The sequence below is a fragment of the Paenibacillus sp. LHD-38 genome, assembly GCF_031157315.1.
Taxonomy (GTDB): Bacteria; Bacillota; Bacilli; order Paenibacillales; family Paenibacillaceae; genus Pristimantibacillus.
The window spans coordinates 1-57,671 of sequence record NZ_JAVIFU010000029.1; the positions used below are offsets into that span (position 1 = coordinate 1).

General features: G+C 46.2%; 48 protein-coding genes and 6 pseudogenes (1 of these 54 running past the window's edge). 31 read left to right on the top strand and 23 right to left on the bottom strand.

Annotated features, from left to right (window positions below; genetic code table 11):
• Window positions 1–408 (top strand): integrase core domain-containing protein (locus RCO25_RS22130; protein WP_308998299.1); only part of this gene is annotated, 408 nt, incomplete at its 5' end.
• A 109-nt stretch (window positions 409–517) separates the two neighbouring features.
• A pseudogene (locus RCO25_RS22135) lies at window positions 518–805 on the top strand (transposase); the annotation flags it as partial.
• A 283-nt stretch (window positions 806–1,088) separates the two neighbouring features.
• On the opposite strand, the gene RCO25_RS22140 reads toward RCO25_RS22135, so the two are convergent.
• The 5 genes from RCO25_RS22140 to RCO25_RS22160 are packed head-to-tail and all read right to left on the bottom strand — an operon-like array spanning window position 1,089 to window position 4,091.
• A complete protein-coding gene (locus RCO25_RS22140) occupies window positions 1,089–1,520 on the bottom strand; it encodes a protein-tyrosine phosphatase family protein (RefSeq protein ID WP_308998300.1) in 432 nt (143 codons plus the stop codon).
• A gap of 18 nt (window positions 1,521–1,538) precedes the next feature.
• A complete protein-coding gene (locus tag RCO25_RS22145) occupies window positions 1,539–2,018 on the bottom strand; it encodes an ArsI/CadI family heavy metal resistance metalloenzyme (protein WP_308998301.1) in 480 nt (159 codons plus the stop codon).
• Window position 2,019: 1 nt separating this feature from the next.
• Complete coding sequence (gene arsC, locus RCO25_RS22150) at window positions 2,020–2,442, bottom strand: arsenate reductase (thioredoxin) (protein WP_308998302.1); 423 nt, start codon at window positions 2,440–2,442, stop codon at window positions 2,020–2,022.
• Window positions 2,443–2,467: 25 nt separating this feature from the next.
• Complete coding sequence (locus tag RCO25_RS22155) at window positions 2,468–3,760, bottom strand: arsenic transporter (RefSeq protein ID WP_308998303.1); 1,293 nt, start codon at window positions 3,758–3,760, stop codon at window positions 2,468–2,470.
• A 13-nt stretch (window positions 3,761–3,773) separates the two neighbouring features.
• Window positions 3,774–4,091, bottom strand: coding sequence for an ArsR/SmtB family transcription factor (locus RCO25_RS22160; RefSeq protein ID WP_374992145.1), 318 nt, complete (start codon window positions 4,089–4,091; stop codon window positions 3,774–3,776).
• A 318-nt stretch (window positions 4,092–4,409) separates the two neighbouring features.
• Here RCO25_RS22160 and RCO25_RS22165 point away from each other — a divergent pair, with 318 nt between their 5' ends.
• Both RCO25_RS22165 and RCO25_RS22170 read left to right on the top strand, forming a co-directional pair.
• Window positions 4,410–4,856, top strand: a complete 447-nt coding sequence (locus tag RCO25_RS22165; protein WP_308998304.1) for a MarR family winged helix-turn-helix transcriptional regulator — start codon at window positions 4,410–4,412, stop codon at window positions 4,854–4,856.
• 70 nt (window positions 4,857–4,926) lie between these two features.
• On the top strand, window positions 4,927–5,865 hold the full coding sequence (locus RCO25_RS22170) for a flavin-containing monooxygenase (protein WP_308998305.1): 939 nt from the start codon (window positions 4,927–4,929) through the stop codon (window positions 5,863–5,865).
• A gap of 272 nt (window positions 5,866–6,137) precedes the next feature.
• Here the strand turns inward: RCO25_RS22170 and sigZ are convergent, their stop codons facing one another.
• Window positions 6,138–6,704, bottom strand: coding sequence for an RNA polymerase sigma factor SigZ (gene sigZ, locus RCO25_RS22175; protein ID WP_308998306.1), 567 nt, complete (start codon window positions 6,702–6,704; stop codon window positions 6,138–6,140).
• 146 nt (window positions 6,705–6,850) lie between these two features.
• On the opposite strand from sigZ, the gene RCO25_RS22180 reads away from it, so the two are divergent.
• Both RCO25_RS22180 and RCO25_RS22185 read left to right on the top strand, forming a co-directional pair.
• A complete protein-coding gene (locus RCO25_RS22180) occupies window positions 6,851–8,152 on the top strand; it encodes an NAD(P)-binding domain-containing protein (RefSeq protein ID WP_308998307.1) in 1,302 nt (433 codons plus the stop codon).
• Window positions 8,143–9,375, top strand: coding sequence for an MFS transporter (locus RCO25_RS22185; protein ID WP_308998308.1), 1,233 nt, complete (start codon window positions 8,143–8,145; stop codon window positions 9,373–9,375). Before RCO25_RS22180 ends, RCO25_RS22185 begins: the two co-directional genes overlap by 10 nt.
• A 404-nt stretch (window positions 9,376–9,779) precedes the next feature.
• Here the strand turns inward: RCO25_RS22185 and ku (RCO25_RS22190) are convergent.
• The 3 genes and pseudogenes from ku (RCO25_RS22190) to RCO25_RS34905 all read right to left on the bottom strand — a co-directional run.
• Window positions 9,780–10,378, bottom strand: a pseudogene (gene ku, locus RCO25_RS22190) (non-homologous end joining protein Ku); the annotation flags it as partial.
• 45 nt (window positions 10,379–10,423) lie between these two features.
• The gene (locus RCO25_RS34900) at window positions 10,424–10,522 is read right to left on the bottom strand and encodes a hypothetical protein (RefSeq protein ID WP_374992146.1); all 99 of its coding nucleotides are present in this window, start codon (window positions 10,520–10,522) and stop codon (window positions 10,424–10,426) included.
• 5 nt (window positions 10,523–10,527) lie between these two features.
• Window positions 10,528–10,655 (bottom strand): annotated as a pseudogene (locus tag RCO25_RS34905) (IS3 family transposase); the annotation flags it as partial.
• Between the two features lie 134 nt (window positions 10,656–10,789).
• Between RCO25_RS34905 and RCO25_RS22195 the strand changes: the two are divergent.
• The 3 genes and pseudogenes from RCO25_RS22195 to RCO25_RS22205 all read left to right on the top strand — a co-directional run.
• Window positions 10,790–13,378: a PAS domain S-box protein gene (locus tag RCO25_RS22195; protein WP_308998309.1), complete on the top strand. Its 2,589-nt coding sequence runs from the start codon at window positions 10,790–10,792 to the stop codon at window positions 13,376–13,378.
• 349 nt (window positions 13,379–13,727) lie between these two features.
• Window positions 13,728–14,489: a DUF4046 domain-containing protein gene (locus tag RCO25_RS22200; RefSeq protein ID WP_483874721.1), complete on the top strand. Its 762-nt coding sequence runs from the start codon at window positions 13,728–13,730 to the stop codon at window positions 14,487–14,489.
• A gap of 163 nt (window positions 14,490–14,652) precedes the next feature.
• Window positions 14,653–15,141: pseudogene (locus RCO25_RS22205) on the top strand (spore germination protein); the annotation flags it as partial.
• A gap of 35 nt (window positions 15,142–15,176) precedes the next feature.
• Here the strand turns inward: RCO25_RS22205 and RCO25_RS22210 are convergent.
• The 6 genes and pseudogenes from RCO25_RS22210 to RCO25_RS22235 form a co-directional block, all read right to left on the bottom strand.
• Window positions 15,177–15,317: pseudogene (locus RCO25_RS22210) on the bottom strand (spore germination protein); the annotation flags it as partial.
• 157 nt (window positions 15,318–15,474) lie between these two features.
• The gene (locus RCO25_RS22215; RefSeq protein WP_308998311.1) at window positions 15,475–15,786 is read right to left on the bottom strand and encodes a hypothetical protein; all 312 of its coding nucleotides are present in this window, start codon (window positions 15,784–15,786) and stop codon (window positions 15,475–15,477) included.
• A 2-nt stretch (window positions 15,787–15,788) separates the two neighbouring features.
• Window positions 15,789–15,950: a hypothetical protein gene (locus RCO25_RS22220; protein ID WP_308998312.1), complete on the bottom strand. Its 162-nt coding sequence runs from the start codon at window positions 15,948–15,950 to the stop codon at window positions 15,789–15,791.
• Window positions 15,951–15,953: 3 nt separating this feature from the next.
• Complete coding sequence (locus RCO25_RS22225) at window positions 15,954–16,838, bottom strand: ATP-dependent DNA ligase (protein WP_308998313.1); 885 nt, start codon at window positions 16,836–16,838, stop codon at window positions 15,954–15,956.
• Window positions 16,835–17,677, bottom strand: coding sequence for a non-homologous end joining protein Ku (ku, locus tag RCO25_RS22230; protein ID WP_308998314.1), 843 nt, complete (start codon window positions 17,675–17,677; stop codon window positions 16,835–16,837). The genes RCO25_RS22225 and ku (RCO25_RS22230) overlap by 4 nt, the downstream gene beginning before the upstream one ends.
• A gap of 149 nt (window positions 17,678–17,826) precedes the next feature.
• Window positions 17,827–19,509, bottom strand: a complete 1,683-nt coding sequence (locus RCO25_RS22235; protein WP_308998358.1) for a ribonuclease J — start codon at window positions 19,507–19,509, stop codon at window positions 17,827–17,829.
• A 314-nt stretch (window positions 19,510–19,823) separates the two neighbouring features.
• Here RCO25_RS22235 and RCO25_RS22240 point away from each other — a divergent pair, with 314 nt between their 5' ends.
• On the top strand, window positions 19,824–20,831 hold the full coding sequence (locus RCO25_RS22240; protein WP_308998315.1) for a glycoside hydrolase family 43 protein: 1,008 nt from the start codon (window positions 19,824–19,826) through the stop codon (window positions 20,829–20,831).
• A 117-nt stretch (window positions 20,832–20,948) separates the two neighbouring features.
• Window positions 20,949–21,944 carry a cell wall hydrolase gene (locus RCO25_RS22245; RefSeq protein WP_308998316.1) on the top strand — a complete coding sequence of 332 codons (996 nt, stop codon included), beginning with the start codon at window positions 20,949–20,951 and terminating at the stop codon, window positions 21,942–21,944.
• Window positions 21,945–22,067: 123 nt separating this feature from the next.
• On the opposite strand, the gene RCO25_RS22250 is transcribed toward RCO25_RS22245, so the two are convergent.
• Together RCO25_RS22250 and RCO25_RS22255 are read right to left on the bottom strand one after the other, a co-directional pair.
• Window positions 22,068–22,865 carry a DUF2935 domain-containing protein gene (locus RCO25_RS22250; RefSeq protein WP_308998317.1) on the bottom strand — a complete coding sequence of 266 codons (798 nt, stop codon included), beginning with the start codon at window positions 22,863–22,865 and terminating at the stop codon, window positions 22,068–22,070.
• A gap of 202 nt (window positions 22,866–23,067) precedes the next feature.
• Entirely contained in the window at window positions 23,068–23,226 is a 159-nt protein-coding gene (locus RCO25_RS22255; protein ID WP_308998318.1) for a hypothetical protein, read from the bottom strand.
• Between the two features lie 349 nt (window positions 23,227–23,575).
• Between RCO25_RS22255 and RCO25_RS22260 the strand changes: the two genes are divergently transcribed.
• The 6 genes from RCO25_RS22260 to nasC all read left to right on the top strand — a co-directional run bounded on the left by RCO25_RS22260 (window position 23,576) and on the right by nasC (window position 32,920).
• On the top strand, window positions 23,576–23,713 hold the full coding sequence (locus RCO25_RS22260; protein ID WP_308998319.1) for a hypothetical protein: 138 nt from the start codon (window positions 23,576–23,578) through the stop codon (window positions 23,711–23,713).
• Window positions 23,714–24,327: 614 nt separating this feature from the next.
• On the top strand, window positions 24,328–26,745 hold the full coding sequence (nirB, locus tag RCO25_RS22265) for a nitrite reductase large subunit NirB (RefSeq protein WP_308998320.1): 2,418 nt from the start codon (window positions 24,328–24,330) through the stop codon (window positions 26,743–26,745).
• 16 nt (window positions 26,746–26,761) lie between these two features.
• Complete coding sequence (nirD, locus tag RCO25_RS22270) at window positions 26,762–27,097, top strand: nitrite reductase small subunit NirD (protein ID WP_308998321.1); 336 nt, start codon at window positions 26,762–26,764, stop codon at window positions 27,095–27,097.
• Window positions 27,098–27,129: 32 nt separating this feature from the next.
• Entirely contained in the window at window positions 27,130–28,308 is a 1,179-nt protein-coding gene (locus RCO25_RS22275) for an MFS transporter (RefSeq protein WP_308998359.1), read from the top strand.
• A 99-nt stretch (window positions 28,309–28,407) separates the two neighbouring features.
• Window positions 28,408–30,774, top strand: a complete 2,367-nt coding sequence (gene nirB / locus RCO25_RS22280) for a nitrite reductase large subunit NirB (RefSeq protein ID WP_308998322.1) — start codon at window positions 28,408–28,410, stop codon at window positions 30,772–30,774.
• A gap of 4 nt (window positions 30,775–30,778) precedes the next feature.
• On the top strand, window positions 30,779–32,920 hold the full coding sequence (gene nasC, locus RCO25_RS22285; RefSeq protein ID WP_483874719.1) for an assimilatory nitrate reductase catalytic subunit NasC: 2,142 nt from the start codon (window positions 30,779–30,781) through the stop codon (window positions 32,918–32,920).
• 127 nt (window positions 32,921–33,047) lie between these two features.
• Here the strand turns inward: nasC and RCO25_RS35145 are convergent.
• The 4 genes and pseudogenes from RCO25_RS35145 to RCO25_RS22310 all read right to left on the bottom strand — a co-directional run.
• Window positions 33,048–33,703 (bottom strand): annotated as a pseudogene (locus RCO25_RS35145) (transposase); the annotation flags it as partial.
• A 649-nt stretch (window positions 33,704–34,352) separates the two neighbouring features.
• Entirely contained in the window at window positions 34,353–34,724 is a 372-nt protein-coding gene (locus RCO25_RS22300) for a hypothetical protein (protein WP_308998324.1), read from the bottom strand.
• 333 nt (window positions 34,725–35,057) lie between these two features.
• Window positions 35,058–36,011, bottom strand: coding sequence for a hypothetical protein (locus RCO25_RS22305; protein WP_308998325.1), 954 nt, complete (start codon window positions 36,009–36,011; stop codon window positions 35,058–35,060).
• On the bottom strand, window positions 36,008–36,163 hold the full coding sequence (locus RCO25_RS22310) for a hypothetical protein (protein WP_308998326.1): 156 nt from the start codon (window positions 36,161–36,163) through the stop codon (window positions 36,008–36,010). The genes RCO25_RS22305 and RCO25_RS22310 overlap by 4 nt, the downstream gene beginning before the upstream one ends.
• Window positions 36,164–36,314: 151 nt before the next feature.
• Here RCO25_RS22310 and RCO25_RS22315 point away from each other — a divergent pair, with 151 nt between their 5' ends.
• The 7 genes from RCO25_RS22315 to RCO25_RS22345 are packed head-to-tail and all read left to right on the top strand — an operon-like array spanning window position 36,315 to window position 50,103.
• Window positions 36,315–38,093 (top strand): vWA domain-containing protein, encoded by a 1,779-nt coding sequence (locus RCO25_RS22315; RefSeq protein WP_308998327.1) that lies wholly within the window; start codon window positions 36,315–36,317, stop codon window positions 38,091–38,093.
• A gap of 24 nt (window positions 38,094–38,117) precedes the next feature.
• Window positions 38,118–41,507 carry a tubulin-like doman-containing protein gene (locus RCO25_RS22320; RefSeq protein ID WP_308998328.1) on the top strand — a complete coding sequence of 1,130 codons (3,390 nt, stop codon included), beginning with the start codon at window positions 38,118–38,120 and terminating at the stop codon, window positions 41,505–41,507.
• A 2-nt stretch (window positions 41,508–41,509) separates the two neighbouring features.
• On the top strand, window positions 41,510–43,936 hold the full coding sequence (locus RCO25_RS22325) for a transcription initiation factor TFIID (protein ID WP_308998329.1): 2,427 nt from the start codon (window positions 41,510–41,512) through the stop codon (window positions 43,934–43,936).
• 57 nt (window positions 43,937–43,993) lie between these two features.
• Complete coding sequence (locus RCO25_RS22330) at window positions 43,994–45,280, top strand: vWA domain-containing protein (RefSeq protein WP_308998330.1); 1,287 nt, start codon at window positions 43,994–43,996, stop codon at window positions 45,278–45,280.
• Between the two features lie 22 nt (window positions 45,281–45,302).
• Window positions 45,303–45,938: a beta-mannanase gene (locus tag RCO25_RS22335; protein ID WP_308998331.1), complete on the top strand. Its 636-nt coding sequence runs from the start codon at window positions 45,303–45,305 to the stop codon at window positions 45,936–45,938.
• 14 nt (window positions 45,939–45,952) lie between these two features.
• Complete coding sequence (locus RCO25_RS22340; protein ID WP_308998332.1) at window positions 45,953–47,212, top strand: TRAFAC clade GTPase domain-containing protein; 1,260 nt, start codon at window positions 45,953–45,955, stop codon at window positions 47,210–47,212.
• Window positions 47,212–50,103 (top strand): GAP1-N2 domain-containing protein, encoded by a 2,892-nt coding sequence (locus tag RCO25_RS22345; protein WP_308998333.1) that lies wholly within the window; start codon window positions 47,212–47,214, stop codon window positions 50,101–50,103. The genes RCO25_RS22340 and RCO25_RS22345 overlap by 1 nt, the downstream gene beginning before the upstream one ends.
• 187 nt (window positions 50,104–50,290) lie before the next feature.
• On the opposite strand, the gene RCO25_RS22350 is transcribed toward RCO25_RS22345, so the two are convergent.
• Window positions 50,291–51,253: a helix-turn-helix domain-containing protein gene (locus tag RCO25_RS22350; RefSeq protein WP_308998334.1), complete on the bottom strand. Its 963-nt coding sequence runs from the start codon at window positions 51,251–51,253 to the stop codon at window positions 50,291–50,293.
• A 197-nt stretch (window positions 51,254–51,450) separates the two neighbouring features.
• On the opposite strand from RCO25_RS22350, the gene RCO25_RS22355 reads away from it, so the two are divergent.
• A complete protein-coding gene (locus RCO25_RS22355) occupies window positions 51,451–52,173 on the top strand; it encodes a ThuA domain-containing protein (RefSeq protein WP_308998335.1) in 723 nt (240 codons plus the stop codon).
• A gap of 77 nt (window positions 52,174–52,250) precedes the next feature.
• On the opposite strand, the gene RCO25_RS22360 is transcribed toward RCO25_RS22355, so the two are convergent.
• The gene (locus RCO25_RS22360; RefSeq protein WP_308998336.1) at window positions 52,251–52,415 is read right to left on the bottom strand and encodes a hypothetical protein; all 165 of its coding nucleotides are present in this window, start codon (window positions 52,413–52,415) and stop codon (window positions 52,251–52,253) included.
• A gap of 178 nt (window positions 52,416–52,593) precedes the next feature.
• Between RCO25_RS22360 and RCO25_RS22365 the strand changes: the two genes are divergently transcribed.
• The 6 genes from RCO25_RS22365 to RCO25_RS22390 form a co-directional block, all read left to right on the top strand.
• The gene (locus RCO25_RS22365; RefSeq protein WP_308998337.1) at window positions 52,594–53,253 is read left to right on the top strand and encodes a YitT family protein; all 660 of its coding nucleotides are present in this window, start codon (window positions 52,594–52,596) and stop codon (window positions 53,251–53,253) included.
• Between the two features lie 153 nt (window positions 53,254–53,406).
• On the top strand, window positions 53,407–53,778 hold the full coding sequence (locus tag RCO25_RS22370) for a hypothetical protein (protein ID WP_308998338.1): 372 nt from the start codon (window positions 53,407–53,409) through the stop codon (window positions 53,776–53,778).
• Window positions 53,779–53,865: 87 nt separating this feature from the next.
• Window positions 53,866–55,176: an MFS transporter gene (locus RCO25_RS22375; RefSeq protein ID WP_308998339.1), complete on the top strand. Its 1,311-nt coding sequence runs from the start codon at window positions 53,866–53,868 to the stop codon at window positions 55,174–55,176.
• A gap of 157 nt (window positions 55,177–55,333) precedes the next feature.
• Window positions 55,334–56,137 (top strand): phosphosulfolactate synthase, encoded by an 804-nt coding sequence (comA, locus tag RCO25_RS22380; RefSeq protein WP_374992147.1) that lies wholly within the window; start codon window positions 55,334–55,336, stop codon window positions 56,135–56,137.
• 218 nt (window positions 56,138–56,355) lie between these two features.
• Window positions 56,356–57,360 (top strand): LacI family DNA-binding transcriptional regulator, encoded by a 1,005-nt coding sequence (locus tag RCO25_RS22385; RefSeq protein WP_308998341.1) that lies wholly within the window; start codon window positions 56,356–56,358, stop codon window positions 57,358–57,360.
• 241 nt (window positions 57,361–57,601) lie between these two features.
• Window positions 57,602–57,671 carry the start of a GH32 C-terminal domain-containing protein gene (locus RCO25_RS22390; RefSeq protein ID WP_308998342.1) on the top strand. It continues 3,959 nt past the right edge of the window, so 70 of the gene's 4,029 nt are visible here — the first part of the coding sequence; its start codon is at window positions 57,602–57,604; the stop codon falls past the right edge of the window.

Sequence of the window (57,671 nt, forward strand, 5' to 3'; positions counted from 1 at the left end):
CTGACCTGTGAAGCCAAACATCTCGTTCAGATCACGCAGGAAGCGCTCATGAAGCGCCAGCTCTTTGATCAAACAGATAAGCCTGTCATACGTTCCGATAACGGCCCACAGTTTATCAGCCATCGATTTGAAGAGGCCTGTACGGAGTTTGTCATGATCCACGAGCGTATTCCGCCTAAAACACCAAATAAAAACGCTCATATTGAATCCTATCATGCGATCATAGAACTAGAGTGCTATCGACGCCATGAATTTGAGTCCTATCCAGAGGCGTATGAGATCGTTAGTCAGTTTATTCAAGATTACAACCGCATTCGCCTACATGGCAGCATCTACGACTTCTCTCCATACGAATATATGAAGGTGCTCAAGGATGGGACTGTGAAACCCAAGCATGTTAAAGTCTAACGCGGTTCAAAAGTCCATTTTGGAGAAAATGGAAGCAATTTAAAGCAATTCTTTGACCAATGTTGAATAAGAGGTGCAGTGTCCGCAATAAGGGTGTTTAACCGCTATGTTGGCAAAGTGCACGCGTTCACGGAACAACCGAAAAGTGGTGACACGACATATTTGGGAAGAAAGCAAGGAGCAAGTACGGTTGAACCGATTGAGTAAATCCGGTAAACGACTGTACAAAAAACGAAAAGAAACGATTGAGCGAAGCTTCGCGGATGCCAAACAGCTCCACGGGTTTCGCTATTGCCGTTTGCGGGGGTTGCGGAATGCGACTGAGCAAGCGCTCATGACCGCAGCCGTTCAGAACATGAAAAAGATTGCCCTTCTCCTAGAAAGGAGGGCAATCTAGGAGAAATCCCTTTAAGCCCTCTTCAAACCATGTCTCAGAACAAAAAGAGAAACCCATCGCTTCGGAAAAAGCGTGGGTTTCTCGACATTCTGAGGATGCCTTATTAAAAGGCATCCTAATTCTAATAAATTAATGCTGTTACTATCCTCTTTTTCAATTGCAATTTCATTTGGCATAATATATTAGCAGTCTGCACTTTTTATTAAACTTCCTGGTAGAGCTGTTCAACGGAGTATAAAAAAGGAACGTTCACAAGGCAATTCGCCTGTAAACGTTCCTTTTATTACGAATATATAGTTTCCAATGCGTTTCGCTGTGCAGGTTTAATATTCAATATTGATCGAATACTTTGGGCTTTTTGCTCGGCATCTTCGATGGTATTGGCTAATCCTAACTCAAGAAGTGTACCATAAGCAACTGTACCAGTTCGGCCTTTACCGCCGCCACAATGGAATGCCACCTTTTTGCCTTCTTTATACGCGTCTACAACAGCTTTAATGGCAGAATGAAGCAGTTCTTCTTGGGGTTCATTTGCCTTGTCTCCAAGGGGAACCTTAATCCATCGCAAGCCTGCGCTGGAAGCAGCACATTGATCTGCCTCTTCACGAAGATCAACTACAACTTCAACACCTTCATTATCCACTATTGTTTGTACGTCTTGGGCACCGCCCATATAAATTTGACCAGGTATTAATTCATGATAAGCTTTATTCATTTTGATTTCTCCTTTGACTTAAAATAATTGTTTTTTAAACGATGTAAACTCCACTTGAACTGGTGCAGAAGGAGGGGCACAGCATAATGAAAGATCACGTTGATCGCCAGCAGATTCAAATTCTGAATCCTCTTTGGTATAAAAAATCTCCCAGGCATTACCGTCCGGATCGTACACCCATACTTTGTCTTGTACAGCATAGCAGCAGGTAGTATTCATTTCGTCAATAAGAAGAAGATCAGCTTGTCTCAGACGCTCACCCATCGCGAGTACGTCTTCGGTGTTATCTACTTGAAAACCAAGGTGATTTAGAACACCGTTTTTTTCAAATGGGCGTACGTTTAGTGAAAAGTGTAGGGCTGGATTATCTAATTCAAACTTCGCGTAATTTTCCTTTACCTTCGTTGGCTCCACTCCAAAAAATTGACGGTAGAAGCCGAGTGACTTATCTAAGTCAGAGCAGTTCACGGCAACATGCATTCTTTTGATGTGGGACATGTTATTGTCCTACTTTCACAAACTTCTCGATCCGTGCTTTAATCGCATCGCGAACGATTCTGAATTGATCCATGATTTCTTCTTCTGTGCCTGTTGCTTTAGCAGGATCTTCGAAGCCCCAATGCCATTTCACTACATCCGGATTGGAAATAACCGGGCAGTGCTCATCGGCGTGGCCGCAAAGGGTAATTACATAGGTAGCACGATTTAATATCTCCGAATCGATAACATTAGAAGAGTTTTCGCTAATATCTACGCCAGCTTCTTTCATCACTTGAACCGCTCTTGGATTCAGGCCATGTGCTTCGAGTCCTGCGCTTTTAACTTCGTATTGTTCACTACCTATAGCATTCAGAAAGCCATCTGCCATTTGACTCCGGCAAGAGTTACCCGTACACAAGAAATAAACCAGTTTCTTTTCCATTTTTCATATCTCCTTTGAAATTCATTTAATGGATGATGCTAAGCCATAAGTAAAGGCAAACTAACGTAATAAACAACACGGGAATCGTTAGTACGATTCCAATTTTAAAGTAATAGCCCCATGTAATTTTCACGCCTTTTTTGGACAGCACATGAAGCCACAATAAGGTAGCTAACGAGCCTATTGGCGTAATTTTAGGACCTAGATCAGAACCAATCACATTGGCATAGATCAGAGCCTCTCGTATTACACCATCCGTGTTCGTTCCCTGGATAGCCAAGGCATCGATCATAACCGTAGGCATGTTGTTCATAATGGAAGAGAGGATGGCAGCGATAAATCCTGTACCAATCGTTGCCATAAATAAACCTTGATCTGCTGTCCATTGAAACACTTTTCCAAGTTCATCTGTAAGACCAACATTACGGAGCCCATAAACCACGACATACATGCCGATGGAAAAGACGACAACTGACCATGGGGCTCCTTTGATTACAGCGCCGGTATGGATTGCCGGACTTCTGCGTGCTGCAAAAATAAAGACAATTGCTGCAATTCCAGCTACTATCGATACAGGAATATGGACGAACTCACTTACAAGGTAAGCAATTAGTAGTACGGCTAATACAAACCAGGATAGCTTAAACATGCGCATATCTTTAATCGCTTCACGAGGCTGTTTTAGTTGGTTAAGATCATAGCTCTTAGGTATGCTTCTCTTGAAAAACAGGAATAAAACCAGCAAACTTGCACCAACCGCAAAGAAGGTTGGAATAATCATACGACTTGCATACTCGGCAAATCCAATGCCAAAGAAATCAGAAGAAACGATATTGACCAAGTTACTGACCACAAGCGGTAAGGAGGCCGTATCGGATATAAATCCGCTTGCCATAATGAATGGCAGAATCATACGATCGTCAAATTTCAAGGCTCTGACCATGGCAAGTACAATCGGTGTAAGAATGAGTGCAGCACCATCATTTGCGAAAAATGCAGCAACAGCAGCGCCTAACAATACGACGAAGGTGAACATGAGGTAACCGTTCCCTTTTGCAAAGCGTGCCATATGGAGTGCTGACCATTCAAAGAATCCTATTTCATCTAGAATGAGAGAGATCAGGATGACAGCGACAAATGCTAACGTTGCGTTCCAGACAATGCCGGTAACATCCCACACGTCATTAAAATCAACGACGCCAACGAGTAGGGCGAGTATAGCTCCGCCAACAGCCGAGTAACCAATGTTCAAACCTCTAGGCTGCCAAATAACGAAAATCAAGGTAATGAGAAAAATAATGGATGCGATAACTAACATATTTCCTCCTAAATTAACTACAGCAGTCAGTACTCAATTTTTTTAAATGATCATTCATTGAAGGAAGTACTTCTAAGATGCCATGCAAAAAAGGTTTATCATCAATATTTAAAGAATAATAAATCCATTGCGCACGTCTTGTCTCATTAACCAAACCGCCAACTTTTAATTTTTTTAAATGCTGGCTTACATTAGGTTGTGTTGTTTCAAGAATCGTAACAATATCGCATACGCACATCTCTTGCTCCTTAAGCAGAGCAAGAATAGTAAGACGAGTCTTGTCAGACAATAGCTTCAATGTCTCGGCAAGAGTGTCTATCGGTTGAATCATGCAATCACTCCTTTAAAGCATTGTATTGTGTTTAGTGGGTGTATTTCGGATGGATGTAAGTCAATGATTACATCATCTCTTGCCATATCTTTAGCATAAGCTTCTGCGATTTGACTTCGACAACGATTTTCACCACATAAAAAGTAAATACGAAGTGAGGGCTTCAAATAGTCTCACACCTTTCAATGTTATTATACACAGCTGATTATATAAGTAAAGTATTATATAAGTGTTAACGCATATCAACGATGAAGTGAATTTTAACTTGCAAATTACAAGTAAATGATTTATAAATAATACAGACAGGGGGAATGAATAATGAACAACCCACGAGAATTACTACAAATCCTTGCTAGGCAGTTTGGTTTGTTGAACAAGAACTGTTGTCAGATCAGTGGTCTGGATATATCTCTCATTCACAGTCATATCCTTTACGAAATTGATCGCCAGAACATGCCTTCTATGCAAAAGGTTGCAGAAACGCTTGGCGTGGATATTACGACCTTTAGTCGACAGATTCAATCCTTAAAAAAGATGAATTTAGTTAAGAAAACTTCTTCTCCAGAAGATGGTAGAGTGTATCTATTATCATTGACAACAGAAGGGAAGTTTGTGGCGGGCTCAATTGAAAAAATGATGAACGATTATTTAGACGAAGTCTTTTCATTCATGAATGAGTTTGAGAAGGAAACCGTCATCCGATCTCTACAATTACTAAACACAAGCATGCAAAAATCAAAAATGTGCTGCACACCTATGGGGTAATGAGATTACTCCATATCTTTTAATCTCATACTTGCAAAATGCAATTAAATTCGTTAATTAAGGAGATAGTATGAGCGAGTTATATGATGTAATTGTCATTGGGGCAGGGCAAGCAGGTCTTGCTGCAGGCTATCATTTGAAGAAAAATGGATTTCATTATGTCGTTTTAGAATCGAACACCGAACCGGCTGGTTCATGGCCACAATACTACGACAACCTGAGGTTATTTTCGCCTGCGAGCTATTCCTCATTGCCAGGGATGCCATTCCCATTAAAAGCTGATATCTACCCGACAAGGGATGAAGTCATCTTTTATTTAAAAATGTATGCCAAGCACAATAACTTTCCGATCCATTTTAATGTTCGGGTGGATCGAGTGGAAAAAAACGAGCTTTTCTACTTGCATACAACAGACGGTGAGGTATACAGAACTAAAAACATCATTTGCGCTACAGGTTCATTTAATCAGCCATTCGTTCCAAAACTGGAGGGAGGCGAAGACTTTAAAGGGACAATAATTCATTCTTCTCAGTACAGGAAACCAGATGCCTTCCGTAAACAACGCGTTATCGTAGTGGGCAGAGGTAATTCAGCTGTGCAGATAGGAGCTGAGATCAGTGAAAGGGCTTCAGTTACTACTCTTGCAGTACTTCAGCCTGTTCAATTAGTACCTCAAAGATTACTTGGGAAAGACGTTCATTTTTGGATGAAGATCATAGGGTACGATGCTTTTCCTTTTTGGCGGTTCGGAGTGACAGTAGGTAGCCCAGGCGGAGCCATTGATGTAGGAGGATTCAAAAATAAGTTAAGGGATGGTCTTCATGGAGTTGAGGGAGCACTGGATGATCGAGGGTATGCCGTTCAAAAAGGAGGTTTAAGCAGTACGGTACCTGGATTATATTATCTAGGCTTATCCGGTCAACGTTCATTTGCTTCAGCAACAATTCGAGGTGTAGGTTCTGATGCTAAATATGTAGTGAAGCATCTTAAAAGAAGGGGTCTTGGTTAGACCCCACTCAATTATGCTTACCCGCAGCAAGTGCTCTTTACGATTATAGGATTGCTCAGCGGCGTTTTAGTTGAACAACCGCATCCGTCCTTGCCTGCTGACTTCGCATCTGCGTCTGCTATACAGCAAGATTGTGTGTTCTCTGGGGCCGGTCCTCCGCAGCAGTTGTCGGAACCTTGTAAAATGTTGTCACTGATCATTTTGTATTCCTCCATTGTCATGTATTGTACTAACGTTCATGAAGACGGAGAGAAGTTGAAATAAGTCGCAATTTATAAGTTGCAGTTGCAAGAGGACGTACATGATTCTGTTTGAAGAGGCCCTTTGATTTCATAATCCTGTATATGTCCCAAAAGATCTTTATTGACGTGACAGCACGCAAGAAGCAGTTCCTTGAGTTTCAACCTGCCTCTTTGAACCCTTGATTTTGCACCAGAAAGAAAAATACCTAATTGCATGCTTAACTCGACTTGTGTATAGCCTTGCAGCTCGGTAATCGTAAGCGCCTCTCGGTATTTGAGTGGCAATTGTTCGATCATCGGTTTTATGCAGGATGCTAGCTGGGTACTGATTTCAATTTCTTCTTCAGTGGAAGGAAGGTTGAAGGGAAGTTCTTCGAAAGATCGTTCGCGCCTGTAATAATCAATAATTGCGTTTCGTGTTATTTGATAGACCCATGGTTTTATTTTCTCTTCGTCCCTAAGGTTTTTAATATTTAAATGAATTTTTATAAACGTATCCTGCACAATGTCATCAGCAGCAATAGGATCTCCAGTACGATTGATCACAAATTGCTTCAAAGGTTGATGAAAAAGCTGCCATAATTGAACGATTTCCATGTTGCGCACCTCTTTAAGTTCTTCTTTATAGTGCTGACGTTATCTTTTCGTGAAAGGACGCAGCGTATTGCAAAAAAACATAAATGCATCTATTTGATTAAATGGATCGTCACTTAGAGTGTAATCGAATTCGAGGAGGAGTTAAAATGAAAAATCAATTACCTGTAGCTATTATTGGAGGAGGACCTGTGGCCTTGGCTGCTGCAGCACAATTAACAAAAAGAAAGATTCCATTTGTTTTGTTGGAGCAGGGAACATCAGTTGGAGCTTCTGTATTGGAATGGGGCCACATCAGAATGTTTTCTCCATGGGAATTTAACATTGATTCTGCGGCATCAGAGCTTCTTACTGAAACAGGATGGATAGCACCTCCTAAAGAGGAGTTGCCAACCGGAAAACAATTATTTGATCAATATTTGTATCCACTATCCGAACTCAGTAAATTAAAGACGAACATTAGGACGGAGGCACGTGTTGTAGCCATTCACCGACAGGGTTTTGATAAAATGAAAACGGCCGGAAGGGAGAAGGTACCTTTTGAAGTCGTGTATGAAAGTAATAACGTTGTCTATCGTGTGGAGGCTTCAGCCGTAATTGATGCTACAGGTACATGGAAATCACCAAATCCAATTGGAGCTAGTGGGGATTATGCAGCTCAAGAGGCCGATTACAGCTCACATATTCATTATGGTATTCCAGACATTAAAGGTGCACATGCAAAGCGTTACACTGGTAAAACAGTAGCTGTCGTCGGTAGCGGACACTCAGCCATCCATGCGATTCTATTGCTGCATGAGTTGAAGCTCCAAAATCCTGCAACGACTATTCATTGGGTTTTAAGAAAACAATCCATCGAGGACGCTTTTGGAGGTGGTGAGCTTGATGGACTGCCAGCTAGAGGAGTACTTGGATCACGTGCGGCAAAACTTGTGAGAGAAGGATTAGTAAATGTCCATACACCCTTTTATATCCATGGTCTCGAACAAGAGGGCGAGAAGTTAAACCTAATTGGAACCGGTGCAACGATTAATGGAGTGGATGAGATTATTGCTGCTACGGGAGCAAGGCCGAATTTCTCATTCATCAGAGAGCTTCGATATGCAGCTGATTCATCCATTGAGTGCGTACCGAAGCTGGCAGATCTCATTGATCCTAACATTCACAGCTGTGGTACAGTTCGGCCGCATGGAGAAGCTGAACTTAGCCAGCCGGAGCATCGTTTTTATATCGTAGGGGCAAAGAGCTACGGACGCGCACCAACATTTTTACTTGCGACGGGTTATGAGCAAGTTAGAAGCGTTGTAGCAGCTTTAGCAGGAGACTGGGACTCGGCACGGGAAGTGAAGCTCCATTTGCCGGAAACGGGCGTTTGCAGTGTTTCGCGACCAAAGACTGCGTTAAAAGTTACTAATTCTTCGTGCTGTGGACCGGCCGTTGGATGCGAATAAAACCAAATAAAATAAAAGCAGAGACAAAAGTTAAACTCGTTGCAGCGATAACGGCTGTTTGTCTGCTTGGAGATACGATGCTTTATGTAGTACTTCCTATCTTTGGTGAGCAGTTTGGCATTCAGTCGTTATGGCAGGTGGGTGTATTACTTTCGATGAATCGATTTGTTCGAATTCCGATTCACCCATTGATTGGTTGGTTTTATTCTAAGTATCAAATTAAAATGGGTATTATCATCGCCATTCTTCTTACAGTAATGTCTACATTTTGTTATGGATGGTTAAATGGATTCTGGATGCTTCTCATCGCAAGATGCGTTTGGGGTGTAGCTTGGGCTTTTCTTAAACAGGGTGGACAATTGCAGGTGGTAGCTGCTATCGAGGAGAACAGCGAGAACGGCGGAAGGTTGTCAGGCATTTATAATAGTATTACAGGAATAGGAGCATTATTGGGAATGTTAGTTGGAGGCTTTGTTTCAACCTTCTATGGACCTGATAATATCCTTATCGCATTTGCTGTACTGGCATTTTTGACTTTATTTTTTGTAGGAAGGTTAGAGGGATCAGCATTTGTTGAAATTCAACATGTTGAGAAGCAAAGAACCTTCAATAAAGAATTGATTTCGCTCATGATTACGGGGTTTATACTCACTCTGATCTTTCAAGGTTTTCTTAAATCAACAATGAGTTATTGGGTTGGTATGCAAAATTATGAGTGGATTCCTTTTATGCAAGCGATTGGAGCTGCGACCATTACCGGTTTACTCATCACTGTGAAATTAAGTTTAGATCCACTCCTTGTTCCTTGGATCGGGAAGATAAATGATCGAAGTATAAATGGGAATAGATATCTTACTATTTTAACTATAGTGGCCAGCAGCTTGTTATTCTTGTTTCCAATGAGGATGAATGTTGTAATTTGCCTAGGTATGACAATGCTGTTGCTTCTAATATCTACAGTACTTATGACTATAAACGATGCTAAAATTTTCCAACAATCTACGGCTCATAATCGGCATAAAGTGATTTCTGGATATTCAATGGCAAGTGATTTAGGAGCCGCGGCAGGTCCATTATTTGGGTTTTTATTCATCTCATTAATTGGAGATATAGCAACAGCGTGGGTGGCTTCTTTACTTCTTGTTGTTGGAGCGCTGAGTGAATTCATGATGAAGAAATTACATGCCCGTAGAAGTGAGCAGACTTTGAATACAACAATGTAAATAAAGAGCATACTCCTGGTTCACTCAAAGGGTATGCTCTTTATTATGGAGATGCATATAGAAAAGACTTACCGAACTTTGAATTCACAAACCTCTTTCATGTAGTGCATTCCGTTTAAAGTGACTGTATGCTCGTCTTGTTTATCAATTTTTTTGCATAATTTTTGTACGACAATTTTTCAAAGCATTCGTCATGAGCTTTTTATAGGTTTTAATTGGATTATTCGTGCTTATTTGTGTACAAGTTCTATTACGTACAATTACATGTAGATAATGGAGATGATTCCTTCCCACTCACGATCATTAACCCAGTTCCAAAGAGCAGGTCCGTCATAAAATAGATCCTCACAAACAGACGGGGCTCCTTATTCGGGAACTTGGCAGCAAGATGCCGATGAAGGCATTTTTGTTGCATCTAAGCGTGCTTGTAAAGTAGCTAAGAGATCTATGATGTTAGAACGTCCTTCTGCAGCAGGTGAGGATACGATATCGATACTTTCCTCGGCCATCTTTTGCTCAATTAATTCAGTTAATGCCAATCGGTAGTCATCTGTATATTTTTCCGGATCAAACTTTTCGCTGAGCTGCTCAACGAGAGCTTTGGCCATCGATAATTCTTTCTCGTTTACTATGGTAACGGGAGGTAGATTAGGCACCTGGGATAACGAGCGGATTTCGTCCGGAAAATACATCGTTTCTAAAAAAAGACAATTTTCAACCACTCGGATGGCAGCTAAGCTGCTTTTGCTTCGGATGGATATTTTGGCAATACCGATCTTACCCGTTTGTTTAATTGTCTCAAGCAGCAGATTATAGGCGCCGGCTCCTGCCATATCAGGGGATAAGTAATAGGCTTTTTGAAAGTACAGCGGATCAATATCCTGTAAATCAACGAAATCAAATATTTTAATCGAGTGGATTCGTCTTTAATGCTTTCCAGCTCGTCTTCTTTAACGATGACGAACTTGTCTTTCTCATACTCAAAACCTTTCACGATTTCATCTGGACCCCTGCGGCTCTAATGAAAGAGGGAAGGGGAACTGCGACTTCATCTACACTTTAATAATAATGGCAGGATCATTGGCCTTCTCTTTGTTTTGGCATATAAGTACTTACTGATTGATTCCTTGATTCTATGCTTTAGGATAGACCATAAGGATGCTTCGTATAAAGCTATCAATCCGGTGTATGAGGCGTATTTCCTCCGGAGATGGTGGAACCGGCTTGTAATACAGGCTGGTGCTGTTCAGGCTTAGTAGATCCGCTTGTACGAGGATCGGATGTTCGAGGCAATCCCATTCTAAGAGGTCGATTCGTTATTCACGCGACAAGTTAGAGGCTGTTGCAGGACTAGTCACTTAATTTGTCGAATACTAAATCACAACATATTGTTTTACTAATAGAGAGGGACACTATGACCTATAAAGCCAATAACACCGAATGGAAACTAGGTTTAATGGATGACGGACAATTGAAAGCAGATGTGCAGTTATCCAGTGAAGATATTTTCCGTAACGCATTTGAATATTCGACTAATGGTGTAGCCATTGTTGCGCCAAACGGACGTTGGCTGAAAGTTAACCGTTCATTTTGCCATATAACCGGCTATTCTGAAGAAGAACTACTTTCATTAGATTTTCAATCGATTACCCATCCGGATGATCTCGAACGCAGTAGAAAATATGCAATAGAAATGATGAACGGACAAACCCCTTTCTTGCAAATGGAGAAACGGTACATACATAAACTTGGACATTCGGTGTGGGTTATGCTAAGCAGTAATCTATGTTGTGATGCCGCGAACAACCCCCTCTACTTTATTTCTCAAATTGTAGATATTACGGCGTACAAATGTACGACGGATGCTTTGTTCCTGACGCGGCAGGAGCTGAAAGATACCGTTCGTATGCAGCAGGGAATGACTTTCAAATTCAAGCAAATCAACGACCGCTTCGTTCATACGTTATGTGATGGTGAACTGCTATACCGATTCGGTTTGATACCGGAACAAGTCGTGGGTAAACAACTGATTGAATTTTTGCCTTCAGCTCTTGCAGCACAAAAAGAAAAGTATTACCGGCGTGCTTGGGAAGGTGAAGAGAACGTCATTTACGAGGGCGAGTTCGGCGGTATTGCGTATTTGGCATCGTTACGTCCGGTGAAACGGGGGGGGAAAGTGGAAGAAGTGATTGCGTCCTGTGTAGATATTACCGAACGCAAGGTAATGGAACAGCAATACAGTTCGCTATTTGAATACCATCCCAATGCCATCGTTTCCTGTGATCTAAATGGTCGTATCCTTAGTTGCAATCTGGCATGCGAAAAAATAGTAGGTTATCGTAAGGAAGAACTTCTTCATCAATTCGTTGGAAACTTTTTTGAAAAAGACGAATGGGATAAAGCGGCTGCGCACTTTCGAAAGATAGCAGATGGAAAACCGAATCACTTTGATATCGGAGCTATCCATAAAGCTGGGGACCGTATTGAATTAAACATGACAAGTGTACCCCTTGTTGTGAATGATGAAATTGTCGGTCTCCACTTGATCATAAAAGATATAACGGAGCAAAAAAGAACGCAAGAAGAGCTTACTTCAACAAAAGAACTGCTTGAATCGTTTTTCAGGAATATGGATGAGGCAATCGTCATTTTTGAACCAAGTGGCAATATTCTGAAAGTCAACAAAGCTTTCGAAAGCATTTATGGCTGGAAGTCGGAAGAGGTTGTCGGGTGCCCATTACCGGAGATGCCTGATGAATTTATGGTTAGTCTGGTAGAAATGTCCCAAAAGATCAAACTCGGAGAACAAGTCATTGGTCATGAGACGATCCATAGAGCTAAAAACGGAGAGTTAATCCATGTCAGTCTTACCCTTTCCCCAATTCGGGATGTCAAAGGGGGGATCGTCGCTTTTGCAAGCATTATAAGAGACATAACGGAACAGAAGCAGGCCGAAAAGGTCCTTCGTGAAAATGATCAACGTTATCGTCAGCTCATTAAACTTTTGCCTGAACCAATCGTCGTGCACAGTGAGGGGATATTCGTCTATTTAAATGATGCGGGGATCACACTTGTTGGAGCGGCGAGTCAGGAGGAGATCGTTGGACAATCGATATTTGAATTCATCCATCCCGACTTCCATCATCAAGCAGCAGATAACATCAAGCAAGTCACGATGGGGAGTAGTATGGGGTTTTCAGGATATAAGTTCGTTCGAATGAATGGGGAAGTGATAGAGGTTGAGGCCTGCAGCACAAAAGTGAACGAATACATGGGAAGATCCGTTATCCAAACCGTAATCAGAGATATTACGGAGCGTAAGCGAACGGAAGAACTGCTGAGAAAATCGGATAAGCTTTCCGCTGTCGGTCAACTTGCGGCGGGAGTTGCACATGAAATTCGAAATCCACTGACGGCAATAAAAGGGTTTGTTCAACTGCTTCAATCCAGAACCAAGGAAAATAGAGATTACTTTGACATTATGTTGTCGGAGCTTGAACGTATCAACTACATCGTTAGTGAGTTTATGCTCCTAGCTAAACCTGCCCAGATCATCCATTTTGAACAAAAAGATATCCGGAAGCTGGTCCAAAGTATTCTATCGCTTCTGGATACCCAGGCCATTATGAATAACGTCCAAATCCAAACGGAAATCGATCCGGATATTCAGACGATCATGTGTGAAGAAAATCAACTCAAGCAAGTATTTGTGAATGTGATTAAAAATGCAATCGAAGCGATGCCAAACGGAGGGCTGCTCGTCATCCAAGTTAAGCACAAAAACAAGTGTGATATCTTGATCCGTTTTATTGACCAGGGATGCGGCATTCCAAAAGAAGGGCTTCCGAAGTTGGGCGAGCCCTTTTACAGCACAAAAGAAAAAGGCAACGGACTAGGACTCATGATGTGTTATAAAATCGTTGAAGCCCACCATGGCCATATGTACATTAAGAGTAAACCGGGCAAGGGAACGACGATTGATGTTATTCTACCTGGTGCATAAAGGCTTCAACTCTTCCATCAGATATACCAGAAAGGGATACGTTTACTAAACGTATCCCTTTCTTTTGTTCATCCAATCTCCTTCATGTCAATAATGATATTTGTATCAGGGAAGGGTTAGTTCGAAACACAAAATACTGGAAAAATGATAAAGTGAGGCGTGCACATGGAGCAGGGCGGATTCCTCGGGGGAACAAGCGGTAAAAACTCTACGATGAGTACGACTTTACATGATCAGAAGACCGGAAACAACGGCGGAGAAAAAAACCGATTTCGAAAATTCTTGAGATCAATAGGCAGCAAATAATGGATAACTTCGATGATTGTACGGCTAAATTATGTTGCGTAAGATGTCTAGATGTCGATTTCCTAACCAACTTTTTGTAGGTGAACAAGGAAAGAAAAACTTGGCTTATCTGACACGATATTTAATCGAAGAATATTTGAACATACCCATTGAAGAGATTCCTGGTCGAGTAAGTGCAGATATTCTTTGGAGACATCGTTTGCGTCCCCCTGCCACAGTACATGGATGGAATTTTATTGAGTTGGTTCAACATGCGTATCCCGGTCAATTTTACGCGTGGGAGTTCAGGCAAGTTTCCAATGGTTACTGGAAAGGGGAGAAAGGACGACAACGAGCTATCGAAGCTATCAAGTATGTGATCGAAGAAAAATGCAGTATTCCTTATCATGAAATTCCACATTGTATAAACTATCATTTTTTTAAGGAGCATAGACTACTTGGCATTTTTAATGTGTTTGGGCATTCTCCTTATCAAGTGGTTGATGCCGTATACCCCGATCAATTTCAACCATGGGAATTTGCCAATGTACCCATGAATTGTTGGAAAAATGCTGCAAACATACAACAAATGATGGATTGGCTTCTTTTCGAAAAACTTCAATTTTCGACTTATCAAGAGGCTCTTATGGAACTGAAAAAAAGACATTTTTTTCAATATAGACTGACAGGGTTTTTCCAAATGGTCTTCGGTATGCGATTACTCAAGGTAAAACATTGGATTATCGATCAAGTGAACCAGTCCCCACCCTATACTTTTAAAGAAGTTCACAAAATGATTCCCGAATACATAGGTGAAAAGTTATAATCCGATTAAAGAGGTTACGGACATGCGAAGAAAAACGATGAGTCGATTTCTCAAATCGCTATATCAAGCCCCAAAAAAACAAACCGAAAACGGAGACAACATGAATGTTTCTTCTCAGATAAAGCAAACCCATTTGAGTACATCCCTTTCGGAAAATCTGGCAATGTTTAAAGAAACCTTTAAAGGCTGCGGGGATATCGTTTATCGGCAATGTAAATTAGGAACGGAACAAGCCATTCATGCCATTGTCATTTCGACGGACGGCCTTGTTGATAAAAACATTATGAATAACGATATCATGAAATCCCTCATGCAAGGGTCTCGTTTACTTGAGCCAGGCGGAAACATGGAGCCGCAGCGGGCTTTTTCTTTCATTCTCGAGGGCCCATTAAATATCGGAGACATTAAAGAAGAAGTGAAGATGACGGAGATCATTGATTCCATATTAACGGGGGATACTGCGATACTCATCGATGGCGTATCCACCGCTATAATTGCAAACACTCGTGGCGTAGAAATGAGAGCTGTCAGCGAGCCTGAAACAGAGACGGTGGTTAGAGGGCCAAGGCAAGGCTTTACCGAGAACATTCGGACGAATACCCCCTTTGTATTAATCGTACCTACCATATTCATACAGTTCCTGCAGTCCAGTGAAGATTACTATGAGCGCTATCCCATAGCGTTTGCCATCAGAGCCATAGCTGAGCCTACAGGTTTAGGCCGCCGAACGCCGGCTTCCCTTAGCGCTTCAAATGTAATTTCCATCATGAGCGCCTCTATAAAAGCTGGAAACGGAACGCCTTCGCGAGCTCCTGCGATGCTGATTAACTAATTTTGCTGATGGCCGCTTACTCCATTTATATGTGCTTGGGAGTGCTAGGGCGTTGCGCAGATGATCTCGTTTTATTTTTGGGCGCAGCTATCACGATTCTTTACACGAAAGCAGGGTCTTCGGCTGATTGTAAGCTTGCTTCGACCGATGTGGTTATTTCTCTTCGCTATCTTCGATATATTCACGAGCTTTATCCAAAGTATTACCAATTTGGCTTGCATCATGTTCGAGCCAATCTACCGCTTCATTAGGCCCCATATTGCCTTGCATTACTCGTCCGACAACAGAGTCTAGTTCTTCGGCTGCCTTATCTATATCGCTGACTAATAATTCCTTGTTATCCTTTAATTCCATTGTTGATTTGCCGCAGTGTAAGCATAAATGGTCTAGTAAATCCTCGATCGGAATCTGGCTTTGCCCGTTACAGCCAATGCAAGTGACCAACGTCGTCTTTTCTTTGAGCATGCCTAAACTCCTTCCAAATCATGAATGTCATGCTCTACAATATGCTTCCAACCGCTGCCCATTATCCATGAAACCTCTACATTTCGATTGGAAACCCTGCGGACTTTGCCTATTTTTGAATCTTTTGGATATCCCCGCAGCCTAACGTTATCGCCCTCTTTCATGGTTCATGCTTCGCCTCCGAATCCAATCAATTTTGGCTGCCGCAGCAGTCCTGTATCGGTAAACTCCAAAGCAGTCACACGGCATGGGAAGGGGACGCTGAGCCAAACGACATCTGACTTCTTCATGCCTGTCGACAACTCAGGGAAAGGACAATTCCCGCGATGGGTTCGCATGAATTGTTCAAGAACTTGTTTCGATGCGTTATCCAAACCAGAAACATGACCAATGTATCTATCCTCATAACGCAGCACAAGACTGGAAACACTTTTATCTTTAAGCTTGACGCCGACAACATCTGCGACGATCCGGACTTCTTTCCGTTTTTTAAACCAATGGTTATGTTTTTTGCCTTCGACATAAGGACTGTCTAAATGCTTAGAGATGATTCCTTCCCACTCACGATCATTAACCCAGTTCCAAAGAGCAGGTCCGTCATAAAACAGATCACTCACAAACAGACGGGGCTCCTTATTCGGGAACTTGGCAGCAAGCCTCGCATACCGCTCCTTGAAGGGGAGAGACCGGATATCCTCTCCGTCATCATATAATAAGTCGAACATGACGTAGATGAGGGATTCGTCATATTTTCTTTTTCGAACGCCTAGCCGAACGCGTTGGAAGTTGGGTCTGGTACCATCGAAATACGCGATTTCTCCATCCAGAACGGATGCCCCGATATTTAAAGGCTTCAATAGGTCGACGATTTCAGGAAAGGTTCCATTTCGAGGCTCCATTCGTTTAGAAAAGAGTTCGACACCGTTTCTCCCATCAAGCCGTACAGGCGTACGCACACCATCCCATTTAATTTGATACCCCCAATCCGGTCCGATCGGAATGTCAGGCGAGGTAACAGGAGCCATTGGAACGGAAGGCAGCAGCAGGCTCATGAGACATGATCCTTGGCTTTTTTAGTCGTGCGTTTTCTTTTCGGAGCAGATGCCGGTGAAGGCATTTTTGTTGCATCCAAGCTTGCTTGTAAGGTAGCTAAGAGATCTATGATGTTAGAACGTCCTTCTGCAGCAGGTGAGGATACGATATCGATACTTTCCTCGGCCATCTTTTGCTCAATTAATTCAGTTAATGCCAATCGGTAGTCATCTGTATATTTTTCCGGATCAAACTTTTCGCTGAGCTGCTCAACGAGAGCTTTGGCCATCGATAATTCTTTCTCGTTTACTATGGTAACGGGAGGTAGATTAGGCACCTGGGATAACGAGCGGATTTCGTCCGGAAAATACATCGTTTCTAAACAAAGACAATTTTCAACCACTCGGATGGCAGCTAAGCTGCTTTTGCTTCGGATGGATATTTTGGCAATACCGATCTTACCCGTTTGTTTAATTGCCTCAAGCAGCAGATTATAGGCGCCGGCTCCTGCCATATCAGGGGATAAGTAATAGGCTTTTTGAAAGTACAGCGGATCAATATCCTGTAAATCAACGAAATCTAATATTTTAATCGTTTTAGCGGATTCGTCTTTAATGCTTTCCAGCTCTTCTTCTTTAACGATGACGAACTTGTCTTTCTCATACTCAAAACCTTTCACGATTTCATCTGGACCGATTTCCTTTTCGCAGTGACGGCAAGTTTTTGCGTAGTTAATCGGCATACCGCATTCCTTATGCAGGCTTCGAAAATGAATGTCCTTGTCTTCCGTGGCGGTATACATTTTTACCGGCACATGAACTAATCCGAAACTGATCGCGCCTTTCCAGACTGTATGCATGTATATCACATCCATTTTTTCTTTTAGGGTGCTCCTGTCATGGAAAAGTATACGGCAATCCAATGAATTCATCACGGTGCGCTTCGCGGATAAAAGAAAAAGTTCCCCTGCGGCTCTATTGAAAGAGGGGAGGGGAACTGCGATGTCAGCTACACTTCAATAATAATAGGCAGGATCATTGGTCTTCTCTTTGTTTTGGCATATAAGTACTTACTGATTGATTCCTTGACTCTATGCTTAAGGATAGACCATTTCCCGTCATTTCCATTTTCCTGAAGGTCTCCGATCGTCTTAACGACTAATTGGCCGACTTCACTCAAAAGGGCTTCGGATTCTCTAACATAAACAAAACCGCGGCTAATGATATCGGGACCCGATAAAATACTTCCTTCCGTTCGGCTAAGCGTAATCACGACGACAAGAATGCCATCCTCTGCGAGATGCTTGCGATCACGTAAAACGATGTTTCCGATGTCACCGATCCCGAGTCCATCGACAAGCGTATTTCCAGCAGTAACCTTGCGTAACTGCTGAACGTTTCCGCCTTTAATATCAAGGACTTCACCGTTATTTAAAATGTAGATATTGTTGTATTCGACTCCTACGGATTCTGCGAGCAGCCGGTGCTGATACAGCATTCGGTATTCCCCATGAATGGGGACAAAGAATTTTGGTTTCATTAGGGTAAGCATAAGCTTAAGCTCTTCCTGGCTGCCATGACCGGAAACATGCATGCCTGATGCGGAACCTGACCCATGAATGACGTTTGCGCCAAGTTGGTAGAGATGATCCAGCATGCTCGCTACGTTTCTTTCATTGCCCGGGATGGGGGATGACGCCAAAATGACCGTATCTCCGGGTAAGATTTCGGTATGCGGATAAGTGGAGCTGGCAAGGCGGGAAAGTGCTGCCAATGGCTCTCCCTGGCTTCCCGTACACAAAACAGCGACTTGTTCTCTCGGAAGCGCATTGGCTTCCTTTGCCTCAATCAGCATACCATCGGGTATGTGGATATACCCTAACTCAAGCGCAATAGCCACTACATTGACCATGCTTCTACCGAGCAGCAACAGCTTGCGGTTTGTGATGATTGCGGCATCAACCACTTGCTGCAGACGATTAACATTGGATGCGAACGTTGACAAGAAAATTTTGTTTTGAGCCTTCTGGAAGGTCTCTTCGATACGTTCTCCGACCAATTTCTCCGAGGGAGTAAATCCAGGGCGTTCGGCGTTCGTACTCTCGGATAATAGTGCGAGAACCCCTTTTTCGCCAATGTTCGCCATCCTGTGAATATCGGGAAATTGTTTATTGGAAGGTGAGAGATCAAATTTGAAATCGCCGGTATGAACGACAGTACCCTCTGGCGTATCAATTACAATACCAAGACAATCAGGTATGCTGTGGTTCGTTCGGAAGAAAGAAAGTTTCATGATTCCTAACTCGATCGAGGAGTCAGATTTAATTTCATGCAGGGTTGTTTCTTTGAGACGATGCTCTTTCAGTTTTCCTTTAATTAAACCAAGTGTTAGACGTGAACCATATAGGGGTATGTTCAGCTGCTTTAAAATATAGGGTATACCGCCGATGTGATCCTCATGGCCATGGGTAACCACTAAAGCGCGTACTTTATCTTTATTGTCTAACAGATAGGAGATATCGGGGACAATAAGATCTATGCCTAGAAGGCTTTCATCAGGAAATTTCGAACCGCAATCAATGACGACAATATCGTCGGCATACTGAATAACATACATATTTTTGCCGATTTCGTATACGCCGCCTAGGGCGAAGATCGAAAGTGTAGCCGTATCCGTTTCTATGCTATTCATATTCACTGTTTGTCCCTCCGGTGCATGCATCATTACGCCTTACAAGAAAAAATCGAGCTTAAAACTCGAATTATTTTGCCATAATTGTCAGAATGATATTCATTTTTAATTAATGCGTAGTGAAAATATTTTAAAAATTTAAATGCAAACGAATGACGAGGAGGGGAATGATTGTGTATAGTAGTTTCGATATAGCCACTCACCACTCAAGAAGGGGCAATCGGATTGTTGAAGGGATTGCCGCAGGTTCGGTAAAGGGCTAATATGATGTTTAGGTACTATGCAGCCAAATTTGATTTGGAGGGATGGTCAATATGAACGCATATAATGCTGCTGCTGATACTGCTAACCCGCAAGTCGGCCATAAGCTGGCCGACATTCCGGCCCATGATCCATTCGTCGTTGCAGACGGAGCCACGCAAACCTATTATTTGTATACCGGCGGAAGCCCGAAGCTGCACGGTTTGGACCGCTACGGCGTACTGGCTTACAAAAGCCGGGACTTGGCGGAATGGGAAGGACCCTTCGTCGTATTCACCGTCCCAGACGGTGTATGGGCGAATCCTCAGCACGGCGCTTGGGCGCCGGAAGTACATGCTTACGGCGGACGCTACTATTTGTTTGTAACGCTCCATAATAACGAAAGACCATTGGAAGGAGAGGGGCATGGCGGCTACCCTCTCCATTGGCGCGGAACCGTCATTGCTGTCTCGGACTCACTTGATGGACCGTTCGAATTAGTCAAACCGGATGCCCCGATTGTAACCGAGCATTTGATGACGCTCGACGGCACGCTGCATATCGATGATGAAGGCAATCCTTGGATGGTGTACTGCCACGAATGGGTTCAAACGGCTGACGGTACAGTAGATGCGGTACATTTGAAGGATGACCTCACCGGCTGTGCCTCGGAACCGATTCATTTGTTTAGCGGATCCGACGCGCCGTGGGACAATGGGGAGCAACCGAGTGCCGGAGCCGAAAAGGTATTTGTGACGGATGGATGCCAATTGTACCGGACGAGCGGTGACCGTCTGATCATGCTCTGGTCTACGTACGAAAAGGGGAATTACGTACAAACGATTGCGCGATCCGTAACCGATAAATTGGAAGGACCTTGGGAGCAGCTCGCGCCGCTCGTTTTCGACGATAGCGGGCATGGCATGCTGTTTCAAACGTTCGAAGGAGATTGGATGCTTATTCTTCACTCTCCTTTCCGTATGCCCGAGTCCAGATGCAAGCTGTTTGAAATGACGGATACCGGCGATTCTTTCATCGTTAAATCGCCAAAATTCGACCTTGCTGGTGATCAAAGTAAATAGGCTCGCGATTAATTCTTTGAAAATGTTAATCCTAAAAGCACATTTAGCTGTGTTATAATTTTGCCCAGAAGATGATTGTTGGTAGTTTACGCTAACATGATGAGCTGGGAGGTACACATGAACAGAAAAGGCAATCCGGTTAGAAGGCTTATTATCGCAGCAGCATTGGTTTTGTTTCTGCTTTGTAACGGACCGATGTCCATTGTCTCCGCGGGGGAAGCTGCGGCTGCGAGTGATGCGAAGATAAAACTTAACGGTGAAATGGTTAAGTTGAGCGATCCTGCTTTTATCCAGGATGGAAGATTGTATTTGCCAATGGCTCGAATTGCTGCATTATTCGGGGCAAACTCAAGCTGGGATAGTGTAAATGAGGAAGTAACGATACATACGGCATTGGGCGATACCATCGTGCTGGGTAACGGAGTACCCACCGTTTATTTCAACAATGGACGATACCTGATGGATACGGCTCCGATCTTGAAGGGCGGTAGGTTTTACGTTCCTCTGCGCCAGTTGTCGGAATTACTGCACGCAAATGTGCAATGGAATAAAGATTCAGATGTTATCGAACTAACAGCGGTGCAGCCAGCCGTAATATCGGAAGAGTACGGATTGGATGAAATCAGCATGGAATTTGGCAGCAGCAAGCCTGAGCTGTTGAAGCGGAACGGTTTGGATAGCAAGGTGACAATTAAACCGGGAACGAAGCTTAAGGTAGTTATTCCTTCTATCTTCGATAAGGCGGCAAAACCGTTCACGGAATCGGATCTTATGCTGCTTGCCAAGATTACGATGGTTGAAGCCGGCTATGAATCCTATGAGGGGCAGCTAGCCTTAGCCAATGTGATATTAAACAGAGTGAAGGATGCAAACTTTCCGGATACGGTACGCGACGTCATTTATTCAGGGAAACAGTTCCCTCCAGCCCATAATGGTCTGTTGGATAAGAGCAAACCTAACGCAAGCGTGCTGCGCGCCGCCAAGGATGCTTTGAATGGGAAAAACAACGTCGGGAATGCGGTTTATTTCTACAATCCCAATGTTTCCAAAGGATCGTTTTGGTCCAGCCTGGATGTCATTGCGACGATCGGCCATCATAGTTTTGCGAAATAGGTAAGTCCGTTATGGCCATAAGGCCATAGCGGGCTTTTTTTTGACCGCAGAATGAAATACAAAATGGGCCACGTCATAGAACGTGGCCTTTTTTCATTTAACAGCCCGGCTAGAGCTGGATCATCAACCGGTTTTACCCGTAAGGCTCCCTTCGAACATATCAATGATGACCAGGAAATGTTCGGCTTCCCTAAACACATGATCCGCCAGTAACGGATGAATGATGCTCTTAATTCGACAGGCTTCAATTAAGTCTCGCGCGGTTTTCTTGAAGTCACGAAGCGATTTAACGGAAACCTTATTTTGATCAAGAAATTGGTCAAGGAGAGGGACGGTTTGTGACTGAGGACGCATGGAATCCAAATCTTTTGCTTGAAACAGCAGTTGGTCAAATTCTTGGCTGAAGTTATTGGCCTGCTCTACCAGCTTCCGTTCCGATGGGTCAAGCAGGTGACTAATAAATTTGGCATGGTCGGCCATGATCCGCAGGAAAAATACATTCTCGTCAATGATTGCGTCAGGCAGCGGCTCCAATCTTCCTTGATTTAATTCCGATAACCGATTCCGGAAATAATTGGCTTCCCTGCTCACATGATCAACTAATAACGGAAAGTTATTTGCGCCTGGAAGCTGGCATGTCAGTATTAAACCAAGAACCTTTCTCTTGAAAACCCAAATATAGGATACGGCGGTATGGACTTCTTCATTAAATCTTCTTATTACGACGGGATCGGTTCCCATTGTAAAAGCATTGGCTTTATTCTCTATCGCTTCAAAAATCGCATAGAACTGGTTAGCTTCATTTATCAGCTGAGTATCTTCACACCGGAATCCCAACTTTAAAAATAAGGAATGCTCCTTCATAATCCGCGACCAAAATCTTACTTCTTCTAAAGATCGTGCTACAAACGGATCTGACAATAGCAACATCTCCTTTGAGTGATCATACTTCAAATAATGTATGAAAGGAGACTTTTCCATATGCTTCTTCTGACAGAGTTAAAGATGTTTTATTCGTATGTAAAAGGCTGCCGAGAATGTCTCGACAACCTGCTGCTATGATTAACAATGGTTAATGCGTGTACCGAGCTGTGAGCATACGCTGCGATATTGATGTGATGGATTAATAGCCTTTGCCGTATCCGCCTGCACCAACGCCGCCGACACCATAACCGCAACCGCCTCCAAAAATACCGCAGCTGCACGCTATAATTACCAACAAGATGAACAATACAAGGATCATGCCAACACTGTTATTAGCCCCACCAATAAAACCACTCATTACCATTCACCTCCCAAAGTTCTGAGTACCCTGTAGATTATGTAAGGGCAGTGCTTTGTGTTTGGACGTTTGTTCCGTAATGATAGCAGCCTAGTCATCCTTTTAATGAGTTTCCTTGCTTCCCGATGGAGTCTGCCGCAGACATGTTAGGTTGTGGTCTTTATTAGAATAAATGAACATCTCCATAAAAAAACCGAATAGCATTTGCGCTTCCCATGAATTGACTCTAAAGCTGTCGTGTTATATTATGTGACATATAAACAATTCCGCTAGATAACAACTAGATTTAAGTGTCATATATTTTGACGCAGCGTATAGTTTAAACAACATTTGATGAGGAGTGGTTTAGATGAGATTGTTATTCATTATTGCAGGAATGCTGACTGTGACTAATTATAATAAGGTAGAAGATGATTGTGTAAGCAAGCTAAACGAGGCATTTGTAGGGAACGAACAGTACTGGAAGTCCACTAAACCTTCCGTATAATCTATTTGTTTCTGAACGCTGCTAGAGTTATAAGTCAATAACCAAAATTTAATGGAAGTCCAAAGCCGAAGGTTCGGGAATGAGAAAAAGGTGTTTCCTACACAAGGGAACACTTTTTTTTGTTATATAAGAATTTATAAGTTTTCACTTATAAATGTGCTTATATATCTCCGCGAAACGATAGCTTTTGCCACTGAGGACGGCGACAGCCGTTTACGCTTGTTCAAATAAAAGTTCCGCGAATTTTTGCACGGGAATGATAATGAGCAGCTTTTCTCTAGAAGATCGGTCATTAAATGTGTGAAGTAAATTAACACGCCGAAAAATTAAACGCTATGACTTCGTATTCACTGGATAGAATATACAATTCTAGACGTATTAACGGATCGAAAATGGACAAAAAACGAACAATTGTGAATATAAAAACGTTTTCATACGCTATTTTGTTACAAATGTTAAATTACCTCACAAAAAACCATTGAGATATTCAGCAAAATGCGGTAAATTAGTGTTAAGTAATTTTATGTGAGTATACATGACGCGAAATTGATAGCTTATCTTAACGATTGATGATCAGATTTATGAATGCTTAACTATTTAGGAGTGTGAATGGGATGAAGAAGAAGCTGGTTTTGATAGGTAACGGTATGGCGGGTGTGAATTGTATCGAGCAGATTTTGAAGCTGGTCCCGAACCGGTATGACATTACCATCTTCGGAAGCGAACCTCATCCGAACTATAATCGAATCATGCTGTCATCTGTTCTGGCAGGCGACGCGGATATGAATGATATTGTTATCAATAGTTGGGACTGGTACAGAGAAAACAACATTATTCTCCACGCTGGGCATACGGTAAGCAACATCGACACGAAACGCAAGATCGTAAGCACCGAAAGCGGCATTAAAGTACCTTACGATGATGTCATTATTGCAACCGGCTCGCTGCCTTTCATGCTTCCGCTGCCAGGTGCGGACAAAAAAGGCGTTATCGCATTCCGCGACATTAAAGATTGCGAAACGATGATGGAGACGGCGAAAAAGTACAAAAAAGCGGTTGTTATCGGCGGCGGCTTGCTGGGACTAGAAGCAGCGCGGGGACTGCTGAATCTAAATATGGAAGTGTCCGTCATTCATAGCAACAAAATTCTGATGAACAGACAGCTGGACGAAACGGCTGGGATCATGCTGCAGAAGGAACTTCAGGAGCAAGGTATGAAATTCCTTCTCGGCAAACATACAGAGAAGATTTTAGGGAAAGAGCGGGTAACGGGTCTAAGATTTACGGACGGCTCCGAAGAGCTTGCAGATCTTCTCGTTATGGCAGTCGGCATTAAACCTAACATGGCGATGGCTAAGAAGAGCGGCATAGAAGTTAACCGCGGTATTCTCGTCAACGATTTCATGGAAACGAATATTCCGAATGTTTACTCGGTTGGCGAATGCGTGGAGCACCGCGGCATTTCGTACGGACTAGTCGCACCATTGTACGAGCAAGCCGCCGTGCTTGCAAAGAAATTGGCGGGCCTAGAAACGGACGGCTATCACGGTTCCGTCGTTTCTACGAAGCTGAAGGTTTCGGGTGTGGATGTGTTCTCGGCGGGTCAATACTTGGATGATGTTGATACACGCGCTGTTCGTGTGCAGGATGAGTTCGGCGGCGTATACAAGAAAGTCGTCATTCGAGGCGGCAAGGTTGTCGGCTCTGTACTGTTCGGTGATATAAGTGACGGCGCGCGCCTGTTCTCCATGATCCGCAGCGGTGAGGATGTTACGGGGAAAGAAAAAGAAATTTTGCTCGGCTCGGGCGGATCGGCTCCTTCCAACGCTGATTTGATTGCCTCGATGAGCGATGATGAAATTGTTTGCGGATGTAACGGTGTTTCCAAAGGCGCAGTTGTAACGGCGATCAATGAAAAAGGATGCACGAGCGTTAATGATATTAAAGCGTGCACGAAAGCTTCCGCTTCCTGTGGTGGCTGTAAACCGCTAATTGCAGATGTGCTGACGTATGTGCTTGGCGCGGACGGCGTGAAAACGGTCAAGGAAGGCATTTGCGGTTGTACAACGCTTAGCCGTGATGAAGTGGTTGACGGTATCCGTGAAATGAGATTAACGACTTCGAAGGAAGTTATGCACGTACTAAATTGGAACAATCCGGAAGGCTGCTCCAAATGCCGTCCGGCCTTGAACTACTACCTCGGCATGGTGTGGCCGGAGGAGCACGAAGACGAGCGTGCATCGAGATTCGTTAACGAAAGAAATCATGCCAATATTCAGAAGGACGGCACGTACTCTGTTGTTCCGAGAATTTACGGCGGGGTAACGACACCGCAGGATCTGAAGAAAATTGCCGAAGTAGCGGTGAAATATGAAGTGCCGCTAGTAAAAATTACAGGCGGACAGCGGATCGACCTTCTGGGCGTTAAGAAGGAAGACTTGCCTTCGATGTGGACGGATCTTGACATGCCGTCGGGTTACGCATACGGTAAAACGCTTCGTACGGTTAAAACATGCGTAGGATCGACGTTCTGCAGATTCGGAACGCAGGATTCGATGGCCATGGGTATCGAAATGGAGAAACGCTTCGAACGTTTGAGCACACCGGCGAAATTTAAGATGGCCGTATCTGGCTGCCCTCGTAACTGTGCGGAAGCGACGATCAAGGATTTTGGCGTCGTTGCAATTGACGGCGGATGGGAAATTCATGTCGGCGGAAACGGCGGTACGAAAGTAAGAGTCACCGACCTGCTCGTTAAGGTGAAGACGGAGGAAGAGGTTCTGGAATGGACGGGAGCATACATGCAGTATTACCGTGAAACCGGCAAATATAACGAACGTACGGCGGAATGGCTTGAAAGAGTCGGCCTGGATACGATTAAAGCTGCCTTGGAGAAGAAAGAAGACCGATTGGCACTCGTCGAGCGGATTGAACTTGCGCTCAGCCTGACACAAGATCCATGGAAAGAAATTGTGGAAACTGATAAATTGCGCACAACATTCGAAAATCTACCTATTCCCACAATGAACTAGAAAGGGTGTCATCAGCATGAAACAAGTTAAAATCGGTCATATTTCGGAAATTGAGAGCATGCGCTCAAGAGTAATCTCCATCGGAGATCTGGAAATTGCTTTGTTCAAGCTTTCGAACGGTGAAATAAAAGCGATTGAAAATAAATGTCCACATAAAGGCGGCAAGCTTTCCGAAGGAATCGTATGCGACCATCATGTTTTTTGTCCGCTGCATGATTGGAAAATAAATTTGAAGGACGGACAGGTTCAAGATCCGGATGAGGGCTGTGTCGTTTCCTTTAAGGTGGAAGCAGACCCTGAAAGCGGCGATCTATTTCTGTATGTGGAAGAGACGGCTTATAAAGCATCCTAAGGAAATCATTCGGGGAGATTGGACATATGGCAATGAATCAAACAAAAGCACTCATCTATTCAACGGTCGCGATGACCGTATCATTCATGATTTGGTCGGTATTTCCGCCTATTGCAGGGCAGATTCAGGAACTTTTTAACCTGAGTACGCTGGAAAAGAGCATTTTGATTGCAACCCCCGTTTTGCTCGGATCGATCATGCGGATTCCGATGGGTATTCTAACTGACCGCCATGGCGGCAGAAAAGTATTCACGCTGACGATGCTGTTCTTAATTCTGCCAATGGTTGCGGCCGGATTCGCTGATTCATATGTTTGGTTGTTGATCTGCGCCCTGTTTATCGGCATGGCGGGCACCACGTTTGCTATTTCTTTAACTTTTGTCTCAAGATGGTACCCGCCGCAAAGCCAAGGTTTTATATTAGGCATTGCCGGCCTTGGCAATTTGGGGGGCGCAGGAGCGAATTTCCTGATTCCCTCTATCTCAACAACGTACGGCATTTCTTGGGTGTTTTTTGGCCTTGCAATCGGGATAGCGGTTATGGCATTGGTGTTCTATTCCTTTACCAAGGATGCGCCAAAGCCGGCCGAACCCAAAACCTTGAAACAATCCTTGTCCGTTATGAAGGAGAAAGCAACTTGGCGTTTGTCCTTCTTTTATTTTCTGACTTTTGGCGGTTTCGTTGCCTTCAGCGTTTACTTGCCTACCCTCCTTAAAGATCTATTTCAGCTGAGCGCTTTTGACGCTGGTCTTAGAACCGCCGGTTTCGTCTTGGCGGCTACGTTGATTCGGCCGGCGGGCGGCTATTTGGCAGACCGGTTCGGCAGCAAGAAGATACTAACGTTTGTCTTTTCTGGAATACTTGCTGCCGCGCTTGTCTTGTTCATAACGCTTGATCATTTCGTTACTTTCAGCTTTTTATGTTTGTTGATTTCTTTGCTTCTTGGATTAGGAAACGGCGCCGTGTTCAAAATGGTGCCGGAAGTATCTACCGGAAATACAGGAGCGGTTACTGGAATAGTTGGCGCTGCAGGAGGCATCGGCGGATTTTTTCCGCCGATTGTACTCGGTATCGTCAAAGACGCGACTGGCCAATACAATTTAGGCTTTATTTTTATGGTCATATTCGCCCTGGCATGCTTAATCCTTAATTACTCCGCACTGAAGCCGAAACGAACGGGAATTCAGCAAGGCATGGAGTACTCTGCGTAGCTGCCCGGTGCCTGCAGCGCGTGCCGGAAAACCGGAGATGCGAACGGAACTGTTCTTCTAAAAGGACAGTGCAGTCGTTTCATTCTAATTGGAGGTTTAATGATGGCGAAAAAAAAATTAGTTGTGATCGGAAACGGGATGGCGGGCGTTCGCTGTGTCGAAGAAATATTAAATATCGATCGGGATGCTTTTGAAATTACGATCTTCGGCAAAGAGCCTCATCCCAACTATAACCGTATTTTGTTGTCGAAGGTGCTTCAGGGTGACACCACCATACAAGATATTACGATCAATGACTGGCAGTGGTATGAAGACAATCATATTCAGCTTTTTACGAACGAAACGGTAACGAATGTCGATATTGAGCGCAAGAAAATCGTTACCGAGTCCGGGAAGAGCGTCAAATACGACGAGCTTATCTTCGCTACGGGTTCCTTGCCTTTTATGCTGCCTTTGCCAGGCGCGAATAAACAGGGCGTTACAGCCTTTCGGGATATCCGCGATTGTGAAACGATGGTTGAAACCTCGAAAAGCTATGGAAAAGCTGTCGTCATCGGCGGAGGTTTGCTGGGCCTAGAAGCTGCAAGGGGGTTATTAAACCTCGGCATGAAGGTGGATGTCGTTCATATTTTTGACAGTATTATGGAAAGACAGCTTGACCGAACAGCTGCCAAAATGCTTCAGACAGAGCTCGAAAAGCAAGGAATGCGCTTTTTGCTTGAGAAGCAATCGGAAGAGATTATCGGACGGAGCCGCGTGGTTGGGCTAAAGTTCAAGGACGGTACGAAAACGGATGCCGACCTGCTTGTCATGGCTGTCGGCGTCAGACCTAACGTGCAGCTGGCTAAGGATGGAAAGATCGAAACGAACCGCGCTATCGTCGTCAACGATTTTATGCAGACGAGTGTACCGAATGTATATGCGGTAGGAGAATGCGCGGAGCATCGCGGCATTGTATACGGTTTAGTGGCACCGCTCTATGAGCAAGGGAAGGTGCTCGCAAAAACCTTATGCGGATTGGAAAATGAAGGTTACCACGGTTCGGTGCTGGCGACCCAGCTGAAGGTTTCGGGCGTCGATGTATTCTCGGCCGGTGAATTTATGGACAGCGACGAAGTGAAGTCGTTGAAGTGGATCGACGGTATCCGCAGCACCTACAAAAAAATTGTCATACGCGATAATAAAATTGTCGGTGCGGTTCTGTTTGGAGACATCAGCGAGGGTACGAAGCTCTTAGGGATGATCAAGCAGCAGACGGATATCTCCGTCTATGAGAAGGAAATGAATGGGGCTCGCGGACAGGAAGCCGGGGAAGCCGCAATCGCGGCCATGTCCGATAAGGAACTGGTCTGCTCCTGCAATGGGGTTTCCAAAGGGACTATTATGCAGGCTATTGGGGAGCATGGCTTGCAAACGGTCGATGAAGTGAAAAAATGCACGAAAGCATCCAGCTCCTGCGGCAGCTGCAAAACGATGGTCAGCAGCATTTTGGATTATGTGCACCGTCACGGCCTCGGCCAGACCGTAGAGAAAGAAACGGTCTGCGCCTGCACAACATTTAGCCATGATGAGCTTATGATTGAAATTCAGAACCGTCGTTTTGTTGATACGGCTGAGATCATGACCGCTTTTGATTGGCAAACGGATGCAGGGTGTGAAGTTTGCCGTCCCGCGCTGGATTATTATTTAGGTGTTCATGGAACAGCCGCACCAACTACGGTCGCAGGTGAGCCAATAGGCATCCAAGCCGACGGGACTTATGCGGTTACGCCGAAAATGTATGGTGGCATAACGACACCGGAGCAGCTGAGACAAATCGCGGACATTGTAGAGAAATACGGCATTCCTCTTGTGAAGCTGCTGGAAGGGCCGCAGCTTGGGCTGCTTGGTATAGCAGCAGCCGATGTCTCTAACGTCAAGTCGGATTTGGGAATGCTGATTAGCGGACCCGTGTACGGGAAGAGCGTGAGTACAGTCGGATCATGCAGCGGTATCAGTTATGCGGCAGATGCGATGCAGGATTCTATCTCTCTCGGTATCGCCTTGGAGAAGAAGCTGGAGCGGGTGCAATTGCCGCAAGAAATAAGGATTGGCGTATCGGCCAGTCCCCATAACCGCGCGGGTTCGCTCACGAAGGATATCGGAATCGTTGGGGTGCCGGGCGGCTGGGAAATGTATGTAGGCGGCAGCGGTGAACGGCAGGTAAAGCCGGGTCAACTGCTGTGCACGGCCGCGACGGACGAGGAGCTGCTGACGCTTGCGGCTGCTTTCCTTCAGTATTACAGAGAAACCGGACACTACGCGGAACGGATGTCGCAATGGATTGAACGAATGAGCCTGCTGCAAATCAGGGAAGCGTTATTCGATCCGTTTCTCTTGCAATTATTAGGAAGCCGCATGGAGGAGGAGCTTTCAGCTTCGCCAGAGCAAGCAAATCAGCAGTCGACAGCTGCAGTGACAAGGTGATCAGATGAAACCATTAAAGGTGATAACCGACAATACGGAATTCGAAGCTGCTGCCGGACATGATCATGTCATGGATACGCAGTGTCCTTTTTGCAGCGTGCAGTGCAAGATGCAGATCGTGGAGCATTTCGGCGAGAAGCGGAATACCTATACCGTTCTTCCGAAGCCAAACGCCGCTTCAGAAGGGCGGTTGTGCATCAAAGGGATGAATGCATACCAGCATGCCTTAAGCAGTGAACGTCTTGCTTATCCGATGGCCAAAGTGGATGGGGAATTCGTAAGGGTCAGCTGGGAGGAGGCCTACAGGCTGATTCATTCCAATTTCACGCAATTGGAGCAGCAGTACGGAAGTGATGCGATTGGGGTATACGGCGGCGGATCTCTTACCAATGAATCCGCTTATTTGCTCGGGAAGTTCGCGCGGGTCGCGCTGCGAACCAAATATATCGATTATAATGGGCGGTTTTGTATGTCTGCGGCGGCGTCGGCAGGCAATAAGGCTTTTGGAATTGACCGCGGCTTGACCAACCAGTTGTCGGATATTCCGCTCGCACGGTGCATCATTTTGGCTGGGACGAATATTGCGGAATGCCAGCCTACGCTCATGCCTTATTTTACGAGGGCGAAGGAGAATGGGGCTTTCATCATAGCGATTGATCCTAGAAATACGGGTACGACCGAACTGGCGGATTTGCATTTAAAGGTGAAGCCGGGGATGGATGCCGCTTTAGTCAACGGCATGTTAAAAGTGATCGTAGACGATGGTTATGTGGATGAAGGCTTTGCGAAGGAACGGACCAATGGTTTTGGCGAGCTAAAGGAGCATCTAGCGAACGTTGACTTAAACGATATCGCAGAGATGACAGGAGTTCCGCTGGAGCAAATTCGCGGGGCTGCTGAAGCATTCGGCAAAGCAGCAACCGGTATGGTGTTTACCGCAAGGGGAGTAGAGCAGCAGACAGATGGGTACATGGCTGTGCGTAATTTCCTAAATATGGCGTTGATTACCGGGAAAATAGGGAAAGAAGGCTGCGGTTACGGTGCGATTACCGGACAAGGAAACGGTCAAGGGGGCAGGGAGCACGGACAAAAGGCTGATCAGCTTCCTGGCTACCGATCGATTGAAAATCCGGCAGATCGTGCCTATATCGCAGAGGTATGGGGCGTGCAGCCTGATGAATTGCCGGGAAAAGGCGTCTCTGCTTATGAAATGATGGAAAAAGTCCATGAAGAGGAGATACGTGCGCTGTTCGTCATGGGCTCTAATCCGATCGTATCCAATCCGAACGCCAACTTTGTGGAAGAGGGGCTGCGTAAGCTGCAGTTCCTTGTGGTAGCGGACATGTTTCTCTCGGAAACGGCAAGAATGGCGGATTTGATATTGCCTACGTCCTCGTATTTGGAGAATGAAGGCACGTTAACCAACCTGGAAGGCCGTGTCCTATTGCGGGAGGCTAGTCGTGTTGTTTTAGATGAAGTGAAGCATGATTGGGAGATCCTGTGCAGCATTGCAGAAACGCTTGGGAAAGAATCGTATTTCTCCTACACAGCGGCGGAACAAATCTTCGAGGAGCTTCGTGTTGCGAGCCGCGGAGGGATTGCTGATTATTATGGCATCACCTATGACCGGCTGCGGAAGGAAGAAGGCGTTTATTGGCCTTGCCCAAGCCTGGACCATCCAGGTGAAAAACGATTATTCGAAACGTCGTTTGCGCATCCGGGCGGCAAGGCGGATCTGATTGCGGTAGAAAATCATTTTCCCGCCGAGCAGGTTAGCGGAGAGTTTCCTCTGTATTTGACAACCGGTCGGGTGCTCTCGCATTATTTGACAGGTGTTCAAACCCGGAGAAGCCATACGCTGGCGGCGCGCAGCTTTGAATCCTTTATGGAAATCCATCCGGCGACGGCCCAAAAGTACCGGATCGAGGATGACTCTTTAATACGGCTGGAATCGAAGCGGGGAGGCATCGTAGTCCGCAGCAAGCTGACGAGGGAGATCCGCGAGGATACGGTATTCGTGCCCATGCATTGGGGCGATATTCAAAATGTTAACAAAATTACGAATCAAGCGCTTGATCCGACATGCAGAATGCCTGGGTTTAAAGTATGTGCGGTTAACGCAAGGCCCCTTGTAGAGTCCGTATAAAATAGTCAACAATCTTTGAGTGTTAAACAGCGGAAGGGGTTGTCCCAAAAGTAGTAAGCTCGCTGGAGAGATAGCTCGCTTTGAACAGAAATGTTGGAAAACATAAAAAAAATAGCGCTGCAGTGGGCTATTCCTGTAGCGCTATTTTTCTGTTCTGGTCTATGGCTGCTTGCTTAAGTAGATTATGGGCAAGCGAAAGCCACCCGACCCCTAGGCTTACTTTTGGCAAGCCGCGAAGCAGGAACCGCCGGAATCCCCGGTTATTCTTCATCTGCCCGAATACACTTTCGGGTTCAATCATTCGTCTCACCGACAGCGCATAACCTTCCTCGCTGCGCAGCTTTTCCCGCACCTGCTGCTTGTAACGCATGTATCTTAGACTCACTCGAACCTCTCGGTCGCCTTGCGCCTTCGTACAAGCGGGTTTGATGGGGCACCCTTCACAGCTCACACTGCGGTAATGACGATGTCGGATTTCAAATCCACTTTCTGTTGTATCTTTACTTTCATAGTGAAAGACAAGTTTCTGGCCATTCGCGCATGTCCACGTATTTCCTCCTCGTCGTAATGCCCATTGTCAAGCTTACTGATGTCCGTTTGCCATTTCATCGGTTTTTCCTTATGATACGTGCTGGATTTGACCAACGCCTCAAGCTCTTCCTGTTCTAGATAAGCCGAGTTCTCTTCTCCGCCCTATCCAGCATCTGCGATGATTGTTCCCGGCAGTTTTCCAAGTGCGGCTTTCAATTTCTCTAAATGCGGTTTCAAGCATCGTGTATCCGTAAGGCTTTAGTCTCGCAAATCCAGGGCATCCTCTTAGCCGCCAGCCGCTCCAGTACACTGCAGTTTCTGCAGCAGAATTACGGAATACGCTTCTTTATTTTAGCTGCAATGCATTTACTACAGCAGAATTGACACCACACGTTCCTAATCGCTCAAAAATAGGCACTCCCATTGCAGAAACTGCATTGTACACCTCGATCCTACTCGTTTTTTGTCCATACATTGCAGAAACTACAACGTAGAACTCTGACCGTACTTTTATTACTCTTAGCTTCTGCAAGACCGTACGTCCAAAAATTTTCAAAAAACATTTAGACTGAGAACCCCATTACACCCGATAGAAATCGACCGCGTTGCTGCAGCAATCGCCGCATGCTCAAACTTAAATCGACGCCTCCGTATGCCGCTCGGCAACAACGCCAAATCACCAAGAAACCATTTGTTTTCACAAGCGTAAACGGCTGTCGCCGCCCTCTGTGGCAAAAGCTGTCGTTTCGCGGAGATATATAAGCACATTTATAAGTGAAAACTTATAAATTCTTATATATTGAAAAAAGGGCTGTCTCTCGGGTCTTCAGACCTTTTGAGACAGCTCCTTTTTGCGCACTGCGAAAAAATGAATAGGTTTATGTGTCCGATAGTAATTTCTTTATGCCCTGCTCTTCGTCTTAAGCCGTCCAATTGTTGCGACTCGTGCTTTTTTGCGGGAATATTTATTTTTCATTCTTGTTTTCTTGCTAGGCATGCTAGATACAAATGCTTTCGTGCCCATTAATGAACCTACCATCTTGAAAGCCGGCTGGATCTGTTGAAAGATACCCCAAAATTGCTGGACCTTTCCCATTATTGACATGATTCCGTCAATCCCGCCGAGTCGTGACGATGCCGTGTTTTCTCGTTCTATCGATTGCGAATAGGAAAGGTCTGCTGGTTCCGTCAGGTCGGGACCACTTAATGGCTCACTTTCAGCAGGAAGAAATTCACTTGTACGGACTCTTTTCATTTTCTTCACTTCTACCACATTCCTTTTCTCCAGTAGTATTTTGACGATTCATAAGCTAGTCTCCTAAAGAAGGCTCGTAAAAATCAAAACAGCTATTTTCAGACCATCAAGAGGAGGGTATACGTATTCCGAACACAGACTCACGTCTGAGTATATTTTAAGATATGTTTCGTTTTAGCAGCTTGTTTGTGTGTTTGCTACAGTAACAATCTTCCAGTATCATTAGTCTAATTGATAGGGTAATAATACAATCCCGGATACCAAAAAAACCGGAAGACGAACACTTTGATCAAAGTGTTCGTCTTCCGGTTTCTCGGATCTTCCGTTATCGCCAATTTTGCTCGAATCCGCCTAAACGCCCCGTTCTTTATGGGCAGGAAGAAAGTCCTCATCCCATTTATATCTCTCGTTGTAAATGCTCATAACCTCTTCGTATAAAGGTCCGAAGCTTGATTTCGGGCTGCTCTCAATGATTCGGTAAAGCCGCAGAAAACGGTCTTTGGGAAGCTTGCGTGCATATCGCATAATTAAATAAGGATAGAGCGTAAGGTACCGCTTCATCCGGACTGCGGCGCCGGCAACGCCGACTAGTATGCTTTCGCCATGCTCCATTTTCAGAATATGGCCTTCATGAAGCAAAATATAACGGAAAGTATTTTCCTTCAGCAGGTCACGCCTGATCTTTGCGAGTTCGCCGATATATTCGACAAGATCGGGATCAAAATGGTCCATAAGCAGCGGTTCCAGCATAAGGTCCATGTCCTTGCGCAGCACGAACGATTGAAGCAGTAAAATCTGCTCGATCCGAAGCTGGTCGGTATGAACGAGAGCGCCGATTTCCCGCAGCATCTCATAGGCGAGCGGTTTATCGCCGCTATGAAACACTTTTATGGCCGTTTCCCGGTCATTGGCAAGACCGGCTATGAGGGGATAAGCCTCCCTGTGAAATAATTTTTCAAGTTCTAAGCGCAAAAGTGCAGGGGTCGACCGTCTCTGCATCGTCCATAATAGAGCGAGTAGCGCCGTGCCTCCTATAGCGAGCAGTATAGTCTGCATCGTTGAACCGCTCATTACTAGACCGATAGCCGTAATGAGCAGTACGGTGAGCCGTGATCCCCACAGCGACCGCCGCAGCGTGGAGGCAGCCAATTCTTCCACCTTTTGCAGGGCGGATTTACCGCATACAGGACATTCCGTTTCGCCGAGTACAGTAAAATGTCTGCAGTGCCGGCAAATTTTAAGCTTATCGTAAGGATAGCGTGTTTTAATATAAGGGGTAAGCAGTATCGGCAGCTTTTTCATCATTCGCGATCACGCTGCCCGCTGCTTTTTAAAATAGATAAGACAAGCTTATTCAGCTGCTCTGGAGACGGGGCCCTTCTCCGGCGCGAGCGGTAGCTGAAGATGCTGATCATGACAAAAAGAAACACTAGCCCGAGACAGACGTATGTAACCATGTGCTGTTCCTCTCTTACAGTAAAAGTGATTTCTGAAAACCTATCAGGTATACTTAATTAATAGTATACCATTTTACTGGAAGCAGTGACTAACAGTGACTATTGGACTATCAGGATAGATCCGTTCGTCCCATTACAAAGGAGTACAAATATGAATCGACTTAAACGATTTTCACGTCAACTAATATTCGCTTCCGCCGTTCTGCTGCTGCCATTCGGCAGCTATTCCACAGCGAATGCTGCCCAGGGGGCTTCTCAAATCGATGCGGTGCTGGTGCTCGATGTCAGTAATTCAATGAGCGCAAGCGACCCGGGCAAAATCGGGAACGAAGCGATGAAGATGTTCATCGACATGCTCTCGACACAGGGCGATCGGGTCGGAATCGTAGCCTATACCGATGAGATTCAGCGTGAGAAAGCGCTGCTTGAAATCCAGTCTTCAGCGGATAAAGAGAATTTAAAGGGCTTCATCGACCAATTGAACCGCAGCGCCTACACCGATGTATCAGTCGGAGTAAAGGAAGCCGTGCAAATATTGGATGACGGAGCTGATCCTGGCCATGAGCCGATGATTATTTTGCTGGCTGACGGCAATAACGACTTTAATGAAGATTCAGGCCGCACTAAGGCCCAGTCCGACGCCGAAATGGAGAAAGCCATTAAAGAAGCGAATGACAACGATGTACCGATCTACACGATCGGGCTGAATGCGGACGGAAAATTAAACAAGGAAGCATTGGCCGAGCTTGCGGATCTGACCGGGGGCAAATCGTTCTCGACCAACTCGGCGGATGATCTGCCGCAGATCCTGAGCGAGATTTTTGCCAGCCATCTCGACTTGAACGTGGTACCTGTTGATTCGATTACAGCGGACGGAAGTTTTCAAAACGTGAAAATTAACGTTCCCAACTCGAATGTATTGGAAGCGAACATTTCCATCATGTCTTCGCAGCCTGTCGAAGCTAAGCTGGTTGACCCATCCGGCAATGCCGTTGCCATTCCATCGAATGAGATCCTGCTGTCAAAGTCGAAGAGCTATTCCTTGATTAAGCTGCTAAAGCCGGTCGAGGGCGATTGGACGCTGCAGGTAAAAGGCGTGAATCGCGATAAAATCGACATCAATCTTATCTTTAACTATGATTTGAGCTTGGCATTGGACCCGCTTGCCAAAACCGCCTACTCGAAGGGCGATTCCGTTAAATTCAGCTCTTACTTAGTCAGCGGCGGACAGAAGCTTAAGGATGAAGCACAGTACAGCAACATGAGCGCGGTTTTGCTCGTTAAAGATTTGGACACGGGTACAACCAAGGAAGTGCCGATTGAAAATGTGGGCGATCATTTTGAAGGATCGTACAAAATTGAAGACGAGCACGACTATGAGATCAAAGTAAAGGCGGAGGAGGAAAGCTTCTTCCGTGAAACCGATGCGGTAACGATTACGGCTAAGGCAGGAGGAACGGGTCAGACAGCACCGGCTCCGCCTGCAGATGAAGCAAAGAAGCCATTCCCTACTGTGCCAGTCATAATAGGTGCATTAGGATTAGCGGCATTGCTTGCAGCGGCGTATTTCATCATGCGCCTTCTGAAAAAAGCGAACCGCGGTTTTGTCGGCCAGCTCGTCATTGAAATTCGGGATGAGAATACAGGTGACAAAACATCGCCGCAGTACAAGAAGCTGTCCGTCTTCAAGGGCAAGCTGATGCTTCATCAACTGTTACAGCTGGCACCAGAGTTGAAGGAAACGGAGAAAGTCGTTTTTAAACCAGGCAGCAACGACCGCATCACGCTGCAAAACGCTTCCTCATGTACAATCGAGAAATCGGGTCGGGCGATCGATGCGACTCGTGAGTTTGAAATGAAGAGCGGAGACCGCATTACGGTTTCGCTAAAGCAAGTGGATAAAACGATCTTTATCGAATATCTCGTTTAAATAGAGCCGTGGAGGGAACAAACAATGAAACCAATCGTTAGAGAACATATACAGCAGCTCGACGTTTCGCTGGGCGGAGGCATTGTCAGCGAGAAAATCCGGGTAGATACCATCGATAACCCGATTTTGATTATTGGACTTGGAGGCACCGGCATTGACGCTTTGCTGCGCCTCAAATACCAGATTAACCGCCGCTTTAAGCTGCCGGAGGATCCGGTCTCGAAGAGAAAGCGTGACAAGCCCGACAACGTAGAGTTTCTTGCTTTCGAAACGAATGAACAGGATCGCAATAAAAAGTATATAGGCATCGGTCTCGACCCGATCAATGAATTCGTGCTGCTGTCCAATGCCGAGGTCGGAGGGCTGCTGCAAAACCGCAGTATTTTGGAGCCGTATATTACGGATTGGCTGTCCCCGGAGCTAAGCATCACCGATGGGATGAACGGCGCGGCAGGCGTACGCCAAGCTGGGCGGCTGCTGCTGTTTACGAAGATCAACCAAGTCGTTCAAAGCATCGACAAAAAAATCAAGACGCTTTCCGTCGGCACGAACAAGAAGCTGATGGTATTTCTGCTCACCGGCTTATCGGGCGGAACGGGCAGCGGCTGCTTCCTTGATATTTCATATATCGTCAGAGGCATTATCGAGCGCGACCACGGGGCTGCAGGGATCGACCGGGTGAACACGCTGGGTTACCTTTTCACGCCGGATATTAACCTTGCGAACAAAAGCTTGAGCGACCATACGCGCGAGTACATTAAGAAGAACGGCTATGCGGCACTGAAGGAATTGGACTATTGGATGAACGTTGACGGCAGGGGAGAGCGGTTCAAGCAGCAGTACGGCAGCATTTTATCTGTTAATTCGCCGCTTCCGCCGTTTAATCTATGCCATCTCATCTCTGCGACCAATGCGGAGGGCAAGCTGCTCGAGAATGCTTACGATTACTGCATGAACGTAACGGCTGAGAACATTACGAACTTTATTTCAAGCGAGGAAAAACAATCCGGCGAGGAATTCGCCATTCATGACTATATCAGCAACATCCGGACGAACATCGCCCAAATGAACAAGATGTATCCGGCTAACTACGACTATAACATTATCGGGGCTTCTTCGGCCGTGCTGCCCATCGAGGAAATGACGACTTATTTGGCCTACCGGCTCTTTAACAAGATGGACAAAATGTTCGAGAAGGCGCCATCGCAGGATGATGTGGAGAAGTTTGCGCGCAAGCTGGGCATCGACCTCGAAACGATGATGAAGACTTTCGATTCACGCGTGCCGGAGCCGCTTCCCGGATTTGAGAACAGCGAGCGCCTAAGCTACAACAACGTGGTGAAGCTGCAAGCGGTGAACATGGATACCGAGCTGGAGCAAAACTTTCTTGCCCGTGCGAGAGAGGAATACATTAAGGCGAAAAAACAGTTACCGGGTGAAATCGTCGGCCAATTTACCGATCAAATTCGCCGTATGTTCCTGCATCCGGAGCAGGGACCGTTCTATGTATCCCGTCTCTTATATACAGAGAAAGGCTTCTGCTTGCTGAAGATGCTGCTCTCTTACATAGAGACGCTTCGCGAGGGATTGCTGCGGCTTCCAAGAGAAATCGAAGCGGCCAGGGAGCAAGCCGAAGAACGCATGGGCGACGCGAAGAGCGCGTTCGTATCGAAAGACAAGAAGAAAAACAACTATATTGAAGCGAAAATCAATGAGTACTGGCTGCATGCCGACGTGGAGCGCATGGAGCAATTAATCGAATTTTACGAGGATTTGCATCAGCTGCTCAACAATGAGAACAACCGGATCTACAACGTGTTCAGCGAAATATTAAACGTGTTGAATTCCATCTTTGCCAAAAACGGGGATCTGCTCACGAACGGCGAAGAGCAGGCTGATCATAAAGGGAACAAAACGTATTATTGGAATATCGTCGGAGTGCCTGATATTTCCGATGTCATCAGCCGTTTAATGGATAAGAAGGATGGCGACGATCTGATTCGGGACTTTACGCAGGAGCTGCTTGACCATTCCAACCTATGGGTGAAGGAGCAGGAAATCGATATCGTCAGCTCGATCTCGGAATTTCTGACCGATAAATTCGGCGACCTCATTACGAAATCGATGGAAGAGTTTCTCGTTATGAAGTACGGGAATGACGAGTCGATTGAGAAGTTTGTCGAGCGCCATATTGCGAGCAAGCTGGATGAAGAAGCAGTGCCTGTATTCCATCTCAGCAACAGCTCCGGCAATTTGCATGTGCCGTCATGGGGATTCGTTTCGGTACCTGTGCAGGCGCCTAGCATTTTGCGAGGCATTCGCAACTATCAAAATAACTCGATCGGCAAATCCCATTTCACGATCAAGGAAAGCGAAGTCAAAAACCGGATTTTCTGGCTGAATACAAGAAACGGTGTACCTCTGTTCGTCTATACGCCGCTCAAGGTATATGAGGAAAGCTACGAACGGACGATTTTGGATAAGGAAGGCATCGGGCGCCATTTGGTGCAAACCGATCGCAACAACTGGACGTACCTGCCGTCTCCAATCCCGGAAAAGTCATGGGGAGATACGTACGTCAATCCGCGCGTTCAAAGCTATAACGCAAGGGTTCGCGCTGAATTTGCCAAAGCGGAGAGCTTCCGTATTATTTCGGAAAAGGGCATCGACCATAATACGAGCAGCCGTTATGAGGTTCGCTACACGAAGCCTTTCCAGCTTGCTGATCTATTAAAGCCTTTCAATATGCAGCTGGATGCGGCCAAGCCGAATTTAGGCGAGGTTAAAAGAGCCTTAAACGAGCTTAAACGCCTCCTTTCCGAAGGATTGGAGCTTCAATCGACAAAAGATATATTCGGAAGCTTTACAGAGGAGCTGGCGCAGGAAAACCTGATCCGCTCTCCGGAGCAGCTAAGGCTTGTTCGCGAGGAATTAGCGAAATACGAGTCGATATCGGCCAAGGCATACGAGCTTGAGCAGCTGCTGCTTCTCCATCAGGGCGAGGAGAAATGGCTTGAACAATTTATCGAGGCTCTGTACACGGATACGATCTGCAAGAAGGGTGCGCTTTACGTATATGACCGTGATCCCGAGGAGGACGCATGGTCTCCCTTCGCTAATTTAATGAAGAGCAGCAGCTATGTCGAGCATGAGGTGTTTGAGAGCTTCCGCCGCCTTGATGAGAAGAGCCGCAGCACGCTTATGCGCAAAGCGGCGCGCAGAGTAACGGAATTGACAGCGACGGAGGACACCACCCTTTTGCTGAACAAGCTGGAGGAGCTGTTCGGCGTATTCCTAGATGCGCGCGAGCGGCTCGAATACGAGAAAGTAGAGCTGGCAAACGGCGAGGAGCTGCACCGGTTCTATAAAGAAATGACTTCAAAACTAAATGAAATCAGAAGAAAGTTGAAATAGAGATGAGAGAATTGTTGGATCGATTCGCGGCTGACTATTCAGCCGCCGAGCATAAGCTGAGAGGTCTAGAGGATGATCAGAGCAGTATCCATTATCCAACCGTCTTTCTGTTCGTAGGCGATGAAGCGGGACATGCGATTGAGCCGATGATACTCTCGAACGAGTTGAAATGGGATAACAATGCCGGTGTTATCTATCTGCATGTATCAACAAGTGAAGGAAAGGCCGGCACCCGGAAAAGCGAGCAGATCAGCTCTGCGTCAGCATCATTCGAGGCCGGCAAAAGCAGCTCAGCTCCGAAGGTCTTCCGTGCAGCGTTGACTGGGCTTACTGCGGACCAAAGCGAGAAGCGAACGGTACGCAAGGATATCGCGGCAGCCTTCCGTGAGGAGGGCCGGCATCTGATCGAGCTCAACAGGTCGCTGAGGCAGGTTAGCGATACGATTGCGGATTACGGCCGATTGTATGCCTCCTTCGACCGGCTTCACCTTGCTGTCATTACGAGGGTGGATGATCCAATGAATATCCTTATCCCGGAAATCTCGCTGCTTGCGCAATCTATTTTCCTTCAGCTGTTCAAATCCGTTCAGATGGATTTGTATGCCTTGATTAATGAACGGGAGCAGTCGGAGACGTTCGGTTATGCGGGTGCGGCGGGAATCGGCTTCCTGCGCGAACTGGAAGGAATGCAGCGGCCGGAATTTACGTTCTCCGCGAAGCTTCAGGTTACGGGCGACGGACTTGCCATTCCCGTCGAGCATAAGCAATCTCCGCTATTCGATCTCGTCTATCTGTTATCGGATCGTAACGAGCGGGGGATGACAACTCTTAACGGCATGCAGGATAATTATGAGATGATTTGCCGTATTCTGCTGTTGAAGAACAGGAAGCGGAAGGAAGCCCTCGTTCAATCCAACGACGGAAGCTATAACAATGCCTCGTTCAGAAACAGCCTGATGGCTGAATCCGGAAGGCAAGGTTTCGTTTCAGCCGGGCTAGCCCAGGTGAAACGACCTACTTACGCGATTGCATTGACTGTGTTGTACCATTTATTCGAGCTGCTCATTGCGCGGCTTCAAAACGCGCCTGCGCGGGACAATAAGGAAAAGATGGCTTTTTTTGGGATTGATGACGCGGCGATGGAGGCACGGGTAGCTCAAATCGTTCCTGGCGAGGACAAGCTTGCTGATATGACGGGCCTCCTAACGAGCGGCGTCCGTTTTGAACAGCTTCGCCGCATGTCCCTGCGTGAGGCAGAGGAGGCTTTGTTTGGCGATGGCTGCGCATTGTTCTTCCGCAAGCATTTCATCGAGGCAGCCGGCATGCGTCTGAGTGAGCTGAAAGCAGCGGAGGAGCTGCGGCGCTTCATCGCCCGAAATAGCAAAGAACAACCGAGGATCTGCTTCTATCAGGTGTCCGAGTGGACTGATGAAAATGTGGACGGCAGCGTTCTGAACGTTGTTCGCGCCCGCATACGCGAGTTGGCCAGAGAAATCGGAATTGCAGGCGAAGAGCTTGAACGCACCCGAGAAGCGCGTGTCGAAGACCTGAAATTTCAAAGGCTTCCGTTTATGGAAAAGCAAAATGTACGCTCCTTTATTCGCGCTTTTTTCGATACGGTCTATCGGCAGCAATGGCAGCTGCTGCGGCTGGAGACAGAGCTTGCAATGTACCGAAAGCTCGTTTCCTTGCTGGAACAGCTTCATGAGGGGTACCAGTCGAGAGTGCGGCAAATGAATGCGCTGGAGGGACAACTTAAGGCGGCTGCCCTGCAAAGTATTCGTTCAGCCGATGATTATATCGGGCAAAACGTTTTTGAATATTACGAGCGAGTTACCGAAGGCGTTATGAAAGAAATAGCAGAAAAGCGCGGCGAAGAGGTATTATTCGAAGAACGTTTCGTTGGTAATGTGACCGAGCTGCTGGAACAAGGGGATCACCTCCTCTTAGAGCGATTGATCGATGTTTGCCGCAAGCACATCTTAACGGCTGAGCCGTTCAACCAGAGCTTCGAGGAGGAATTGCTGCTGCGGGCGAACGTTTCTGTGGCCTACAGCAACCGAAAAGCCTTATCCAGGGATGAGTTGTTTCAGCAGCTGTACCGAACGCTGGAAGATAATGCAGCTATTAATATCCGGCTCCTCGACTACACCCATGAGCATCGCTACGAGGAGAAGTATTTGTTCGGGGATCGCGAGAGCGAGTTTATTCGCTTTGCTCTCGGCGTTGACGAAACAACACGAATCTACAAGCTGGGCTGCGTGCACGAGAGACGCAGCAGCGGAGTTGAAAAGCTGAATTTGATGGGCGGCTTTCATTTAGAAGATTTGATGTATTACAGAAACGGCAAGGTGTATTATGAAACCTATTTGCAGAACGGGTACGAATTTCATGCGCTTGATCCAGCCTTTCTGCCGGAGCTGCGCTGACCGGCAAACATTGATCATTGCAGCGGTCCAATAGCAAGCAGAAAGGGTGCTGTCCACATGCAACGAAAAATAAACGTGATTCTTCTATTGTTCAGTTTAATAGGAGGCGTATTGGGATTTGCGATCGGCGAGCTTGTGCTGGGCAAGCTGTCAGAGGGCTGGCCGCGCTTCGTCGTCGTCGGTCTCTATTTTGGAATCATAGCTTTGTGCATAGGGCTGTCCTGCCTGATTGCAGAATTAATAGCGCCTCGCTTGAACGGGGCATCTTGGCGGCAGCGCTATACAGATTTATCCTGGAAGCTGCTCGTGCCGGCAACGCTAGCGCTGCTTTTCGTTGTAGGCGGTCTGGTACAGCTTATATACGGCCTTCAATTTGGCGGTTCTAAGCCGGTAAAGGATATCGTGCTTGTTATCGATAATTCGGGAAGCATGCTCGAGACCGATCCAGATAACGAACGGTACGCAGCAGCGAAGCAGCTAATCAGCAATATGGAGAGCGATAATCGTGTGGCGGTGGTCGTCTTTCATGATACGGCGGAACTGCTTCAGCCTTTTGCCAGCGTAGGCACGCAGGCAGAGAAGGATCAGGTAAATGCAGCGATCGATGCGCTCGAGCCGACAAACGGAGGAACGAACTTCAGTCTTGCTTTGGCGGAATCGATGAAAACGATCATGGGCAAGGAAAACGGGCGACGCGGCACGATGGTTATCCTGCTGTCGGACGGCTTTAGCGAATCCAGCCTCGAGCAGCAAATTGCGGATTACCAAGCACAGCAAATTGCCGTGAATACAGTGGGTCTAAGCGTTGTTGATGCTAGAGGAGCAGACTTGCTGCAGGATATAGCCGATTCGACGGGCGGGAGCTACTATGATGTAACGGAAGCGAACGGGATCTCACTCGTATTCCAAAATATCTACGATAAGCTTGATAAACAGACACTCCTTACGGAGCGTACGGGTAGGGCGGCGGATAGTACGTTTTACACTGTTCTGCGTATTTTGTCGCTCGGCATAATCGGTGCGGCAATCGGCGTGTCACTCGGTTTGCTGTTCGATAATCGTTTTTTGGCGGTAAGCTTTGGGGCGGGCGGCATCGTCGGCGGCTTGCTGGCGGGTCTCATCCTGGACTTCGGCTTGTCTGGCCAAGTGCTTACAGACGCTTTCTCCCGACTAGCTGCCGTGCTCATGCTTGCGGCAATCATCGGGTTATTCACGCTGATTGTTCCCATTCGGGACAATAACGCGCCAAAGGCGCGCGGAGGCGGAAGAAAAAACGGCATCAATGGCCGATCCGCCGCTGGAATGGGCGAACGAACGAAGGATAGCCGCAGCCATGGATTTTAATGAATGCGGGAGGCGGATATAAATGCGGTTTACCGATGCAGAGGACGGTTCTCCAGCCATCAGCGGCTTGACTCGAATGATCGAGGAGGACCGCTGCACGCTGCGCTGGATTTGGCCAAGCGGCATAGAAGCGGTTTACATTAGTAGAGCAGCTGCCGATAAGTCAGCTGCCGGAAATAGAAACAGTGACCAATTGAAGCTGTACACGAAAGCAGAGTATAAAGCGAATAACGGCTACCACAGCCGAATCGAAGGCGTCGGCATATTTGTCTACACGGTATATGCCTGTCAGGAAAGCGGTGCCGGCCCGCAGCTCATCGTTCAGCCTAATCGCGAGAACAGTATAGAAATCAGTGCGGGCAGAGCAAAAATTCAATACTCGATTTCAAACAAAAGCGGTTTTTTTAGCAAGTTCAAAACGGTTCAAATTCAGGTGACGGCTGAGGTTCCGATTGCGAAGGATGTGCTTTGCTATGTTAAAAAGCAAGGCAGCTACCCCGCAAATAAGGAAGACGGGATGTTATATCCGTTTGTTGCTCCATTTGAGGCAGGTAAAAATATTTTGCCTGCCATAGAAATCGGCAAACAGGATTTTATTCGATTATTTTTCACCGACGGTCGAACCTACGGGCAATTGTACGAATTGATTTCAGTATAAAGGAGGAAGATCGCATGGGCATTTTCGATCTTTTCAAAAAAAAGCCGGAAGCGAAGCAGCGTCCGTTGTTTTACGATATTGTCTGCCCCTACTGCTTTAGTAAATTCACGCCGGAAGAAGTCGTTTTCCGCGCTGCCCATTCCCGTGAGGATGATGAGGATTATGCGCTGGGAGAAGACGAGGAGCTGAACAAATACCGCGAACGCTTTGGCCTCGATTCCGTGCATGATATGGAAGCGGTGCTCCGTCCGCAGGACGTGCCGGAAGAGCACCGGGTATATTCCGACCATGTGCTGATCGGACTCAATGACCGTTACGGCGAGCTGACCCGCAGAAGGCTTTGTCCGAAATGCCATAACGAGCTCCCGGTAACGGCAGGCAAGGTGCCGAGCAATATTATTTCCATAATCGGCGCATCGCAGGTAGGCAAATCGGTGTATATGACCGCATTAATCCATACGCTTCAGAATACGACGGCAGACCATTTCAATGCAGCCTGCATGCCGCTCAATGCGGAGATCAGCCGCAAGTTCCGGACCAATTACGAGGAGCCGCTATTCGAGCGCGGCGATCTGCTTGCATCTACCCAGAAGGAAAAGATGCAGGAGCCGTTTATTTTCCAATTCGTGTTTAAGGATGATTCCAAACCGCCGCTCACGCTCGTATTTTTTGATGTGGCGGGCGAAGGTATGGTGGAGCAGGATTACCTTGGCCTGCACGGCCAGCATATTAAAAACTCGGCAGGTATCCTGCTGATGGTGGATCCGCTGCAAATCCGCTCGATCCGGGAGAAAATTAGAATAAAATTGGGCGACAAGCCTGGAGAATGGGTCTCCCAATACGATGAGCCGCGCGACGTCGTGCTGACGATGTTCGGCGACTTCATCGCTTATCAGGAAAACAACAAAACGGATATACCGACTGCCGTCGTGCTGACGAAGAGCGACATGCTTCATTCGCTGAAGGACGAGGATGGCGAATACATTAAATCAAACAGCAATATTTTCAACAATATGGTGCATCGGAATTATTTTAACCTAACGGAATTTGAAAATATCGATGGAGAAATCCGCCGCTTCATCGAGAAGGTCGACCGGCCGTTCAAGGGTACGATGGACGTCTATTTCAAGGATACAGCTTATTACGCGGTATCCGCTCTCGGCAGCAATCCCGTGGATCAGAAGCTGCAAACCGTCGTTAGCCCGATCCGTGTGGACGAGCCTTTCATCTGGCTGCTATATAAGCTGAACTACATTGAGGGGAGAAGAGAATAGTGCGCGATTTCACGCCCCGCAGGATGATCCAGCAGCAGATGTACGCACGGGAGAGACGCGGTATTTTCAGATCCACGGAAGGTTATGACACGATAGCCAAATCAAGCGGTTTAGATCCAGCTTTTATCAAAAAAACACTCCACCCGTTTTGCGTTTACGATACGCCGACCGAGCTGGCAGCGCGTGGAGAGAAGGATGGAGCTTTATATCCCGAGACGATGCATTTGCTCCGCCTGGAAAATGGCGACGTTTTGCTGGGACGAAGCGTCTATCAAGCAGCTGATTTCACGGGCCTTCGCAGCGCGTTTTTTACGCATAACTATATCATCCCGGCTGGTTACGGCAATGAGTCCTCAAATGAGTATAAAAGCTGGCTTCATGCTTCCTTCGCTGACGGTTATGATATCGAAAACGGTACGGAGCTGCCGGAATTAGCCGTCCTTCCGATCCAAGCAGCCTCTGCCGTGAAACCGTCTAACCGTTCCATATTAGCGCTGCTGAACATTGGGGAGCAGCCTTTTAAACAGCTATTGTACGCCGTGATGTCGGCAATCAGCGGCAAGAAGAAGATTTACGTTGCCCTTGACGTTCCGATTGCCCAGTTGCCGGATAAAGCAAAGCAGCTGCTAACGGTGCTTTATGCGAGCTTGCCTTACGCTTACCGCAGGCAGCTTGGGTTTATCACGTATGCGAAGGAGCCCCAAAGCCGCAAATCGGTGCATCTTACATTCGTGGAGCAGGGTAGTCTGCGCCCAGGAGACCGGAGCATCGAAAAGGATTATACGTTCGATTTCGCAAACGGCCGGATGATGAATGTCGATTTAGACGGAACAGACCAGCCGTTTTTGGATTTTGCATGGGAAAACCTGGAGCAGCCTGAGCGTACTGACCGCTTCTTTCACTTTGCTGAGCTGATGCTGGCAGGCATGGAGCGGGAGCGGTATAACGCGGCGGCCAGCTACCACGAGCTGTGCGTGATGTACCAAATCGAGGAAGGCAACGAGTCGCTGTATGAAGCGCATAAAACGGCAGTACTGCGCGGCTTGCTTGAATATTTGCAGCCATCCGGCGCGCTTCATTCCAAAATCCGCTTAAATGATTTGTTCCTGTCCCGATTTGATTACGAATTTGATCGCGTACGGCAGGGCATCGTGCCGCAGCCATTCATTGTGGACGTCTTTAAGGATTATTACCGAATTGAAAACTCCAACATCGAAAGTAAGCTGGTCACTTATTTTATCCATGCGCTCAACCATGCGGTTAAGCTGAACAAGCAAGAAACGGTTGATTCCATTAATGCGGCTATCGAAAGCAATCCTTCTTTAAACAAGGTATTCTTCGCTAAGCTGATGGCTGATTCGAGACTAACAAGCAGCTTGCTAATTCCCTTTCTGGAGAAGAAGCTAAAGGCTGCAGCGGGCGTGAAAAGCATGCTTGAGTTAATTACCAATTGGGAAAGCGTTCATCCCAGGCTGCTCGGTTATGAACCGTTTCACGAGCTAGCAAGCCAGCAGCTGATGTCAAAGCTGGAACTGGAGCGCTGGTCCCTGCCGGCGGTAAGCAAAGCTTTAGGGCAACTGCACACGTTAGGAAAAGAAGCAGGATTACAATTAAGGAAGCAGCCGTCATCTTATGATTACGATGATTTTTATGAGGAACTAGAGCTAACTGCTTACCGGGGGATGCTGACCGAGCTTAATATGGACAGCCTAACCAAAGAGCAGCTCGGGCAGGCTGATTTCCTTAGCTATAAGGACCGGCTGCAGCGCTGGAACGGACAGCTGCAGGACCAGCGCCACAAATCGGCTGCTCTTGAGCTGCTTGCTCTATATGAGTGCTTGATGCTTCCGGAGCCTACGGCGGCCATATTCGGCCGGCTGTCGCCGAACGAGATCGACCGTGTGCAGCAGGCTGGACGCCAGCTTTTGGCAGGACAGCCGGAGCTTGCTGATGCTCCGCGGATCATGCTGTTCTTTCTGCACAGTTCAGACCTCGAAGCGGTAGATTATGAGGGGCTGCTCGACTATTTGCATCGGAACGCCCCAAACAAGGAAATGCTGTATCATTTCTTCCAGTGGTCAGAGAAGCATCCTGACTTTATGAGACCCAGAGGCTTCGTTCCGGCCTACGCTGCGGCTGTAGTCGGTTATTTTAAAAACCATGACCGTGATGCGTTCAAAAAACGAGCTAACTGGAAGCAGTATTTCGATAAGGCAAGTCCTTCCCTTACAGCACTGTACAAGCAGGCGGAGCGGGAGCTATCATCGCCGCTTGCAAAGTTTTTTCGCCGGAATCGGAAAGCGACGTTAATTACGAGCATTGCGGGATTAGGCATTATTTCTCTCGTCCTGGGCATCATGCTTTCATTCTCTGATAAGGGGACTTCGAATGGCGAGGGAGCGGCCTTGCCCGAGGTGCAGCCTACGCCTACGGCTGAAACGGACGTGACTCAGCAGGAAACACTCGTATATGCAGAGGAAACGGAAGCGTCCGAGGGGCAGGAAGCTGCTACCTCCTTAGTGTTTTTGTTCAAGAGTGCAGCCGCGTGCGCACTGTTTGCACCTAGTTCATTAACGATAGAGCCGCCGGGCGTCGAAGCTGTGGAATACACGGAGCTGAAGCTGTCGCCTGCTTGCAGTTCGGACGTTATCGGTGCTTCGCAATCGCCGGATCCCGCCGCAACGGAAGGGACGGAGTCCAAGTCACCGGCTACTACGATTCAGCCTGCAGAAACACCGCTTGCAGATAACTTAATTGCTCCTGAGCGAGAAGGCTATACAAGCCGGGTCGTTGTAAGCCTTGGCAAATTGGTCGATCTTCCGGCTAACAGCATCATTCGAAACGGAGATAACGAATATAGGCTAACGGTGCTGCAGGTAGTCGACAAATAACAAAAATCCTTTGGCGATGCATTGAAGGATTAAAAAAGAATGAACCTTGGAATATTCCTATTCCGAGGTTCATTCTTTTTTGTTCAAATATAGGAAAGTATAAAATTTTCTCTTATATTCACGCCTCTATTTCTCCGCGAAACGAGCTTTTGCCACCAAGGACGGCGACAGCCGTTTACGCTTGGTGCTATCGCTCCAAGGTATCGGTGTTTAGCCGATCGGCACTCATCGAAGCTCTGGACTCGTCTCGCATGCGCACTTTGAATTCTCGGGGTGAGCACTGATTATGCCGCTTGAACAGTTTATAGAACTGGGCCATGTTTGAGATCCCCACCTCGTAGCCCACATCCATAATACTCAGCTCACTCGTCAGCAACAAAAGTTCCGATCGCTTGATTCGTTTGTAGTTGATGTAATCCAAGAACGAAACGCCCATGGTTTTCTTGAAATATTTGATGAAGTAGTGGTAGCTCAAATTGAGCAAATGACAAGCATCTTCGACGCAGAGTTTATCCTTCAAGTGGGCGTTGATATAATCAAGAACCGGTCGTAACCGATTTAATTCGGTTTCCTCCGTATAGTTCAGTATATTGCGGCTATCGCATCTTAACAGCAGCAGCATCAGTCTTTTGATCGTAGCGCTGATGGCAATTTCGTAGCCTCTCATCCGTGTTTGCGATTCTTTGAAAATTTCGATAATAAAAGCATACGCTTCCTGTTTGGCCGATTCGTTGATGCCGAAAATATAATTCAGCTTTTCCAGCGGCTCCGTCTGTTCCGAAAAACAGTAAAGATAAGGCATGGTGCTTTGGTCAAAATGTTTGCCCAGATCGATCTGGAACACTACGTAATGCAGGGCATCCGTTAGCGGCTTATGGGAGCGGTGTGGCTGGGAAGCCCCCAAAACCATAACGTCACCCGGTCCGAGGACAACGTAATTGTGCTTGCTCTGTACGCCTAAATGCCCTTCTATGACTGCAAGAAATTCTACTTCTTTATGATAGTGCCAGGGGTGTTTCTCAAGAGAGCTGCATTGATGCGGTTCTAAGCTGATCTCCCAAATTTTTAGAAAAAGCAGCGGATTCTGATAAATAACCTCTTCGTTGATCACTTCAGCATGCGTATCGATAGTCGTTTCTATTAAGGTCATAAGCATTGCCTCCTAATTGGAGTATATCACTTTTGGAAATGTAGGTTCATTAAAATCAACACTGCTCCGCGTATTTTTGGATCGAATAGAAAAGGAGGACATTTTTGAATATAAAAGGGGCATGATAAAGCATTTTCTTAGCCGCTTGGCTTTTCTATACTATGAATAGTGAAATCATGAAGGAGAGTGTTCGGATAATGATAAAAGTAACGGTATGGAACGAGAATCGTCATGAGAAAAAAAACCCGCTTGTAGGTGAAATATATCCGGATGGCATTCATGGCGCGATTGCAGGTTTTTTGACGGAAGCAGGCTATGAAGCCGGGACGGCAACGTTGGATGAGCCGGAGCACGGTTTGACAGATGAGGTATTAAACCATACGGATGTGTTGATTTGGTGGGGACATCTCGCGCACGGAGAAGTACAGGATGAAGTTGTCCAAAAAGTACAGCAGCGCGTGCTGGACGGCATGGGCCTCATTGTCCTTCACTCCGGCCATTTCTCCAAAATATTTAAAGTGCTAATGGGTACAAGTTGCGATTTGAAATGGCGTGAAGCGGATGAGAAAGAGCGCCTTTGGGTTGTCGCGCCAAGCCATCCGATCGCAGCAGGCGTTGGAGAATTTATCGAACTGGAAAAAGAAGAAATGTACGGCGAACACTTTGATATCCCTGCGCCGGACGAGCTTATTTTTACAAGCTGGTTTGAAGGCGGAGAAGTGTTCCGCAGCGGATGCACCTTTACGCGCGGAAACGGCAAAGTGTTTTATTTCAGACCGGGACATGAAACCTATCCGACCTATCATAACAAAGACATTCAACGCGTCATTGTGAATGCCGTGAAATGGGCCCAGCCTGTAGAGCGCAATCGCCCAGTATATGGGAATGCGCAGCCGTTAGAAAATATTGCGGCAAAGTAATTATTCATAATTTAGCAAGAAAAGAACCGGACATCCTAATAGATGGCCGGTTCTTTTCTGTAACGCCGCCTCTCCGCTTATTTTTCTATGATTTCATCCATTTCAGACGAATGTTCGTTGGCGGCACTTTTAATTTCTTGGTCGAGCTTGCTTTCGCCCTGTATCTTCGTTGCGGCTTGAATTTGCTGCTCTATTTGTTCTTCGATTTGTCCACTTGCCTGATGTTGTCTGCTTGTCGTCATTTCAATTCTCCTCCACAATAAATCTTCGCCCAAAGGCTAACTTTTATCATTCGTAACACGCTGCGATCTTATACGTAGGAAGTAACTTTATTCCGTGGCATTCACCCGTGATGGAAAGCATACATTTAATGAAAAGCAGGACGGGCTGCCATACCAAATGAAATAAGGATGATCCCTTGTGAAAAAAAATAGACAAGATCTACTGAACGAATTATTTTTGCGCCGATTGTTCAAAAGGGGCATTTTCATTTTAGCAGGATCGGTCATCCAAGGGTTTGCCATGGGCGTATTTCTATTCCCTCATTCCATACCGTCCGGCGGCGGCGCAGGTATTGCGGTGCTGCTAAACTACTGGTTTCAGACCCCGATGAGCATTGGTTTATGGCTTACCAATTTTATATTTCTGATTTCTTCGGTTCATTATCTCGGAAAAGTCAGTGCCGTCGGCACGATCATAACGATTACGATAACTTCCGTTTCGGTAAATGTTTTTGAGGTATATGCTGCTTCTCCTTTTACGAATTTATGGAGCGATCTCCTGATCGGTTCGGTAATCCTTGGCTCCGGTGTTTCGATTCTTCTAAAACAGGGGGTTTCCAACGGAGGGATCGGGTTTGCTGCATTGGCGATTTCAAAATATAAAAATATCGAACCTGCAAAGGTTTTGTTTGTAATGAATGGGAGCATCATTATTATTACTTCTTATGTGATTGACTGGGCGATCATCGTGCAAGCGGTCCTGTGCCAATGGATATCAACGAGAATCGTAAGTTGGCTGCTTAATGCGTCGTACCCAAAGTCACCTCTATATACGATAGCCTGGCGAAAAAAAAGCTGATTGCTTGACCATGGTTTTATGCGTAATTAGCCATCTGCAGGCCGACCTTCCGCAGTGCATAATTTGATGCATAGTTTGATTTTCAATCGTGAATCCTAGTTTATGTTAACGGAATAATCAACGTCATCACTGCAGAGAATTGAGGCGATACGCATGGCCGAGAAGAACATCCTTGCCTACTTCAAAAGCCCGGAACAAGCGGAAAAAGCATTAGAGCAAATAAAAACTTTAAAGCTCGCGGACAGCTCTATCGATAGATTTGACGGATATCCTGGGGATGGCCTTGACCACATCGAAAATCCCGTAACGAGCGACTTTCCCAATCTCGGAAGCTTGACGCTTGGCGGCGATTTCTTGCCAAATGCGGGCATCCTTGCTGCCGCAAGCGTCAGCGCTAGCGGAATGAGCTCAGGCGGCAAAGACAACGAAATAACGGGACGCGATATCCTGCTAACCATCGTCATCGAGGAAGAAGACTTCGACAAAGCGATGGCGATCGTACAGAACGAAGGCGCCTTAGTCTAAAATGAAAAAGAGACGTTCCACGCGCTGGAATGTCTCTTTTCATTTGGTTGCTGTATTTTAACCCCATCTAGAGGAGAGCTCGCGATTATGGAAAAGACGAAATCCAGGAAGTTGAACATTACGTTCAGGAGCGATATGAGACCGAGAGAATCGAAGGAGGTAAAAGAAAAGGAGACGAAGCCTGACAGCGGTTCAAAAGGCCGCATTTGGGAATTTATTGCGTTAGCCACGATCCCGATCGTGCTCGTATTTGGCAATTCGATGCTGGTGCCAGTACTCCCTGTAATGCAAAGAGAGCTTGCAATCAGCAAATTTCAAAGCAGCTTGATTATATCGATTTTTTCCTTAGCCGCAGGAATTTTCATACCGGTCATTGGCTATTTATCGGATCGTTTTGGCCGGAAAGTCATCATTATCCCTGCATTGATCGTATACGGCGGTTGCGGGATCTTGGCTGGGTTTGGCGCCATATGGGACTCCTATCCGGTCATTATTGCTGCCAGAGCGATGCAAGGTCTTGCTGCCGCTGGTACGGCACCTATTGCAATGGCGCTTGTAGGCGATTTATATAATGGGGGAACGGAAAGCAAAGCGCTGGGCTTGATAGAGGCATCAAATGGGATAGGGAAGGTTCTTAGTCCCATCATCGGATCTTTGCTTGTTTTAATCGTGTGGTATGCTTCCTTTTTTGCTTTTCCAGTGTTTTGCGCATTGTCTCTGCTGGCTGTCATTTTTTTGATAAAAGAGCCCAAACATGATCATAAACAAGATTTAAAGACGTACATACACAAAATCGGACGATTATTCAGCGAAAAGGGCCGATGGTTGACCACTTCGTTTTTGGCAGGGTCTTTGGGGCTTTTTATTTTGTTCGGTGTGCTTTTTTACTTGTCCAACACGCTTGAAGAAAAACCCTACAACATTAACGGCATTATAAAAGGTTTAATAATAGCCATACCGCTGCTCGGTATGGCTATTACTTCGTATACCACAGGGAGCTTAATTAAGAAGAATGGCGTTTTGATTCGCTGGCTCATGAATATCGGGCTGGTTGCCATGACCGTTTCTCTTGGTTCCGCTATATTCTTTTTCAAAAACATTTACGTATTTATTGGCCTGTTAACGGTCAGCAGCATCGGAACTGGACTGCTCCTGCCCTGCTTAAATACGATGATCACCGGCGCCGTACAGAAAAGCGAACGCGGTATGATCACTTCTTTATACAATAGCCTGCGTTTTTTAGGCGTAGCGGCGGGGCCTCCATTATTTGGATGGATGATGGATAAGTCGGATCGTATGATATTTATTACGGTCTCCGCATTATCTTTTATTACGCTGGGATTAGTGTTCTTTCTGATTAAACCTCCCGCCCAATTATCGGAAGAAAAGGACATGTAACGATACGCTGTTGTCAATAGGCACGAGCCGGGGGATAAGCGCATAGGATACCTCATCAATCAATGACAAAGAATTGAGGAGATCTCATTTGAAAGGTAAAGGTTCCCTGTATGCCGTTTGGCCAAAAGAGCTGTCTGACCCGAGCGGGCTTCGCGACATGTCCGAAATTGAAGCCGGTAATCGCGAAACGTGTCAGGTAGCTGACCGCGGTCTAACGATGGTCATTGATAAAGGCCTCGGTAGAAATGCATTTATTGATTTAATAGAAACAGCCTCGGATTATATGGACTGCGTGAAATTCGGCTTTGGCACGGCCCCTCTATATAATACGGAGTTATTAATTTACAAGATTAATTTGGCAAAACAGCACGGAATTACGGTTATGCCGGGCGGTACGCTTCTAGAGACGGCCGTGCAGCAGGATGTCGTACCGGGATTTTTCCATGCCGTGTGCAATCTTGGTTTTAACGCAATTGAAGTATCCGACGGTACGATTGAGCTAACGCGCCGAAAACGTACCGAATTGATACAGGAAGGCAAAAAACACGGACTTAAGGTTTTTACGGAGTACGGTAAAAAACTGTCGGGGTCACTTATTGATGCGAAGCATCTTGCACAAACGTTTGAGCTTGATCTGGAAGCAGGTGCCGAGCTCGTAACGGTTGAAGCCCGAGAATCGGGTGTAGGTGTCGGACTATTCGATGAGAACGGCGAGTGCCGAATGGATATTCTAGATGCCATACTACGGTTTGTTCCGGATACGAAGCGGCTATTGTGGGAGGCACCGCTCAAGCATCAACAGGTGCTGCTATTACACAAATTTGGTCCAGATGTGCATTTGGGAAATATTCCGGCAAGCGATATATTTTCTCTGGAGACGATGAGGCGCGGGCTTCGTCAGGATACATTCGAATTTGGAATAAGGGAACAGCAGGCTAAGGAATTTTTTTATATGATTTAAAGCAGTGAACGAGCTTTGAATAAGGAAACTCCAATCAGAAGGGGTTTCCTTTACATAATCCTATCCGTGCAATCAAGCACCCATGGGCACAAGGCTTACTGAAGATAAAATACAATTGACAAACCTATGCGAATCAAATAAAGTTAATTATGTAAACGTTTACGTTATATTTTGCGCAGACGATTATAAAATAGAATGACGAGCATAGGTGTGAATATATGAGTGAAAATAAAAATATAAGCATTAAAGACGTAGCGAAGCATGCCAACGTATCTACCGCTACCGTATCGCATGTCATTAACGGCACGCGATTTGTATCGGAGGATACGAAACGGAAGGTACATCAAGCGATGAACGATTTGAACTTTCGGATTAATTCCGTAGCGCGTTCCTTAAGAAGCCGGAAATCGCATGTCATTGCCTTTCTGGCGCCGATCCTGGCCTCGGAAACGTCGAATTTTTTCTTTATGTCGGTTGCCGCGGGCATTCAAAGCGTGCTGAAGCAAAATAACTATCATCTCGTGCTGAGCGATTCGCATGAGGAGGAAAATTTTGAAACGGAAGAGATACGGATGATCAGCTCCCAGATGATTGATGGACTGATCATGGCGCCTTCGAGCAGAGAGCTTGATTATGAGCCCTTATTCGGGGATTATCCCGTCGTTTATTTGGATAGGGTGCCAGATAACAGCGATAGAGACTCCGTTGTGGTCGATAACAAGACCGTATCCAAGGAAGCCGTGCAAATGCTGATCGGCAAGGGCCATAAACGGATTGCCTATTTATCAGGACCGTACACGCTTACGACGACAGAGGAGCGGCATTTGGGCTATATCGAGGCATTGTCAGAAGCCGGCATTCCGGTAGAGCAGGCTTTGATTCAGATGGGTGAGGTTTCGCTGAGCAGCGGTTATCATCTTGCGGATTCCTTGCTAAAGCAGGATCCTACAGCTATTTTCGTATCGGATAACGTTATGGCTATGGGCGTTATGGCTTATCTGCAAGAAAAGAAGATAAGCATACCGGAACAAATCGCGGTCATTGCATATGATGAATTTCAATGGACACGAATTACCTCGCCGCCGCTTACCGTCATTGAGCAGCCTGCCTTCGAGCTTGGCGTAAAAGCGGCGGAGGTTATGCTGGAGAGGATAGAACAGGCGACGGCCCCCAAACAGGAGCATCGCTTAACGGCAAAGCTGATAGTCAGGCAATCGAGCTGACTATTCTTTTTTGCCTGTTACGTAAACGTTTGCGTAAACGATTCAAATCATAAGGAGGTGATGCATTCTTATCATAACAGGTTTTTGCGAAACCGTTTCTCACAACATGGCACCCAGAAAGGTATGGAAAGCTTTAAACAGGAGCCGGACCTACAATAATATGTCAGCGCTTACATAACGGATTCTTATTTAAAGTGATGGTCGCAGCTGTAGTACCGATACGATTCTAGGAGGCGTAAGGATGAGGATTGGGAAAGGCATTACGAAGCTTGTTGTTTGCACGCTGGCTATATCATTATTCGTACCCGCAT

Bases quoted from the DNA above. Each gene is read 5' to 3' on its own strand.
- RCO25_RS22235 (WP_308998358.1), bottom strand. From the start codon at position 19,509: ATGAATAGCATAGAAACGGATACGGCTACACTTTCGATCTTCGCCCTA.
- RCO25_RS22260 (WP_308998319.1), top strand. From the start codon at position 23,576: ATGAGATTGTTATTCATTATTGCAGGAATGCTGACTGTGACTAATTAT.
- RCO25_RS22170 (WP_308998305.1), top strand. From the start codon at position 4,927: ATGAGCGAGTTATATGATGTAATTGTCATTGGGGCAGGGCAAGCAGGT.
- RCO25_RS22325 (WP_308998329.1), top strand. From the start codon at position 41,510: ATGAGAGAATTGTTGGATCGATTCGCGGCTGACTATTCAGCCGCCGAG.
- RCO25_RS22155 (WP_308998303.1), bottom strand. From the start codon at position 3,760: ATGTTAGTTATCGCATCCATTATTTTTCTCATTACCTTGATTTTCGTT.
- RCO25_RS22310 (WP_308998326.1), bottom strand. From the start codon at position 36,163: ATGGTTACATACGTCTGTCTCGGGCTAGTGTTTCTTTTTGTCATGATC.
- nirB (WP_308998320.1), top strand. From the start codon at position 24,328: ATGAAGAAGAAGCTGGTTTTGATAGGTAACGGTATGGCGGGTGTGAAT.
- comA (WP_374992147.1), top strand. From the start codon at position 55,334: ATGTCCGAAATTGAAGCCGGTAATCGCGAAACGTGTCAGGTAGCTGAC.
- RCO25_RS22160 (WP_374992145.1), bottom strand. From the start codon at position 4,091: ATGATTCAACCGATAGACACTCTTGCCGAGACATTGAAGCTATTGTCT.
- nirD (WP_308998321.1), top strand. From the start codon at position 26,762: ATGAAACAAGTTAAAATCGGTCATATTTCGGAAATTGAGAGCATGCGC.
- RCO25_RS22315 (WP_308998327.1), top strand. From the start codon at position 36,315: ATGAATCGACTTAAACGATTTTCACGTCAACTAATATTCGCTTCCGCC.
- RCO25_RS22240 (WP_308998315.1), top strand. From the start codon at position 19,824: ATGAACGCATATAATGCTGCTGCTGATACTGCTAACCCGCAAGTCGGC.
- RCO25_RS22335 (WP_308998331.1), top strand. From the start codon at position 45,303: ATGCGGTTTACCGATGCAGAGGACGGTTCTCCAGCCATCAGCGGCTTG.
- RCO25_RS22375 (WP_308998339.1), top strand. From the start codon at position 53,866: ATGGAAAAGACGAAATCCAGGAAGTTGAACATTACGTTCAGGAGCGAT.
- RCO25_RS22330 (WP_308998330.1), top strand. From the start codon at position 43,994: ATGCAACGAAAAATAAACGTGATTCTTCTATTGTTCAGTTTAATAGGA.
- RCO25_RS22340 (WP_308998332.1), top strand. From the start codon at position 45,953: ATGGGCATTTTCGATCTTTTCAAAAAAAAGCCGGAAGCGAAGCAGCGT.
- sigZ (WP_308998306.1), bottom strand. From the start codon at position 6,704: ATGGAAATCGTTCAATTATGGCAGCTTTTTCATCAACCTTTGAAGCAA.
- RCO25_RS22245 (WP_308998316.1), top strand. From the start codon at position 20,949: ATGAACAGAAAAGGCAATCCGGTTAGAAGGCTTATTATCGCAGCAGCA.
- RCO25_RS22275 (WP_308998359.1), top strand. From the start codon at position 27,130: ATGAATCAAACAAAAGCACTCATCTATTCAACGGTCGCGATGACCGTA.
- RCO25_RS22180 (WP_308998307.1), top strand. From the start codon at position 6,851: ATGAAAAATCAATTACCTGTAGCTATTATTGGAGGAGGACCTGTGGCC.
- RCO25_RS22360 (WP_308998336.1), bottom strand. From the start codon at position 52,415: ATGACGACAAGCAGACAACATCAGGCAAGTGGACAAATCGAAGAACAA.
- RCO25_RS22140 (WP_308998300.1), bottom strand. From the start codon at position 1,520: ATGAATAAAGCTTATCATGAATTAATACCTGGTCAAATTTATATGGGC.
- ku (WP_308998314.1), bottom strand. From the start codon at position 17,677: ATGCATACAGTCTGGAAAGGCGCGATCAGTTTCGGATTAGTTCATGTG.
- RCO25_RS22145 (WP_308998301.1), bottom strand. From the start codon at position 2,018: ATGTCCCACATCAAAAGAATGCATGTTGCCGTGAACTGCTCTGACTTA.
- nasC (WP_483874719.1), top strand. From the start codon at position 30,779: ATGAAACCATTAAAGGTGATAACCGACAATACGGAATTCGAAGCTGCT.
- RCO25_RS22185 (WP_308998308.1), top strand. From the start codon at position 8,143: ATGCGAATAAAACCAAATAAAATAAAAGCAGAGACAAAAGTTAAACTC.
- RCO25_RS22255 (WP_308998318.1), bottom strand. From the start codon at position 23,226: ATGAGTGGTTTTATTGGTGGGGCTAATAACAGTGTTGGCATGATCCTT.
- RCO25_RS22350 (WP_308998334.1), bottom strand. From the start codon at position 51,253: ATGACCTTAATAGAAACGACTATCGATACGCATGCTGAAGTGATCAAC.
- RCO25_RS22195 (WP_308998309.1), top strand. From the start codon at position 10,790: ATGACCTATAAAGCCAATAACACCGAATGGAAACTAGGTTTAATGGAT.
- RCO25_RS22165 (WP_308998304.1), top strand. From the start codon at position 4,410: ATGAACAACCCACGAGAATTACTACAAATCCTTGCTAGGCAGTTTGGT.
- RCO25_RS22370 (WP_308998338.1), top strand. From the start codon at position 53,407: ATGGCCGAGAAGAACATCCTTGCCTACTTCAAAAGCCCGGAACAAGCG.
- RCO25_RS22200 (WP_483874721.1), top strand. From the start codon at position 13,728: ATGTCTAGATGTCGATTTCCTAACCAACTTTTTGTAGGTGAACAAGGA.
- RCO25_RS22355 (WP_308998335.1), top strand. From the start codon at position 51,451: ATGATAAAAGTAACGGTATGGAACGAGAATCGTCATGAGAAAAAAAAC.
- RCO25_RS22220 (WP_308998312.1), bottom strand. From the start codon at position 15,950: ATGAAAGAGGGCGATAACGTTAGGCTGCGGGGATATCCAAAAGATTCA.
- nirB (WP_308998322.1), top strand. From the start codon at position 28,408: ATGATGGCGAAAAAAAAATTAGTTGTGATCGGAAACGGGATGGCGGGC.
- RCO25_RS22385 (WP_308998341.1), top strand. From the start codon at position 56,356: ATGAGTGAAAATAAAAATATAAGCATTAAAGACGTAGCGAAGCATGCC.
- RCO25_RS22225 (WP_308998313.1), bottom strand. From the start codon at position 16,838: ATGAGCCTGCTGCTGCCTTCCGTTCCAATGGCTCCTGTTACCTCGCCT.
- RCO25_RS22305 (WP_308998325.1), bottom strand. From the start codon at position 36,011: ATGATGAAAAAGCTGCCGATACTGCTTACCCCTTATATTAAAACACGC.
- arsC (WP_308998302.1), bottom strand. From the start codon at position 2,442: ATGGAAAAGAAACTGGTTTATTTCTTGTGTACGGGTAACTCTTGCCGG.
- RCO25_RS22215 (WP_308998311.1), bottom strand. From the start codon at position 15,786: ATGCTCAAAGAAAAGACGACGTTGGTCACTTGCATTGGCTGTAACGGG.
- RCO25_RS22320 (WP_308998328.1), top strand. From the start codon at position 38,118: ATGAAACCAATCGTTAGAGAACATATACAGCAGCTCGACGTTTCGCTG.